This window comes from Arthrobacter pascens, from assembly GCF_017052465.1.
Taxonomy (GTDB): Bacteria; Actinomycetota; Actinomycetes; order Actinomycetales; family Micrococcaceae; genus Arthrobacter; species Arthrobacter pascens.
The window spans coordinates 1-57,671 of the sequence record NZ_JAFHKT010000126.1 but is presented as its reverse complement, the minus strand read 5'-3'; the positions used below and the strand labels follow the sequence as shown (position 1 = coordinate 57,671).

Sequence of the window (57,671 nt, the reverse complement as noted above, 5' to 3'; positions counted from 1 at the left end):
CCGGTGCGGGAGTAGTCATACCCGCACGCATGGGCGGCCACCAGTTCCCGGCCGCCGGGGACGTCACGGCCGAAGCGGCGGATCCCGGCGATCAGCTGCGTGATGGTGTCCTGCCTCGCGACCGCGTCGTCCAGGACCGTTGAATCCACCGCCCGCCGGCGCTTGCCCTTCAGGACTCCGGTCTCCGCCACGACCTCGGCGATGGCCTCCATGATCCGGTGCGGGTTTGCCGATCCGGCCAGACGCCTCCGCCAGTACGTCAGCGTGCTCGGGTGGAACGCGGTATCAGCCAACCCGTACCCGCACGCTGCTTTCCAACGCAGATCGAAGGTCAACGCCTCGGCGGTTTCCCGGTCAGAGAGCCCCTGCAAGGCCTGCAACACCAGCACCGAACCTATGACCGGTGCCGGAACTGACGGCCTGCCCCGACCCGACGGGAACAGGTCCTCCATCATCGAATCCGGAAACAGCCGGCCCCGATGCTTGGCCAGAAACGCGAAAACGCTGCCCGGAGCCAACAACTCCCCGGCCAGCGCCTCCACATCCAAATACCCGCGTTGCGCGTCCTCGCGTCCCTGCATAAGACCAGTCTTAACCACCAGGCCCACGAATCCAGACGACGCGCCCGCCCCGCGATTAATTCAGCAGTCTCCTAGGGGCCGCTGCGGCCCGACATGCGCTGGGATTGAAATGCGGGGCGGGCTGTCCCGCCCCGCATTTACCACGCTGCATTCATGAGGCGGGATTTACCTGCCCCACCTTTACTTGGCCGGATCTACCAGGCCAGGGACTGCGCGCGACGGCGAATTTCGGTTTTGCGCCCGTCCCGCAGGGCGTCGATGGGGCGTCCACGGAGGGATTCGTCGGGCGTGAAGAGCCATGTGATGAGCTCTTCGTCTGAATAGCCCGCATCCGACAAAACGACGATGGTGCCCTTAAGGCTCTCCACGACGTGGCCGTCCATCAGGAAGGCGGCAGGCACGGAACGGATGCGACGGTCGCCCACGCGTATGGCGGCCAGCGCGCGCTCATCAAGCAACCCATGGACTTTGGTGATGGAAACGTCCAGCAACTCGGCTACATCGGGCAGGGGCAACCAGTCGCCAACAAGGCTTTCTACAGTACTCACGGGTCAAGGTTGCCACGGCGGACACCCGCACGCCTAGTCGGTCCGCTGGCTCCCCGCATTTTCCCTCGCCTCGCCCGGCGACACACCCACAGACCGGGACTTCCTGAGGGGACGCCCTTTCTTGTGCTAATCGGAAAATCGTGAGAGATTCTCATAGATCACATTTGTAACACGAATAACTTGAACAACACTAGAATCATTAGTCACACTGGCCTGACCGACAGCATTCGCCGCTGAGAAGAGGATCTTTCCCATGACGACGACCAGCTCGCCCAAGCAGCCCCCCAGGCCAAGCCTGCCCATGATCGCGGCGACGACGGCGACGCTTCCCGCCGTGATGCTGTCCTCCCTGGCGCTCGCTCAGCCTGCCGGCGCCGATACCCGCCCCAGTGCTATTCCGGCAACGCTGGCCGCAGCCATGGAAGCCCAGGCCGCCGCAGCCAAGGCAGGCGTCATTCCGGCAGCATCCGTCCCGGCAGCCATTCCCGCCGGCCTGCAGCCGGCCCGTGTCACGCCCAGCAGCCACCGGGTTGTCCGCGGAGATACAGTCAGCGGCATCGCCAACCGGTACGGCCTCAGCACGTCGGCGGTCCTGAGGCTGAACAACCTGAAGGTCAACTCGGTGATCTACCCGGGTCAGAAGCTGAAGCTTAAGGGCGCCTCGGCGCCGGCGCCCCGGCAGGCAGCTGTAACTGCTGCCGCGGCCAGCACCGGCGCGAAAACCTACACCGTGAAGTCGGGGGACACCCTGGGCGGCATCGCTGCCAGGCACGGCGTCAAGCTGTCCCAGGTGCTGGGCTGGAACCGCCTGTCGCTGTCGTCGATCATTTACCCGGGCCAGAAAATCCGGATCGGCGCCGGCGCCGCGACGTCTCCCGCCCCGGCCACCTCGGCGCCCACAGCCGCATCCCGTTCCTACACCATCAAATCCGGCGATACGCTGTCCGGCATCGCAGCACGGCACGGTGTCCGGCTCGCCGACGTCCTGTCCGCGAACCGGCTCAAGGTGACCAGCATCATCTACCCCGGAAACAAGCTGGTCATCCCGGGCAAGTCCACAGCCCCGAGCCCGGTTCAGCCGGCATCGAGTGTCACTCCGCTGGTGCCCAGTTCCTTCCTCGGCTTCACATACCCCGCTGCGGTGGTGAGCTCGGCCAACAAAAACAAGGCACTGCTCAACGCGTCGCCGGTGCCCTCGCTGGCACAGATGAAATCCATCGTGGCGGATACGGCCCGCCGCATGGGCGTGGACCCGGCACTGGCGCTGGCTTTCGCGTACCAGGAGTCGGGATTCAACCAGCGCGCCGTGTCCCCTGCCAACGCCATCGGCACCATGCAGGTCATCCCTTCCTCAGGCGAATGGGCGTCCGACCTCGTGGGCCGCAAGCTCAACCTGCTTGACCCGTACGACAATGCAACGGCCGGGGTGGCCATCATCCGGCAGCTGATCCGCACCAGCAAGAACCTGGACCACGCCATCGCCGGGTACTACCAGGGCCAGTACTCTGTCAGCAAGTACGGCATGTACTCCGACACGAAGACCTACGTCGCGGCGATCAAGGCGCACCGAAAGAACTTCGCCTAGCCTGCAAGGGCCCTTCATCCGCGGGATGCAGGGCCACTGAGCATAACGATACGGGTCCGGATCGCATTTTGATCCGGACCCGTATCGTTGCAGCGATTAGGATCGTAGAGTGCAGGAAAAGGTGTCGGACAGTCTCGTTGGTTCCCTGGTGGATAACCGCTACCGGGTGAATTCAAAGCTGGCAAGGGGCGGAATGTCCACCGTCTATCTGGCCACGGACCAGCGCCTGGACCGTGACGTCGCCCTGAAGGTCCTCCACCCGCACCTTGTCAATGACGGCAATTTCCTCGACCGTCTCGCGCGCGAGGCCCGCTCCGCCGCGAAACTATCGCATCCCCATGTTGTCGGCGTTTTGGACCAGGGACACGACGGCCAGACGGCCTACCTCGTGATGGAGTACATCAAGGGGCACACGCTCCGCGATGTCATCAATGAGAGAGGCGCCCTGTCGCCCCGGCTCGCCCTCGCCCTCATAGATCCGGTGGTGGAAGGCCTCGGCGCCGCCCACGACGCCGGCCTCATACACCGGGACGTCAAGCCGGAAAATGTGCTGATTGCCGAAAACGGCCGGATAAAAATCGGAGACTTCGGGCTGGCCCGTGCGGTCACCACCACCACTACCACCGGCACGCTGATCGGAACGGTGGCGTACCTCTCCCCGGAACTGGTGCTCGGCAAGCCGGCAGACGCCCGCAGCGACATTTACTCCACCGGAATCATGCTTTATGAGATGCTGACCGGCCAACAGCCCTTCGACGGCGAAGTTCCGATCCAGGTTGCCTACCAGCACGTCAACTCGACAGTTGCCCCGCCGTCGGGCCTCGTCCCGGGACTGGCCGAAGAAGTCGACGAGCTCGTGCAGTGGTGCACGGCCAACGACCCCGACAAGCGCCCCGTAGACGGCAACGCCCTCCTCTCGGAGCTCAGGCACATCCGCACCAATCTTTCTGACGCGGAGCTGGACCTGCAACCTCCGGCAGCCCTGCACGCGGCGACTGCCGCAGGCGCTGCAGGCGCCACGGGCCTCCACCCGGCCAGGCCCGGAATCGCGGCTCCTCCGGCGCCTGTCCGCCTGCCATCCGCGGCAGCACAAGGGAGCCACACTGAAGTGTTGTCCCCCGTAGAGGGACCCGGCGTGCAGCGCCCGACGGAAGTCATCTCCCACACCAGCAACCCGACCACCATGTTCCCGGCCAGGCAGTTGCCCGCAAAGTTCGGATTCGACGCCGACGCCGACGCCGACGAAACAGGCTCCCGCTCCGCCGCTCCGGCCGCCTACGGTGACGGCGGACAAAGTCAAAGGCCGTTGAGCAAACGCGAACAGCGGAAGCAGGACCGCGTCGACGAAAGGGCACGCTCCAGGGCTGCCGCCACACCGCTCCGCACCCTGCGTGAAGGCAACGCGCGGCGCCGCGGGGTTCTCTGGATCGTCATCCTGGTCATTGCAGCCCTGCTGGCCACCGGCGCAGGCTGGTTCTTCGGCATGGGGCCGGGATCTCCGGGCACCGTGCCGGCCGTGGCAAACAGAACCGTGGCCGAGGCCCAGCAGCTGCTCCAAGGGGCCGGCTTCCAGTCCAGCACCCAGGACGTGTTCGACGACGACGTCCGCGCCGGCCTCGTAGTGGGCTCGGACCCGGAGGCCGGAACGGAGATCCGCAAGTACCAGCAGGTTTCGCTGTTCGTGTCCAAGGGTCCCCAGCTGTTCCCGCTTCCGCAACTGCCGGGCAAGTCCCTTGATGCCGCGAAGGAAGCGCTCAGCGGTGCTGAGATGGCCTTGGGTAAGGTCACCGAAAAGTTTGACGAGGAGGCCCCGGCAGGGACGGTGCTCGCCCAGTCCCCCGCGGCCGGAACCCAAGTCAGGCGCGGAACACCAGTGAGCCTGACGGTGTCGAAGGGCCCCCAGCCCATTCCGGTGCCGGACGTGCGCGGTGAGGAACAAGGCGCGGCCTTCCGGGCCATTGAGGCGGCCGGGCTGGTAGCCGTGGTTGCCGACGAAACCGTCAACGACCGGAAGGTTCCCAAGGGCGCCGTGGTCAAACAGGAGCCCGCCTCGGGAACACTGACGCGGGGAGCGACTGTTACGCTGACCATTTCCGCGGGCCCGAAGCTCGTGAAGGTGCCGAACTATATCGGGGAGCAGGTCGCCGACGCGCGCGAGGCATTGGAGAAGCGCGGATTCGAAGTCCGCGTCAACAACATCCTCGGCGGATTCTTCGGGACGGTCCGGGACCAGGATCCGGTCGACGTCGAGGTTCCTGAAGGTTCGGTCGTAACACTGACCGTCGTCTAGGGCGCGCCCGGAACCAGCATCACAGAATAACCGGCCCGGGCCCTCGAAACCTTAAGAGTGCCGCCGACGAGCGCCCTCTTGTCAGTGCCGGGTAAGGGCGCCCGCCACGAGGAACGCCATCTCCAGGGACTGCATGTGGTTCAGGCGCGGATCGCACACCGACTCGTAGCGGTCCAGGAATGCTTCCTGATCGATGGGATCAGCACCGCCCAGGCACTCGGCGACGTCGTCCCCGGTCATTTCGACATGAAGGCCGCCCGGAACAGTTCCCAGGGCGTGGTGCACTTCGAAGAAGCCGCGGACTTCGTCGATGACGTCGTCGAAATTGCGGGTCTTGTAGCCGTTCGGCGACGTAACGGTGTTGCCGTGCATCGGGTCAGTGACCCACAGGACCTGCGCACCAGAGGCAGTGACCTTTTCCACCACCGCGGGAAGCTTTTCGCGGATATTGCCCGCGCCCATACGGGTGATGAAGGTCAGGCGTCCGGGCTCGCGGTTGGGATCAAGCTTGTCGATGAGCCGCAGGGCGTCATCACCGGTGGTGGTGGGGCCAAGCTTCACACCGATCGGGTTGCGGACGCGAGAGAGGAAGTCGACATGCGCGTGGTCCAGTTCGCGGGTGCGCTCACCGATCCAGAGGAAGTGAGCGGACGTGTCGTACGGGAAGCCGGTGCGCGAATCGATGCGGGTCAGGGCGCGCTCGTAGTCAAGCAGCAGTGCCTCGTGGCTGGCATAGAACTCCACGCGCTTCAGCGCCTCGAAGTCGGCGCCACAGGACGCCATGAACTTGATGGCGCGGTCGATGTCACGCGCCAGGGATTCGTACCGGGCGTGGGCAGGGTTTTCGGTGAAGCCCTTGTTCCACTGGTGCACAAGGCGGAGGTCTGCGAAGCCGCCCTGCGTGAAGGCGCGAATCAGGTTCAGCGTCGACGCGGACGTGTGGTAGGCCCTCAGCATGCGGCTGGCATCGTGGCCCCGGGATTCAGGTGTGAAGTCATACCCGTTGACGATGTCACCGCGGTACGCGGGAAGAGTCACGCCGTCGCGGGTTTCTTCGTTCGAGGAGCGCGGCTTGGCGAACTGCCCCGCCATCCGGCCCATCTTGATGACCGGCATGGCCGCACCATAGGTCAGGACCACTGCCATCTGCAGGATGGTCTTTACCCGGGCGCTGATCTTGTCCGCCGTGGCGTCCCCGAATGTCTCGGCGCAGTCACCACCCTGGAGGAGGAAGGCCTTGCCCTGGGCGGCAGCCGCGAGCCGCTCGCGGAGCACGTCGACTTCGCCGGCGAACACGAGGGGCGGGAGCGCCGAGAGTTCCTGGACGGATGCGTCAAAAACGTCCCTGTCCTGCCATGTCGGCTGCTGCGAGATGGGAAGGTCCCGCCAGTTGTCCAGTCCCGGATAGTTGGCGGCGCCGCTCTGTGCGGTACTGGTCAGGGAAGAGGCAGGTTTTGCAGATAGCTCAGTCACACTACTAAGAGTAGATGCCCGGGCAGGCATCGGGACACCCGGGCTGTCATTGTCCCGCCCCTGGCGTCACACACCTCACGGCAGCCGCGAAAGCTGGGGGGCGCTCAGGCGCGGCGGGAGGAACCGGCGTCGGTATCGCCGTCGTCCGATGCGCTTTCACCGGACTGGCTGTCGCCTGCCGGGCCTTCATCGCGCTGGCTGCCGCCGGACTGACCTTCGCCGGGCTGAACTACATCGGGCTGGCCCTCACCGGCCGGGCCTTCACCAGGCTGGCTTTCTCCAGAAACCGCCGCGGGGGCAGGACCCTTGCCCGCCAGCCGCAGCTTGACCACGGCCGCGTACTCATCCACGTATTCCTGCCCGGAGAGGCGCATGAGCTCGTACATGATTTCATCGGTCACGGACCGCTGGATCAGCCGGTCGTCGGCCATTTCGTGGTACCGGCTGAAGTCCAGGGGCGCACCGAAGATCATGCCGATGCGGCGGATGCTGGGCAGCCTTTTACCGATCGGCTGAACCTTGTCCGTGCCGATCATGGCCACCGGAATGACCGGGACCCGGGCCTGCAGCGCCAGCCGCGCCACTCCCACCTTGCCCCGGTACAGGCGCCCGTCCGGGCTTCGTGTTCCTTCGGGATAGATCCCCAGCAGTCCGCCGTGGGTCAGGACATCCATCCCCGCGTCAAGCGAGGCGGCGGAGGCGGCCCCGCCGGAGCGATCCATGGGGAGCTGGTTGGTGAGCCGGAAGAACAGCGCCGTCAGCCGGCCCTTGAGGCCGGTGCCCGTGAAGTACTCGGATTTCGCCAGGAAGATGACGGGCCGGGGCACCATGAGCGGCATGAAGATCGAGTCCGAAAAGGACAGGTGGTTCGACGCAATGATCGCGGGCCCATCGGCCGGCAGGTTGTCCAGTCCCTTGACCCATGGCCGGAACAGAGTGCGGAGCACCGGACCCAGGAAGATCCTTTTCATGACCCAATAAAACACGCGTCCAACCCCTCCGAAGGCAATTGGCCGGCACTCCCAAGGGCCTGCCGGCACTGCAATGCAACCCTACTCTAGTGAGATTTGCACGGAACAGTGACACGATGGACTCATGACAGAAAGCAGCGACCGGACCAGGCCCGCCGCTTTCAGCTACCCGGGCCACGGGCCCAATGCGCGCATCGGAATCGCCATCTGCCATGGCTTCACCGGCAGCCCGCTGAGCATCCTTCCGTGGGCCCAATATCTGGCGGAGCGCGGCTTCGCAGTCTCGGTGCCCCTCCTGCCCGGCCACGGAACCGACTGGCAGGACCTGGCACGCCGCGGATGGACGGACTGGCACCGCGCTTTCGACAGTGCGTATGAGGAGCTCGCTGCCAGAACCGATGCCTGCTACGTGGCCGGACTGTCCATGGGCGGCGCCATTGCCCTCCTGACGGCCTCCCGCCGGCAGGTGGCGGGCGTGGCCGTCGTCAACCCCGCGCTGAGCTTCTACGACCGGCGCGTGCGCGTCATCGGACTGCTCAAGTACTTCCAGCGGACCACGGTCCCCATCGAGGAAGAAAATCCGACGGCGTCCCCCACCGAAGACGGCGACTATTCCCGCACGCCGCTTGCCGCAGTCCATCAGCTGAAAAGACTCTTCGCCGCCGCGGCCCGCGGACTCCCCCGCGTCACGGCACCGGTGCTGGTCTTCAAGTCGCGGAACGACGCCGTTGTGCCGCCCACATCCCTGGCCATGATCCGGAAGCGCCTGGGCTCCGCGAGCCTTGAGGTCGTGCCACTCGAACGCAGCGGCCACGTTGCCACTCTGGACGCCGACGCCCAGGAAATTTTCGAAGCGTCCGAGGGGTTCTTCCAGGTGCATGCACGCAGCAATGTATCGACGGAGAAGCAATGAGCACACTTCCGGACCACAGTCCCTTCAGCAGCGCCTTCTCCGGCGAGGGGCCGAGGGTGGGGGTCGCCCTGGCACACGGATTCACCGGGAGTCCGCACGCCGTACGGGCCTGGGCCATGGAACTTGCCGCCGCAGGCTTCGCAGTCCGTATGCCGCTTCTTCCGGGCCACGGAACCTCATGGCAGGACCTTGCCCGCAGCCGCTGGACAGACTGGCACGACGCCATGGACGCGGCATATCTGGAACTCGAAGCGGAGTGTGACGCGGTTTTCTCGGCCGGCATCTCCATGGGCGGCGCCCTGGCCTTGCGCATCGCCGCCACCAGGCCAGTGGCCGGTACCATCCTGGTCAACCCCGCGCTGGTCATCGACGATCCCCGCGCGCCATTGGCCGGCATCCTCAAACTCGTGCTCAAGAGCACGCCGGCCATCGGCAACGACATCCTGAAGCCGGACGTTAACGAAGGCGCCTATGACCGGACACCGGTGGCGGCCGCTCACGAGTTGAACAAGCTTTTCAAGTCCACCCGGCTGCTGCTGCCGCGGGTGACCGCTCCCGTACGCGTTTTCCGCTCAACCGTGGACCACGTCGTTTCCGACTCGAGCATCACGGCGCTCCGCCGCGGCCTGACCCAGGCACCGCTGCAGCTGACCATGCTGGAGAACAGCTATCATGTAGCCACCCTCGATAACGACGCCGGGCAAATCTTCAGCGGCTCCGTGGACTTCATCCGTGACATCCTTGCGGAAACCCGCCCAGGTCCCGACCAGTCCGCGACAGCCAGCCAGAAGGGCGATCCCCATGAATAGGCCCGATTCAAATTCGTCCGACCCCAGCGCCAACCAGGACGACGCCGTCTGGCTTGACCTGGTGGCCAGGCTCGAAGGGGGCACCACCGGCCTCGACGCCGACGACCGCGCCGGCCTTGGCGGACCTGACGGCCGGACCGACCCCCACGCCGGAACCGCGAATCCTCCTGCACCAGACAACGCGGCGTCCGGGGCCGGCCCTGCGGGTCCGGCCAAGCGATTCAGTGACTTTGATCCGCTGGGGCTGGCTCCCAACGCGGGCGCACCCATCGAGCTGTCAGCCGCGGAACGGGAGCAGGCAGCAGCCCGGCAGCGCGCCGCAGAAGACGCCGGGTCCGAGGAATCAGCCGCGCCGGAGGGGCCGCGCGACTATGGCGTGGAAGACGAGGACGACGCGTTTGTGCCCGAGGATCCACCCAGCCTGTCCGGCGTCGACCCCCTGACCATGCTGGCCTGGCTGGGCGCGGTAGGCGCCCCCGTGGCACTGGTGCTGGCGTCGATGTTCTGGCGGTCGGCGCCGCTGCTGGCAATCCTCGGCATGGTGGTCATCTTCGTGGGAGCGGTGGTGTACCTGATCATGAAGCTGCCCCAGGAGAAGGACGAGAACGACGACGGCGCCCGCGTCTAGGCGGTCCGGTTCAGTTTCAATGTGTGCGGCTGCTGACCCGTGACAGGTCCGCCGCGCCGATGAGGCCGGCGTTAGGCCCGAGGTCTGCCAGGGCGATTTCGGCGGCGGGCCGGAACCCCCGGCCGGTGAGGTTCCGGGCAAAGGCCTTCCGTGCCGGCGCCACGAGCAGCTCTCCCGCGGCGCAGAGCCCGCCGCCAATCACGAACTTGCCGGGGTCCAGGGCCGCGGCAAGGTTGGCCAGGCCCAGCCCCAACCAATCACCCACGTCCTCCAGGAGCTCCTTGGAGGCTGCGTCTCCGGAGATAGCCAGTTCCGTCACGGTGGCTCCCGTGATGCGGTCAGCCTGGCCGTCAACGGCTTTGAGGAGCTCCTGCGCCACCGGCGAGTTGGCCAGGGCCAGCTCACGGGCCTCCCGGCCGAGGGCGTTGCCCGACGCGTACTGTTCCCAGCAGCCGCGGTTGCCGCACTCACAGCGGTGGCCGCCGGGCATGATGATCTGGTGGCCGAATTCGCCGGCGACACCAAAGCGGCCCCGCTCGACGCGCCCGTCCATCACCATGGCCCCGCCGATCCCCGTCCCGAGGGTGATGCACACCAGGCGGTCCTGTCCCCGTCCTGCGCCAAAACGCCACTCAGCCCAGGCGGCGGCGTCGGCATCGTTAACCAGCATGACCGGGCGGCGAAGCAGCCGCTGCAGGTTGTCCCTGAGGGGCTCGTTGCGCCATGCCAGGTGGGGGCTGAACAAAACGGTGCCGCCGTCGAGATCCATCCAGCCGGCGGCGCCTATGCCGACCGACCTGATCCGGGCCCCACGGCTCAACTCCTCGACCAGTTCAACGATCACCCGCTCGACGGCACGGGGGTCGCTTCCGGGAGTGGACCGCCTGGCTTCGTTGAGAATCCGCCCCTCAGCGTCAACCACGCCGGCCGCAACCTTGGTGCCACCAATATCGATGCCTATGGCTAGACCGGTGGCTGCGGGACGAAGGTGCTGCCGGAGCGTCCGGTGAGGTGCGCTGCCGCCCTGCTTGCCGACCGAACCCCGCCGCCACGCCCGGGTCCTCGACTGGCGGGCGGTGCTGGACGGTCCGGACTGTTCACTCCGTGGGGAAGGCTGCATAATTCCCCATTCTAGGTGCCTGACCCGCGCCAAAGCCTGCACATCGCCCCTTGGCGCGACCTCCGCATTGCCGTAAAGTTACCGGCGAGTAACTAAATGGCACCTGGCCCTTGATCGTCGGGTACTAAGGTTAGGACTAACCGCAGCGGCCTACGGCTACAGAGGAGCTATCGTGCGCGAATTCAGTGTTCCGCCCCTGGTCAACGTCCCCCGGGACACCAACATCACGGACCTCCTGGTGCGCCAGGCGGCAAAGGCGTCGAATCCGGCGCTGTTTTCCCGGCTGGATGACGCCGGCCAGTGGCAGGACATTGTTGCCACTGACTTCCTGGCCGACGTCTCCGCCCTCGCCAAAGGACTCATTGCCAGCGGGGTGCAAGCCGGGGACCGGGTGGGAATCATGTCCCGGACGCGCTATGAGTGGGCGCTGGTCGACTTCGCCGTCTGGTTCGCCGGCGGCGTGTCCGTTCCCATCTACGAGACGTCTTCCCCTTCCCAGGTTGCCTGGAACCTTGGCGACTCGGGCGCCGTGGCCGCCTTCGGCGAGACCGGCCACCACGAGAACGTCATCAGGCAGGCGGCCACCTCCGAGGGACTCACCGCCCTCACCCATGTCTGGCAGCTCGAAGGCGGCGGCCTCGAGGCCCTCCGGGACGCCGGACGGGACATCAGCGACGCCGACCTCGAGGCTCGCCGGAATGCCGCCAAGCTCAACGACACAGCCACCATCATCTACACCTCGGGAACCACGGGACGCCCCAAGGGCTGCGAACTGACCCACGGTAACTTCGTGGAATTGTCGGAGAACGCTCTCGCGACCTCGCTGCGCCAGATCGTCAACGAGCAGGCCCGGACCATAATGTTCCTCCCGCTGGCGCACGTCTTCGCGCGGTTCATCTCTGTCCTGGCGGTGGCGGCAGGCGCCACCGTGGCCCACACGCCGGACATCAAGCACCTCCTGCCGGATCTGCAGAGCTACAAGCCCACCTTCCTCCTTGCCGTGCCGCGCGTATTCGAGAAGGTGTACAACTCGGCGCTCACCAAGGCGGAGGACGGCGGCAAGGGCGCGATCTTCCACAAGGCAGCGGACACGGCCATTGCCTACTCCCGGGCCCGGCAGGACGGCAAGATCGGGCTGGGGCTCAAAGTCCGGCACGCCATTTTCGACAAGCTCGTTTACGGAAAGCTGCGGGCCGCCATGGGCGGTCACGTGGCGCACGCAGTCTCCGGCGGCGGTCCACTGGGTGAGCGGCTGGGCCACTTCTTCCAGGGCATTGGACTGCAAATCCTGGAGGGTTACGGCCTGACGGAGACTACGGCCCCGGTCAGCGTCAACACTCCCGAACGCATCAAGATCGGCACCGTCGGCGCCCCGCTGCCCGGAAACACCGTGAAGATTGCCGACGACGGCGAGATCCTCACCAAGGGCGCCTGCGTCATGCGGGGTTACTACAAGCGCGATGACCTGGCGGCTGAGGCTTTCGCCGACGGATGGTTCCGCACCGGCGACATCGGCCAGCTCGACGCCGACGGGTTCCTCACGATCACAGGCCGGAAGAAGGAAATCATCGTGACTGCAGGGGGCAAGAACGTGGTTCCGGCCTTGCTGGAGGACCAGATCCGGGCAGACGCGCTGGTATCGCAGGTGCTCGTCGTGGGCGATAACCGGCCCTTCATCGGTGCGCTGGTGACCCTCGACGAGGAAGCCCTCCCCGGGTGGCTGCAGCGCCACAACCTGCCGGCCGAAACTACCCTGGCCGAGGCTGCCGACAATGAGACCGTCAGGTCGGCCGTGCAGGAGCTGATCAACCACGCGAACCAGTCCGTCTCGCAGGCCGAGGCGATCAAGTCCTTCAGGATCGTTCCCAGCGACTTCACCGAAGCGTCGGGCCACCTGACCCCGTCCATGAAGGTCAAGCGCGCGCAGGTCGTCAAGGATTTCGAGACCGTGATCGAGGAGATGTACGCCGCTCCCAAACCCACGCGGGCCTAGCCGCCAGCGACTGCAGGACATGCAAAACCCCCGCCGGAAACGGCGGGGGTTTTTGCGTTAGCGCCTGCTTCGGCCCTCCGGGCTGATTCAGGACTGCTGGAGTTCCTCCATCACCAAGGCCGCCAGCTCCACGGCGGCACGCCGCGTGGCGGGCTTGAGTTGGCTCAGCTGGATGCGGGATCCCTCGGCCAGGTGCCGGTCGTGGGGAATCCGCACCACGTTCTTGACCCGGGACAGGAAGTGCTGCTCGATTTCGTCAATGTTCACCAGCGTGCGGTCGCCGGCAGCCATGTTGATGACGACGGTTGCCTTGGCCACCAGGTCCTGGCGCCCGTGCGCTTCCAGCCAGGAAAGTGTTTCGGAGGCGAGCCGGGCCTCATCGACACTGCCGCCGGACACGAGGACAACGGCATCGGCCTTCTCGAGGGTGCCTTTCATGACGGAGTGAACCATGCCCGTTCCCGAGTCCGTCAGCACGATCGAGTAGTAGCGACCAAGGATATCTGTGACTGCCCGGTAGTCGGCGTCGTCGAAGGCATGGGCCACCATGGGGTCGGTATCGGAAGCCAAAACATCCAGCCGTGAACCGTCCCGCGCCGTGTAGTTGGACAACTGCGCGAAGGAGTTGACCGTGAACCTGTCCTTGACCAGCTGGCGGGCCGTAAAATCCGCCCGGCCGGGAGAACGGTCTGACAGTGTTCCGCGGTCGGGGTTGGCGTCCATGGCGATCACGCGGTCTTCGCGCAGGTCGGCCAGCACCATCCCCAGGAGGGTGGTGACGGTGGTCTTTCCCACTCCGCCCTTGCGTGAAAGCACCGGGACATAGCGGGTGCGCTCCCCCAGGCGCGTGGCAATCCGGTGCTCCAAAGCGCGCTGGATCCTGACACTGTCCGGATCTCCCAGGTTCACGAAGCCGAACGTGGCCTGGTGCAGCCAACGCCGCCAGCCGGCAACGGGTGCGGCGGCAGCCTTGTTCAACAGGCGATCCGCTGTCAGGGCAGCAGCGGGCTCGGGCCCTTCCGCGCGTTCACGGCGTTCGCTGAGGTGATGCTGCGCCTCGGGATCTGCCTGGTTCTCGTCCTCGGCCGGGCTGCCCTCTGGCTCCTCCGGTACGGTGGCGGCGGGTCCCGCCGTCACCGTCGGCAGGGAGGCTGGACGAACCGGAATCGTCATGGTGCTGACAGCGGACAGAGAGCCGGCCGATGTCCGGTCCTGCGCGTCGGAGACTGTCACGACGCTGATGTCGCCCGGGGGCGCTGCGGGCGGCACGGCGTCCACGGGCGCGGTGTCCTGGGAAACAGCGGTGTCTTGAGAAACAGCGGTGTCCTGGGAAACAGCGGCGGCGGGCGCGGCATCCTGCAGCGGGGACGCTGCAGCAGCCTTCTCCGGGGTGGGCTCTTCAGCGCCGGCGCCCCGGGCGGGCCGCGGCGCGGGCTTGGGCGTGTTCGTCTGCGTCATGGGCTCCCGCTCAGTGTGTTCGTGTTCATCATCCAAAGGCTGTGGGGGCGGCATCCGCCGCCCCCACAGCCTTCATTCAGATTCCCAGCCTACCGGCAAGGCCCCGGCGCTTCCTCAACCGGTTACTAAGCCGGCCGCTATTCAACAACGAGCAGCAGGTCTCCGCCCTGAACCTGTTCCACAGAGGAAATGGCGAGCCGCGTCACGTTGCCGCCCACCGGCGTCGTGATGGACGCCTCCATCTTCATGGCCTCGATGGTGGCGACGGTGTCGCCGGCCTTGACGGTGTCGCCCGCCTTGACCGTCACGGTCACGGCCCCGGCGAACGGCGCAGCCACCTGACCCGGCTGGGCAGGATCGGCCTTCTCGGCGGCCTTCACGTTGCTGACCACGGACTTGTCCCGCACCAGCACCGGACGGGACTGGCCGTTGAGCGTGCACATGACGGAGCGCATGCCCTTCTCATCCGGCTCCGAGACCGCCTCCAGCGAGGCGATGAGGCGGACACCCTTCTCAAGCTGGATCACGTGCTCCTGGCCGCGCTGCAGACCGTAAAGGTAGTCGCGCGTGTCCAGGACGGAAACGTTGCCGTAGGTTTCCACGCTCTTCAGGTAGTCCTTGGTGGGGCCGGCGAAGAGCAGACGGTTCAGCGTCTGCTGACGGGTCTTGGAGTCACCCTTCAGCGCTGCGCTGTCTTCTGCGCTGAGGTCCGCGTCGCGGACCTTGATGCTCCGCCCCTGCAGTGCCTTGGTGCGGAACGGTTCCGGCCAGCCTCCGGGAGGATCGCCGAGCTCGCCGGACAGGAAGCCGATGACGGAGTCCGGGATGTCGTAGTTCTGCGGGTTCTCTTCGAAGTCCGCGGGATCGGCGTTCAACCCGACGAGGTGCAGGGCGAGGTCGCCCACCACCTTGGAGGACGGTGTGACCTTTACCAGGTGGCCGAGGATGCGGTCCGCGGCGGTGTACATGTCCTCGATGGCCTCGAAGCGTTCGCCCAGGCCCAGCGCCATGGCCTGCTGCCGGAGGTTGGACAGCTGCCCGCCGGGGATTTCGTGCTGGTACACGCGGCCTGTGGGGCCCGGCAGTCCGGACTCGAACGGGGCGTACACGCGCCGCACGGCTTCCCAGTAGGGTTCCAGGGAGCTGACGTTGGCCAGGCTAAGGCCGGTGTCGCGCTCGGTGTGTGCCAGGGCTGCGACCAGCGCAGACGCGGAGGGCTGGCTCGTGGTTCCGGCCAGGGATGCCGAGGCGACGTCGACGGCGTCAACACCGGCATCGACTGCCGCGAACAGCGTGGCGAGCTGCCCGCCGGCGGTGTCGTGGGTGTGCAGGTGGACAGGGAGGTCGAACCGTTCCCGCAGGGCACGGACGAGCTTAGCCGCAGCTGCCGGACGCAGCAGGCCTGCCATGTCCTTGATGGCGAGGATGTGCGCGCCCGCCTCGACGATCCTGTGCGCCAGCTGCAGGTAGTAGTCCAGCGTGTACAGCTTTTCGTTCGGGTCCAGCATGTCGCCGGTGTAGCAGAGAGCCACTTCGGCGACGGCGGTGCCGGTGGCGCGCACTGCACGGATGGCCGGAGCCATCTGGTTGACGTCGTTCAGCGCATCGAAGATGCGGAAGATATCGATGCCCGTGGCTGCCGCCTCGTTAACGAAGGCCTCCGTCACTTCCTCGGGGTAGGGGGTGTAGCCCACGGTGTTCCGGCCGCGGAGCAGCATCTGCAGGCAGATGTTCGGCATGGCCTTCCGCAGGGCAGCCAGGCGGTCCCACGGGTCCTCGCCCAGGAAGCGAAGGGCAACGTCGTAGGTGGCACCGCCCCAGGCCTCGACGGAGAGCAGACCGGGCAGCAGCGAGGACACGGCAGGTCCGGCGGCCACCAGGTCGCGGGTGCGGACGCGGGTGGCCAGCAGCGACTGGTGGGCGTCGCGGAACGTGGTGTCCGTGACGGCTACGGCCGTCTGCTCACGCAGGGCACGGGCGAAACCTTCCGGACCCAGTTCCTGCAGGCGCTGGCGCGAGCCCGGCTGCGGTTCGCTCCCCTTCACGACCGGGAGCTTCTCGGCGGGGTCGATGTGGACCGTAAGCTCACCGTTCGGCTTGTTGACGGTGACCTCAGCCAGCCACGTCAGCAGCTTGGTGCCGCGGTCGGCTGAAACGCGGGCCTTCAGCAACTGAGGGCGCTCGTCGATGAAGGACGTAGCCACATCGCCGGCGATGAAGTCAGGATCGTCCAGCACAGCCTGCAGGAACGAGATGTTGGTGGACACACCACGGATGCGGAACTCCGCGAGGGCACGGCGTGCCCGGGCCACAGCGGCGGGGTAATCCCTGCCGCGGCACGTGAGCTTGACGAGCATGGAGTCGAAGTGCGGGCTGATTTCGGCCCCCGAGTACACTGTGCCGCCGTCGAGCCTTACACCGGCGCCGCCGGCCGAGCGGTAGCCGGTGATCTTTCCGACGTCCGGACGGAAGCCGTTCGCCGGATCCTCGGTGGTGATGCGGGACTGCAGCGCCGCGCCCTTGAGGAATACCGTCTCCTGCGACAGGCCGAGGTCGGCCAGCGTTTCGCCGGAGGCGATCCGCATCTGGGCCTGGACCAGGTCGACGTCGGTGACCTCTTCGGTGACCGTGTGCTCCACCTGGATGCGCGGGTTCATTTCGATGAAGACGTGCTGGCCGGCGCGCTCCCCTACCGTGTCCACGAGGAATTCGACGGTACCGGCGTTGACGTAGTTGAGGGCCTTGGCGAACTTCACAGCGTCGCGGTACAGGGCCTGTCGGATGCCCTCGTCGAGGTTGGGCGCGGGGGCGATCTCGATAACCTTCTGGTGGCGGCGCTGGATGGAGCAGTCGCGCTCGAACAGATGCATGACGTTGCCTTCGGCGTCGGCCAGGATCTGCACTTCGATGTGCCGGGGACGGAGCACGGCCTGCTCCAGGAACATGGTGGGGTCACCGAACGCAGCGTCGGCCTCGCGCATGGCGGACTGCAGCGCCTCGGGCAGCGCTTCGCGGGTATCGACACGGCGCATGCCGCGTCCGCCGCCGCCTGCAACTGCCTTCGCGAAGATCGGGAAGCCGATTTCATCCGCAGCGGCGATGAGTTCGTCGAGGTCCTTCGAGGGCGCGCTCGACTTCAGTACGGGGACGCCGGCCTTGCGGGCAGCCTCCAGCGCGGCAACCTTATTGCCGGCGAGTTCCAGGACCTCAGCCGGAGGCCCGACGAAGGTGATGCCGGCGTTTTTGGCGGCACGGGCAAGGTCCGGGTTCTCGGAAAGGAAGCCATAGCCGGGGTAAATGGCGTCGGCTCCGGATTCCTTGGCGACCCGGATGACCTCGTCAACGTCAAGATATGCGCGTACGGGGTGGCCCTCTTCACCGATGAGGTATGCCTCGTCGGCCTTCTGGCGGTGGATCGAGTTACGGTCCTCGTTGGGGAACACGGCGACTGTCTTGGCACCGAGTTCGTAGCCTGCGCGGAAAGCACGGATTGCGATCTCGCCGCGGTTGGCCACCAGAATCTTGGAAAACATACTTCTCCTGCATCATCGCGGGTGGTTCGGTAAGTGTCGTCACAGTGTGTAAGACGCGCGTATTGAAACACAAATCATTGTGTCGACCATCACAAATTATCCGTCATTTCGAAGCCACAATCACGCTGCCCCCGAGCCGGATCCGGGAGGGCCGCCCAGTGAGCCATGCCCGGACCCGATAAGAAGGGATTAGCCGCCGGCTCCACATATGATGAATGGGGCGGCGAAGCCTGTCCCCCCGGTTCCGGCATTGCCGGAGCCAAACTACCCCAACACGGCAACCGGCGTTAGGTATTGGTTTTCAAGTGCAAGTAGTCAGCATCAGCAGCCTCAAAGGCGGTGTCGGCAAGACATCCGTCACAACCGGATTGGCGTCTGCGGCACTGGCCGCCGGCATCCCCACCCTCGTTGTGGACCTGGATCCCCATGCCGACGCCAGTACAGCCCTGGGAGTGCAGCCGAGTGACAAGCTGGACATCGGCCGGATGCTCAAGAATCCCCGCAAGGCCCGGCTTCCCGAAAACGTTGTTGCCAGCGGCTGGACCGCGCGGGCGCAAAGCAACGGCTCAGGCCCCACCGCCCTGGACGTGGCCGTGGGCTCGGCCTACACCGGCATCTACGACCGCCCCGACCTGGGCAAAAGAGACCTCCGCCGGCTCTCCTCCGTTCTTGCGGGGGCGGAGAAGTACGAGCTGGTCCTGGTGGACTGCCCGCCGTCCCTGAACGGACTGACCCGCATGGCCTGGTCGGCGAGCACCAAGGTGGCCCTCGTGGCAGAGCCCGGCCTGTTCTCCGTGGCAGGGACAGAGCGCACGTTGCGTGCCATCCAGCTGTTCCGCCAGGAATTCGCCCCCAACCTTTCCCCTGCGGGCATCGTCGCGAACCGGGTGCGGACCGGGTCTTCCGAACACGCGTTCCGCCTTGCCGAGATGCAGTCAATGTTCGGTGACCTCCTGCTGACACCCCACATTCCGGAACAGGCAAACTGGCAGCAGATCCAAGGCGCCGCGCACTCCATCCACCATTGGCCCGGCGACTCCGCCAAATCGGCTGCCGGGCTGTTCGACACACTCCTGGGCAACCTGATGTCGGCTGGCCGGGCGAGCCGCACCCGCAGCAACCGCTAAGGCGCGCGGGCAGCAACGAAAGAGCGAAGGCCGCCTCCCCGTCGGGGAGGCGGCCTTCGATGCATGTCGAGATGGATACCCAAGGGGCGTCCCGCGGACCTAGCCGATCTTGCGGGCGGCCCGGCGCTTGCTTAGCTCGTCGTCGGGAAAGCCCTGCTCGCTGGCATGTTCGCTGGGCAGTGAGGCGAGGCTCCCTTCAACTTCGCGCCAAACCCGGCCTACTGCGATGCCAAAGACACCCTGTCCGCCCTGGACGAGGTCGATGACCTCGTCGGCGGACGTGCACTCGTAGACGCTGGCGCCGTCGCTCATGAGGGTGATCTGCGCAAGGTCTTCGACGCCCCGCTCACGCAGGTGTTCCACGGCGGAGCGGATCTGCTGGAGCGAAACACCGGTGTCAAGCAGCCGCTTGACCACTTTCAGGACCAGAATGTCGCGGAAGCCATACAGCCGCTGCGACCCGGAGCCGGCGGCTCCGCGGACGGCCGGTTCAACCAGGCCCGTCCGGGCCCAGTAGTCCAGCTGGCGGTAGGTTATGCCTGCTGCCTTACAAGCCGTGGGACCCCGGTATCCGGCGTCCTCGTCCAAGACGGGGAGGTCCTCAGTGAAGAGAAGGCCCTGAGCACCGCTTGCGGGCACAGCTACGCCGGCCGTTGAGGGCTGCTTCAGCTCGCCTGCTTCGCCTTTCGGACTCACGTGGATCCTCCTTGTCATGAGCTCCCTTGGGGAACTTGCCGCAACAGCCTGCATGCACGAGGGTCAGAATGAAACTCATGCATGTAATTCGGCCGGAGTAGCACTTTCCAGTGTGACTTGCGCGGCTGTTGTATGCAATGGGAACTTGGTACCTTCGACGTTAGGCCTGCCACGGCCCAAGGTCAAAGACGTTCGGCTCATTGAGAGGGCGTGTCGAAACTTTCAGCCTCAACTTTAACCTTAACGTGACCTTAGCCGTCGAAGTCTTCCGGCTCCACGTCATCCAGGAACTCACGGAACTGCCGCAATTCGCTCTCTTCATCCACGGTGGGGCCCTGCTCGGTGTCCTCCCCCTCGTCGTGTTCGGTGATCCGGACTCCGGCCTCATCCATCACGGAATCCGCGCACCAGATCCGGCACTTCGCGCGCAGGGCGATGGCCAGGGCATCCGATGCCCTGGAACTGACGGTGGCGCCGTTATCAAACTGCAGCTGGCCGTAGAAGATGTTGTCTTCCACCGCCACGATGTTGACGCTCACCACTGCGTGTCCGAGGGTTTCCACGACATCCACCAACAGGTCGTGCGTCATGGGGCGCGGCGGCACCACGCCCTGCTGCGCCAAAGCGATCGCGCTGGCTTCCGGAGTGCCGATCCAGATGGGCACGTGGCGTTCCCCGTGGATCTCCCTGAGGAGCACCAGGGGCTGGTTGGAGGGCAACTCGATCCGGACGCCCACAATCTCGACTTCGATCATCAGATCTCCATCCGTGAAATACGGTCCTGGACCAGAGCCCGGTGCAGCGTCAGGCAGAGGTCGCTGATTTCCCGGGCCGCCTCTGCGGCCCTGGCCTGCGAGGCTGCATCCTTGCGGGACGTCAGCGTGGCAACGGCCCGTTCCACCAGCCCGAACTCCCGCTCCGCCGCAGCCTGGAAGGGCCGCAGGTGACGGGGTTCCAGTCCGTGGCCCTCCAGTTGCACGCAGGCACGCGCCACCTGAAGGGCGTGCTCATCGAACTGGCCGTTCGAGTGCCCGATCAGCCCGAAGCTGAGCAGGGACTGCAGAAGCGGCACGCTTGCGCCGGACTCCGCCCGCAGCTGTTCCTCGCTGAGCTTGCGGGACTTGTTCTGCAGTTCAGCCGCCAGCTCATCGGAGACGATGCGCGGGGAGACCGTCACGCCGGGCGGAAGATTGTCCGGACGCTCTCCACGGTCGATGGCATCAAGGTAGTCCTTGATCACCTTCAACGGCAGATATTGGTCGCGCTGGAGCGACAGGACAAACCGGAGTCGCTCGACGTCGCTGTCGGAGTACTGCCGGTAGCCTGCCGGCGTGCGCCGGGGATTGATGAGTCCTTTTTCCTCAAGGAACCTGATTTTTGACGCCGTCATGCTCGGGAAATCGTCGCTCAACTGAGCGAGGACCTCCCCGATGTTCAGGACCAGGGGTCCACGGCGCTCCGGTTGTGCCATTGCCACAGGCAGCGCTCCGAATCAGGCGCGTCCTGCTGCGCGGGCAGGGCTCAGGTAGAAGGTGAGTCGGAACTTGCCGATCTGGACTTCGTTTCCGGACTTCAGCTCCACGCTGTCCACGCGGTCATGGTTGACGTAGGTGCCATTGAGGCTGCCGGTGTCCACGACTTCAAAGCTGCGGGCAGTGCGGCGGAATTCGACATGACGGCGTGAGACGGTCACGTCGTCGAGGAAGATGTCGGCATCCGGGTGCCGCCCGGCGGTGGTGACGTCGGAGTCGAGCAAGAAGCGGGCGCCCGAGTTGGGGCCGCTGTGTGCGACCAGCAGTGCGGAGCCGGAGGGCAAGGCCTCGACGGCCGCCCGCTCCTCCGGAGAAAGCTTGGGTACGATCGTCGGCTCATCGCGGACGGGGGTGAGGTTGATCGAGGTTGTCTCCGAAGCCCTTCCCACGCCCGTGCCGTAATCACCGCCGGTGTGGTTCTGTTCGCCGCCAACCATGGATTCCTCCTCCTTCGTTGCAGATGTCCCCCTGCAATCAACGCGTACCGTCCGGAAATGCCTGGCACCTCCGGTTTGCCGTGCGCTGGCCGGGCCCCTGGATGCCACTACTGGATACCAGCACTGGATGCCATGGCCCGGCTTAGCGCGAACAGCTAGCTTTAGCCTACCTGTTGTTCGTACTCCGATGCACTGAGCAGGGAGTCCACTGCGTCAGGTTCCGCGAGCCTGACCTCGATGAGCCAGCCGTCGCCGTAGGGATCGGAGTTAATGAGGGCTGAATCGCTGTCCAGGGCCTCGTTCCGCGCCACGATTTCGCCGGACACCGGGGCATAAATATCGCTGACGCTCTTGGTGGACTCGACCTCGCCTATGACGTCGTTCGCCGTCACGGCCGTTCCTATTTCGGGCATCTGTGCGTAGACGACGTCCCCGAGGGCGTCCTGGGCAAAGTCGGTGATCCCGATCCGGACCACACCGTCGGCGTTCGGCGCGGACACCCATTCGTGTTCCGCGGTGTAGGACAGATCAGAGGGAATGTTGCTCATCAGGGGCCTTTCATCGGGTCAATCACCAATGTCAACGGAGGCCTAGGGAACAAGCCACCGCTGAAAGTATAGGCATACGCGTCAGGCCGGAGGCGGCACCGAAACCACATCGGCCCTGCTCAGGCGCTGACACGCCTGCCGCGTTGTGCCACAGTGGGGGCATGCCAGAACTACCCGAAGTGGCCGGTCTGAGCTCCTTTCTCGGCACACACCTCGAGGGCACCGTGCTGACGAAGCTCCAGGTCCTCTCCGTGGCCGTGCTCAAGACCGCCAGTCCTCCCTTCACGGCCCTCGAAGGCCGCGCCGTGACCGGCGTCCGGCGGTTCGGCAAGTTCGTCAGCATCGATGCTGATGGCCTGCACTTCGTCTTCCATCTCGCCCGCGCCGGTTGGGTGCGCTACACGGAGGCGCCCGCTGCGCCGGCAGGGCAGGCTGCGAGCGGGCAGGCTCCGGCCGGGCAGGGTACGCTCCGGCCCGGCAAGGGTCCCATCGCGGCGAGGCTGGCGTTCGCCGGCAAGGACGGCCTGCATATCGGCATCGACCTGACCGAGGCCGGCACCAAGAAGAGCCTTGCCGTCTATGTGGTGGAGGATCCCCAGGACGTGCCGGGAATCGCAGCCCTTGGCCCGGATCCGCTGGACCCCGGGTTCAGCCCCGCGATGTTCGCCGGCATCCTGGCTGCCAGCCACCACCAGGTCAAAGGAGTGCTGCGAAGCCAGAGCGTGATTGCCGGCATCGGAAATGCGTACAGCGACGAAATCCTGCACGCGGCCAGGATCTCGCCCTACGCCATGGCCGATTCGTTGGACGAAGAGACCGTCCGGGTCCTGTACGACGCCATCCACAGCGTTCTCGGGGCGGCCGTGAAGGAAGCCATGGGCAAGGCGCCCGGCGACCTGAAGGATACGAAGCGGGGCGGCATGCGAGTCCACGGCCGCGCCGGACTGCCGTGCCCGGTCTGCGGGGACACCGTCCGCGAAGTGTCCTTCGCGGACACTTCCCTGCAGTACTGCCCCACCTGCCAGACCAATGGCAAGTTCCTGGCGGATCGCCGGACCTCCCGGTTCCTCAAATAGCCCGATTCCGCAAGCTCCACTCGGGTATCGGGCAGGAAACCGCAGAAAAAACGGCAAAGAAAAACCCCGCCGGATCCGGTACAGGATCGGCGGGGTTTTTCAATGGTCGGGCTGACAGGATTTGAACCTGCGACCCCTTGACCCCCAGTCAAGTGCGCTACCAAGCTGCGCTACAGCCCGTCAGTTCCGCCGTTCTCCGCTTCAGTGAAGTTCAGAAGAATTTCACCTAAGCAGTCCGGCCGAACCACCTCCAAAAGCTTACACGATTCCGGAGGGTGCCCGTGACATTTTCGTCCGCCACGGGGCCCGGTGTGTCCTAATTAACGCTTCTTGCCCCGTTTTTCGCGGACACGCATGTTGACTTCGATCGGCGTTCCTTCGAACCCGAACGTTTCACGCAGCCGCCGGGTGATGAACCTGCGGTAGCCCGGGTCCAGGAATCCCGTGGTGAACAGGACGAACTTCGGCGGGCGGCTGGACGCCTGGGTGCCGAACAGGATGCGGGGCTGCTTGCCGCCGCGGACCGGGTGCGGGTGCGCGGCCACGAGCTCGCCCAGGAAGGCGTTGAGCCGGCCGGTCGGGATGCGCTTGTCCCAGTTCTCGAGGGCGAGGTCCAGTGCGGGCACGAGGCGGTCCTTGTGCCAGCCGGTCTTGGCCGAGATGTTGACGCGCGGAGCCCATTCAACATGGGCCAGGTCCTGCTCGATTTCGCGTTCCAGGTAGCGGCGGCGCTCGTCGTCCAGGAGGTCCCACTTGTTGAAAGCGAGCACGAGGGCGCGTCCCGATTCGATGGCGAGCTGCAGGATGCGGACATCCTGCTCGCTCAGCACCTCATCTACGGCCAGCAGCACGACGGCGACCTCCGCCTTTTCGAGCGCACTTTGCGTCCGCAGGGAGGCGTAGAAGTCGGCGCCCTGCGCCATGTGCTGGCGACGCCGGATCCCGGCGGTGTCGACGAAGCGCCATGTGCGCCCGCCGAGCTCGATGAATTCATCCACCGGGTCACGGGTCGTCCCGGCGGTGTTGTCCACCACCACGCGCTCCGAGCCGGCCAGCTTGTTCAGCAGGGACGACTTGCCCACGTTGGGCCGGCCGATCAGGGCCACGCGGCGGGGGCCGCCGGAGCGTTCGAGCCCCTCGATCGTGGAAAACTCCGGAAGAGTGTCCATGACGTGGTCCAGGAGATCGGCCACGCCGCGGCCGTGAAGGGCCGAGACGGGGTACGGCTCGCCGAAGCCGAGGCCCCACAGCGTGGCGGAGTCTGCTTCCTGCGCAAAGTCGTCCACTTTGTTGGCCACCATGATGACGGGCTTCTTGCTCTTGCGCAGCATCTTCATGACGCCTTCGTCCGTGGCGGTTGCACCCACGGCGGAGTCGACAACGAACAGCACGGCGTCTGCGAGCTCCACGGCCATTTCGGCTTGCTCCGCCACCCGGGCGTGGATACCGCGGGCGTCATGTTCCCATCCGCCGGTGTCCACCACGGTGAAGTTGCGCCCGTTCCAGTGGGCGGAGTACATCACGCGGTCGCGGGTCACGCCGGGGGTGTCCTCCACGACAGCCTCGCGGCGGCCCAGGATGCGGTTAACCAGTGTGGACTTGCCGACGTTGGGGCGTCCGATGATCGCCAGGACGGGGTCCAGCTTGACCGGGCCCTCCAGGTCCTCGTCATCGTAGCGGCCGCTGAGGAGGGCGGCGTCTTCCTCGTCGAGGTCGTAATCATCCAGTCCCGCCCGGAGCGAGGCCGCGCGGAGCTCTGCCTCCTCATCGTCCAGGGCTGCGAGATGCTCAGCCACCTGGTCGGTGCCGGTGGGCGTGTATTCGTCTTCGCCGGCGCCGGAGCGGCCGGAAGTTTGAGTCGTATCGCTCATTGCACTTTCCTTAGTGGTGATCTGCCGGCGACCCGGCTACTGCGTTGGTACGTTCGTGTGGGAAATCCGCGGAAGGCAGGGCCTGTCCGCTGAGATGAATGGTGTTCTGGACGTGGTCCGCAAGCGCAGCGCGGATTTCCTTTGCCGCCCTGTCCATTGAAGCACGCCCGGTCTCGCCGGGATTCCGGCTGATGCTGACAGCTTCGCCAAAGCTGACGTGGAGCCTGCGGCCGGGACGGGGAACCGTGTCAAGGTGCTCGCCGCCCTGCCGTGTGCCCAGGATGGCCACCGGCACAATCGTGGCCTGCGAGTTCAGGGCGAGCCAGGCGACGCCGTTGCTGATGCCGGCTGCCTTCCCGCTCCCCCGGGTGCCTTCCGGCAGGATCCCGACGCAGCGGCCGGCATCGAGCACGGCCTTGCTGACCTGCAGCGCGGCCCGGTCACCGGTACGGTCCACGGGCAGCTGGCCCGAAGCCCGCAGCACTCGTCCCAGGAACCCCGTGAACATCTCCTTTTTGACCAGGATGTGCATGGGACGGGGGGAAGCTCCGAACATGACAGGCCCGTCCAGGAAGCTGATGTGGTTGCCGGCGAATATCACCGGGCCCTCGGTGGGGACGTTGGAGCGCCCCGTGACGGACGTCCGATAGACGACATGGTCCAGCAGCCAGCCCACAGGCCGGCTCCATCCCATGGTCCAGCGGGGAGGGAGCGTCGGCGCGGAGCCCGCAGCGGCGTTACTCATGGTTGATCACTTTGGTGACGATCCGCAGTGCCGCCGTCACGGTTTCCTCGAAGTCCAGGTCGGACGAATCGAGCGTCACCACACCGTCAGCCGCTTGTGTGAAATTCACCACGGTCGAGTCCTTGGCGTCCCGCTGGGTTACCTGGGCGGCGAGCTGTTCGGCGCTCTGGGTGCCGCCGAGCTGGATTCCGCGCCGGCGCAGCCGTGCCTCCTCGCTGGCGGTGAGCAGCATGCGGACCTCCGCGCCGGGCACGACGACGGTAGTGATGTCCCTGCCCTCCACCACCATGCGGCGGTGGTGCTTTTCGATCAGTGCCCGCTGCCGGCGGATGAGTTCCGTCCGGGCACCGAGCGTGGTTGCCACGGTGCTGACCGCCGAGGAAATGGCGGGTTCCCGGATGGCTGCGGTGACATCGGTGCCGTCCACCCGGACGTACTCCTCGTGCGGGGTGGTGCTGATGTCCAGCGGCATGTCTTCGGCCGCGAGCTCCACTGCGGAGGCGTCGTTGAGGTCGGTGCCGCGGTCCAGACAGAACCAGGTCAGCGCACGGTACATGGCGCCGGTGTCCAGGTAGGCGAGGTTGAGGCGCCGGGCCACTTCCTTGCTGACGCTGGACTTGCCGGATCCCGACGGTCCGTCGATGGCCACTACAAGCGGCCGGCCCAGCCGGAGCGCCGGCATCGTGTCGATAAGTTCCTGTGTCATTACTGCAGTACCCGCCATCCACGGTCGTTGAGGGCTTCAATGAGGAGATCGTGCCTGTTGGGCAGGACTGACAGTTCCACCATGCCGACATTCTGGCCGGACGAGTGGTCCAGCCGCAGGTCCTCGACGTTGACGCCGATCTCGCCGATTTCCGTCAGCAGCCGGGCGATCTGCCCAGGCCTGTCATCCACCAGCACGGTGAGCCATGAATAGGCCTGCGGAGGGCCTCCATGCTTACCCGGAATCCGTGACTGGCCGGCGTTGCCTTCGCTCATCAGCTGGGCGAGGTCCAGCCGGGCACCCGGTGCCGCCGGGTCTTCCAGCGTGCCGATCAGCCTGTTGAGGTCTTCCCTGACGCCGTAGAGAATCTCCACGACTTTCCCGGCATTGGCGCCAAGAATCTGCACCCACAGCGTGGGATCGCTGGCGGCGATGCGGGTAACGTCACGCAGCCCGTTGCCCGCCAGGGACAGCGCGTGCAGCGGTGTGCCCTGCAGGCGGCTGGCCAACAGCGAGGACATCACCTGCGGCAGGTGGGAGACCAGGGCCACGGCTTCGTCGTGCTCGTGGGCGGTGAACTGGGACACGAGGGCGCCAAGATCCGTGGCCAGCGCCCTTGCAGCCTGCAGGGCCGCGTCCGAGGTTTCCTCCGACGGGCAGACGACCCACGGCATGGACGTGAACAACTCGCCGCGGGCAGCCACCGGCCCGGACTTCTCGCGCCCTGCCATCGGGTGCGTGCCGACGTACCGGGACAGGTCCACGCCGCGGCGGCGCAGCTCGTCCTGGATGGCTGCCTTCACGCTGGCAATGTCCACCACAGTCGCGTCCGGGTAGTCGGACAGCGCATGTTCGACGACGTCGGCCGTCACGTCCGGCGGAGAAGCCACGACAACGAGTTCCGGCTGCTCCCCTTCCAGCGCCGCCAGGGGCAGGCCGGCGCCGATATCCACGGCAACGGCCTGATTGGTGGGCGACGGATCCGAGAGGTAGACGGCCACGCCGCGGCCGCGCAGACCAAGGCCGATGCTCGTGCCGAGCAGGCCCGTGCCGATCACGACGACCGGTCCGCTCAAGTGCCCTCGGCCGTGATTACGGAATGCCGACATGCCCTAGAGTCCTACGGATGCCAGCAGGTGGCCGACTTCCTGCTTGCCGAGGTTGCGGATGCTTCCCTGGCGCTGGTCTCCCAGGCCGATGGGGCCAACCTTGACACGCACGAGTCGCAGCACAGGGAAACCGACGGCGTCGAACAGCCGGCGGACGATCCGGTTCTTGCCCGAGTGCAGCACGACTTCGATCAGCACGTGGCCCGGGGTGGAGTCCACGAGGCGGAAGGAGTCCACAGAGGCGATGCCGTCTTCCAGTTCAACGCCGGCCTTCAGCTGCGCACCGATGCCCTGCGGGAAGGGACCCCGGACCTGGACCAGGTACGTCTTGGGCACCTCGTAGGAAGGGTGCGTCAGGCGGTTGGCCAGTTCGCCGTCGTTCGTCAGCAGCAGGAGGCCCTCGGTGGCGACGTCCAGGCGGCCGACGTGGAAGAGCCGCTCGCCATGGGTGTTGCGGACGAAATCGCTGATGCACGGACGCCCGTCCGGGTCTTCCATGGTGGACACGACGCCCTTGGGCTTGTTGAAGACCATGTACACGAGGGACTCATCCAGCTGGATGCGGAGGCCGTCCACGTGGATAACGGATGTCTTGGGGTCGACACGCACACCGAGTTCGGTGACGACCTGGCCGTCGACTTCCACGCGGCCTTCGGCGATCATCTCTTCGCAGACGCGCCGCGAAGCCACTCCGGCCTGGGCCATGACCTTCTGCAGGCGGACGCCGTCGGCGTCGTGCAGTTCGGACTGCGGCACGGGGCCGCTGGGGCCGCGCTTGCGCGACGGCTTGCGGACGGCTCCGAGGTTCTGGCCGAACCGCTCCCCGCCAAACGCGCGCGTGCCGTAGGCCTTGGCCGCAGCGGAGCGCGGCTTGGGCTTGAGCGCGCCGGGAGTGCCGGGCGTCTTTCCCGCCCCGGGCTTGCGTGCTCCGGGCTTCCTGGCTGCCGGCTTGGCACCGGACTTCCAGTCGCCTGCGGCAGGCCGGCCCGTCTGAGGCGCGGGCGATTCGTCGGGATCGACAAAGCGCTCCTCCCGCGGCTTGGGTGCCTTGTACGGGCGGTCGCCGCCCTTGGAGAAGTCCCGCTGGCCGGCGCCGAATCCGCCGCCGCGAGGGCTGGGGGCACCGCGTCCTGCGCTGCCCGCTGAATTTCGTTCCGGACCTTTACGTCCTGAACTTTTACGTGGTGAACCCTGGCGTCCCGCCTGTGTCATGACCCGTCCTTCGTTGTGTTGACCGGCAACGGTTGTCCAAGGACAACACTAGCCAGCCCTGCAGATTAAATCTGCACTGGTAAATACTGTTCTGCAGGCAGAGCTGCCTACATTCTTCCGGCGTCGTAAAACTCATCGATTCCGTCAAGCCCCGGAAGGTGCGGTGAAATCTGAGGCAGCTCAGCCACCGAGCCGATTCCCATGCGTTCAAGGAAATACGACGTCGTGCGGTACAGGATTGCACCCGATTCCGGATCAGTTCCGGAATCCTCGATCAGCCCGCGCTGGGTCAGCGTCCGCACGACAGAGTCAACGTTGACCCCTCGAATTGCAGACACCCTGGCCCTGGAAACGGGCTGCCGGTAAGCGATGACGGCAAGCGTTTCAAGCGCTGCCTGCGTCAGCCTGGCTGTCTGGCCCTCCAGGACGAAGGCACCGACGATGTCGGCGAATTCAGCCCGGGAGTAGATGCGCCAGCCACCGGCAACATTCCGCAATTCAAAGCCCCGGGGGCTGGAGGTGAAGCCAGCGTCACTGGCGGTTTCCATATCCGGGGCCTTAACAGTATAGCCGTCATACTCGCGCTGCAGTTCCAGCAGCAACTGCTCCACCGTTTCCACGGTCAGGTTCAGGCCCGCTGCCAGGTCCGTGGCGGACGCCGGTACATCCAGCACCATCAGCACGGCCTCCAGGGCGGCGCGCGCGCCACCCGGAAGCGCGGAGAAGTCGGTGGCGTCACTAGCCATGTCCTCCGACGACGGTTCCTGGTGGGACTTACTCACGGCTGATCCTCATATTCTTCGCTCAGTTGGTCGCTGCTCCATTCGGCCGATGCCGTCCACCGCACTGCCAGGTCACCGAGGGGCGCCACCTGGTCGAACGCCACGACCTGGTCGCGAAAGAGCTCCAGCAGCGCCAGGAAACGCGCAACCACCACGAGCGTGGATTCGGCGTCGGCGATCAGGGCGCGGAAGGACAGGGGCCCGCCTTCCCGCAGCCGAAGCCCGATCAGCTCCGCCTGCTCCCTGACGCTGACCGGGCTCCCGTGCAGGTGGGCCACCCCCACTTCGGTGGGCTTCGGCGCCTTGGGCGTCAGGGCAGCTTCGGCCAGGGCCGCGAACTGCTGGGGAGTGTGCTTCCAGACGAGCTCAGGCAGCATGGCCGCGAAGTGTTCCTCGAGCGCCACCTGCCGCGGATACCGCCGGGACTCGAGCTCAAGGGTCGCGTCCATGAGGGCGGCCACCTGCTTGAACGCCTTGTACTGCAGCAGCCGGGCAAAAAGCAGGTCCCGGGCCTCCAGGAGCGCGATGTCGTCCTCGTCCTCAACCTCACCGGCCGGTAGCAGCCGGGCAGCCTTGAGGTCCAGGAGGGTGGCGGCGATGACGAGGAACTCGCTGGCTTCGTCAAGGGCCCATTCCTCCCCCAAGGACTGCAGGTTCCGGATGTACTTGACGAACTCATCGGTCACGGTGGCGAGAGCCACCTCGGTGATGTCCAACTGGTGCTTGGCGATCAGCCCCAGCAGGAGGTCAAAGGGGCCGGTGAAGTTCGCCAGCCGGACTTCGAAACCCGGCTTTTTCGCGCCCGCAGCGCCGGCATCAGGCGCGGCGCCAGCTTCCGGCGCGGCGCCAGCTTCCGGCGCGGCACCGCCGTCGTCCGTGCCGGCCGGCCGGGCGCGTTCCGCGAGAGGAGTTGCCGACTCAGCCACGGCCCAGGCTACGGCGCGCCGCCGCGCGAAATGAGTTCCTTGGCGAGACGGCGGTAGGCGTCGGCACCGATGTGGTTGCCGGCGTAGCTGGTGATCGGTTCGGCGGCGACGGTGGCGTCGGCGAACTTGATGGACCGCTTGATAACCGTCTCAAAGACCTTGTCACCGAAGGCCTCCACCAGGCGGGAGATGACTTCGCGGCTGTGCAGTGTCCGGGCGTCATACATGGTGGCCAGCACCCCGTCCACCTGCAGCCTCGGGTTGAGGCGGTCCTGGACCTTGTCGATGGTTTCCACCAGGAGCGCCACGGCCCGCAGCGCAAAGAATTCGCAAATCAGCGGAATGATCACGCCGTGGGCGGCCGTGAGCGCGTTCACCGTGAGCAGGCCCAGCGAGGGCTGGCAGTCGATCAGGACGATGTCATAGTCGTCCTCGACCTTCTTCAGCGCGCGGTCGAGCACCTGTTCCCGTGCCACCTCGTTGACCAGCTGGACCTCCGCGGCGGAGAGGTCGATATTGGCCGGCAGCAGGTCAACGTTCTCGACGCCGGTCTGGTGGATCGCGTCGCGGATGTCCACCTTGCGGTCCATGAGGACGTTGTAGACGGTGAGGTCGAGTTCGTGCGGGTTGACGCCCAGCCCCGCGGACAGCGCCCCCTGGGGGTCGAAGTCCACCAGCAGCACGCGGCGGCCGTACTCCGCCAGCGCGGCCGCGAGGTTGATGGTTGACGTGGTCTTACCCACGCCGCCCTTCTGGTTGACCATTGCAATCACGCGGGCCGGTCCATGGGAGGACAGCGGCGCGGGCTCCGGAAATTCGCGGTAGGGACGTCCTGTGGGACCCATCACGGCGTCTTCCAGGTCGAGTTCCGTGCCTTCCAGAGTTGCTGAACCCTGTTCGCTGCTCACGTATCTATCCACACTTTCGATGACGGTGATTTTTCTCTGCCGCTGAATGCCGGGGCCACTGAATGTCCAGCACCCATGCTTCTTCCACCCAAGGCTACAGCGCCCGACACGGCATTTCGTGGAACTTGACTTTTGATGGCGTTTGAGCCTTGACCTTTTACTTGAGGTCGAAGGTTAGTCCTCCGCCCATGAAAACCGCCCGCACAGGGCTGGCCTGTGCGGGCGGTTCCGGGCGCCTGAGCGCCGCTGCATTGTGAGCCTGGTTGAGCCTGGCCCTGTGAAGCCTAGGCGTTCGCCGGAACGGGCTGCTGCGCCGGGGTCTCCTGGACACCGTGGTGGCTGGCAATCATGGTCTGCTCGTCGAAGGGCTCCTCGCCGGACAGGACGCGGCCGACCTGCTGGTTGTCGATCTCCTTGACCCAGGTTCCGATCAGAACGGTGGCCACGGCGTTTCCGGTGAAATTGGTCAGGGCCCGGGCCTCGGACATGAAGCGGTCGATGCCGACGATCATGCCGACGCCCCCCAGCAACTCGGGCTTGTGTGCCTGCAGGCCGGCGGCCAGCGTGGCCAGGCCGGCACCGGTGACACCGGCTGCACCCTTGGAGGCGATGATCATGAAGATGAGCAGGGACACCTGCGCACCGAGGTCCAGCGGGGTTCCCATGGCGTTGGCCACGAACAGCGATGCCATCGTCAGGTAGATGGCCGTGCCGTCCAGGTTGAAGGAGTAGCCGGTGGGAACGGTGACGCCGACGACCGGCTTGGAGACACCCAGGTGCTCGAGCTTGGCGATCAGGCGGGGCAGCGCGGCCTCGGACGATGAGGTGGAGAAGATCAGGAGGTATTCGCGTGCCAGGTACTTCATCAGCTTGAAGATGTTCACGCCTGCCACAGCCTGCAGGAGGCCGCCGAGGATTACCACGATGAACAGTGCACAGGTGATGTAGAACGCGGCCATCAGGGTGAACATGCTCACGATCGCCTGGAAGCCCGTGGCACCGACGACCGCAGCGATGGCGCCGAAGGCGCCGACCGGGGCCAGCCACATGATCATGATGAGGATCCGGAACACCACAGCCTGGCCGTGGCCGATGGCCTTGAGGACAGGGGCGCCCTGCGCGCCCATCTTCTGCAGTGCAAAGCCCACGAGGATGGCGGCGAAGAGCGTGGGCAGGACCGGGATGTCGCCCGGGATGATGCCAAGGAGGAAGGCTACGGTGCTGTCTACTTCGGCCTTCTTGTTGGGATCGTACGGCGCCAGCTTCAGGCCTTCACCGGGGTGGATCAGGTTGCCGACCACCAGGCCGATACCAAGGGCGAAGGTCGACATGAGGACAAAGTACCCGAGGGCCAGGCCGCCGACCTTGCCGACGGTCGCAGCCTTGGCGATGGAGCCGATGCCCAAGGCGATGGTGCAGAAGATAATGGGGGCGATCATCATCTTGATGAGTTTGATGAACCCGTCGCCCAGCGGCTTCAGGGACTTCCCGACTTCCGGGAACAGCAGCCCCACCACGGCGCCCAGGATGACGGCGGCGATGACGGCGATGTAAAGGTAGTGGGACTTGTCCAGTCCCTTGCGGCCGGCCTTGGCCGGTGCAGCCGACTCTCCTCGTTGAGAAGCCATGATGTGTCTCCTTATGGATAATCTGGAAAACGCTTCGGCACAGACTCTGGGCTGATCGCGTCGGTCCTTTGTGATTTCCATCATTCGGCACAAAGTGACTTGGCTCACCGTTGCGTTCATATTGGTCATAGGAGGTGTTGTGATCCACCGTTGGAGCATTGCCAGGCGGCTGTTCGTGGCCAATCTGCTGTTCGTGCTGGCGCTCACCGCAGTCGTCGGGACGGCCGCCTTCATCGACGCCCGCGACCGCACCTATGACGAGGCCGGGCGCCGGATGACGGCCTTGGCTGTTTCAGTTGCAGACAACCCGCTGGTGCTGCAGGCCGCGGCCTCCGCTGATCCCTCGGCCCGGCTCCAGCCCTACGCGCTTAGGGTGATGGACGACGCCGACGCCGATTTCATCACCATCATGGCGCCGGACAGGACACGCTGGACGCACCCCCGGACCGAGGAGCTTGGCCAGCCGTACATCGGTTCAATCTCCGATGCCCTTGAGGGGCGCGTATTCACGGAAATCACGGCCGGCACCCTGGGCCCCTCCGTACGGACGATTGCTCCGGTCAAGGACGCCGGCGGCTCGGTTAAGGCCCTGGTGGCCGCCGGCGTCACGGTCAGAACCATCGACGTCGCGGTAGCCGGCAGGATTCCAGCCCTCCTGGCTATCTCCGGCGCCCTCCTCGCGGCCGGGTCCATCGCCTCCTGGCTGCTCGGAGGCTACCTCCGGCGGGTAACGCGCGGCTGGGGACCCGAACAGCTTGCCCAGCTCTTTGCCTACTACGAATCCGTGCTGCACTCGGTGCGCGAAGGTGTCATCCTGATCGACCCCAGGGGACGCGTGGTGATGTACAACGACCAGGCCGCCGAACTGCTGGGGCTCGAGCCGCGGGACTCGGGCGACGTTCCGTCAAACGCTCCGTTCCTGGCCGACCTGCCGCTGACGCCGAGCCTGAAGAACCTGTTTGAATCGGGCCACACCGTCCACGATGAAATCCACTTGACGGCTTCCGGCGTCCTGGTGGTGAACCAGAGCCCCGCCGTGGGCCCGGACTCCCCCGCGGGCCGGCCTGCCCCGGTGTTCGGAACAGTTGCCACGATCCGGGACCGCACCGAAATCGAATCGCTGGGAAGCGAGCTTCAGACCATGCGGACACTCTCGGACGCACTGCGCGCCCAGACCCACGAGCACGCCAACCGCCTCCACACCATGGTTTCACTGCTGGAGCTCGGCCGGACCGGCGAAGCCCTCGACTTCGCCACCAAGGACCTTGAACTCAGCCAGCAGATGACGGACGACATCATGGGCTCCGTGCAGGAACCCGTGCTCAGCGCGCTCATCATGGGCAAGGCCGCCGAAGCCCATGAACGCGGCGTGGAGCTGGCCGTGGGGGCGTCGCGGACAACGGGCGCCACGGGCCTTGCCGTCCAGGACCTCGTCACCATTCTTGGCAACCTGCTGGACAACGCCATCGATGCCGCCTCCGACGCCCCGGCCCCGCGGCGCGTGGAGCTGACGGTGGAGTCAGACGCTGACGGACTGGAGATTACTGTCGAGGATTCCGGCAAGGGCATTGCACCGGATGCCATCGACGACATTTTCCGGTACGGCTTCAGCACCAAGGAGGCCGGACCCTTCGGCCGCGGCCTGGGGCTGGCGCTCGTGAAGCAGGCGGTCCAGCGTCTGGCCGGTACGATGACCATCACCAATTCCGGCCGCACGGGCGGCGCACGCTTCCACATCGCGCTGCCCCTGCCGGAGCCGCACAGTCTCCTGGAGGAGCAAGCGTGACAGACATCCGGGTCCTCGTCGTCGAGGACGAGCCGATTGCCTCGGCGGCGCATGCCGCCTATGTGGGCAGGCTGGACGGCTTCACGCTGGCCGGCACCGCCCCGGATGGCCAGTCTGCGCTGCGGATGCTTACCGAGTTCGCGGCCGCCGGCAGCCCTGTGGAGCTGGTCCTCCTGGACATGAACCTGCCGGATCTGCACGGTCTGGACATCGCCCGCCGCATGCGTTCCGCCGGCCACTTTGCCGACATCATTGCCATCACGGCGGTCAGGGAGCTGACGATCGTCCGCAACGCTGTCTCCATCGGCGTGGTGCAGTACCTTATCAAGCCATTTACGTTTGCCACGTTCGCGGACAAGCTGGAGAGCTACCGGCAGTTCCGCGAGCAGCTGGCCGCACCCGGAGCGGGATCCTCCAAGATGGGTGCTTCCCAGAGCGACGTCGACCAGGCGTTCGCGAGCCTCAGGGCGCCGTCCGAGCTGCCCCTTCCCAAAGGCCTGGCACCGTCCACTCTGGAGGCGGTCCGCGACTTCATCAGGCAACAGCCGGGGGCGGTCTCAGCCACCGAGGTGATGACGGCGCTGGGCATGTCCCGGGTCACGGCCCGGCGCTACCTGGAGTACCTCGCCGACGCCGGCACGGTCTCCCGCACTGCCCGGTACGGGGCGCCCGGCCGCCCGGAAAACGAATACCGCTGGTCCCGGGTCTGACCGCAGCCAACCACCTTCCATGTATACATAAAGCCGGATGATGCGCGGAAAATTCAAATAACACTGGGCAAAATCCGCCTTTATGTATACACTCGGTGACATCAACCATTCGAGGGGAGGCAGCATGCGCGCCAGCGACCGGGCCTACGCGGCACTGCGTGATGACATCATCGAGTGGCGGCTCCTCCCCGGGACGGTCCTCGCCGAAGTCGAGCAATCGGAACGCCTCGGCGTCTCACGCACGCCGCTCCGGGAAGCACTGAGCCGCCTGACGGCGGAAGGGCTGACGACGACGGCGGGCGGCCGCGGCGTCGTCGTCACCGATATCTCCCTGGAGGATATCGACGAACTCTTCGAGCTCCGCGAAACGCTCGAAGGCAGGGCGGCTGCCCTGGCCGCCGAGCGCGGCGACGCCGCACTCTTCCTCCAGCTCCAGAAGGAGCTGCTCGAAGCGCCGGACCTGATCAGCGGCGCTGATCCGGCCCGGCACGAATACTACGAGCTTGTCGGCAGGCTGGATGAAGCCATTGATGCGGCCATCTCCAACTCCTACCTGGCCCAGGCCATGCGGAGCCTTCGGGTGCACTTGGTGCGCGTCCGGCGGCTGGCCGCCGACGACGCCGCCCGGCTCACGGCAGCAGCGGCCGAGCACGCGGCCATCGCCGAAGCGATCGCCGCCCGTAACCCGCGTCTGGCCGAAGCTGCCACCACCGTGCACCTGCACCGCAGTCTTTCCCACGTCAAAGCCACCCACACACCCCATTAGCCGTCCATACCTAGCAAGGAGCCCCCATGGTGAAGGAACACCACGTCCGTGTCTACAAGAGCGAGGAAAACCTGCCCCGCGAGGACCAGCTGGCCCACAAGATCGCCGTGGTGGCAGCCGATCCGGTAGCCGTCACGGACGACGTCACCGAAATGGTGATCAACCGCATCATCGACAACGCCTCGGTGGCCATTGCATCGCTGAACCGCGCTCCCATCGTGGCGGCCCGGGCGCAGGCCCTCGCCCACGGTCCTTCTGCCAACGGCAAGGGTGCGAAGGTCTTCGGAATAGGCGAACGGGTGTCCCCTGAATGGGCAGCCTGGGCCAACGGCGTGGCTGTCCGCGAACTGGACTACCACGACACCTTCCTCGCGGCGGACTACTCGCACCCGGGCGACAACATCCCGCCTATCCTGGCGGTGGCCCAACACGTCGGATCCAGCGGCGCGGACCTCATCCGCGGCATCGCCACGGGTTACGAGATCCAGGTGAACCTCGTGAAGGCGATCTGCCTGCACAAGCACAAGATCGACCACGTGGCGCACCTGGGCCCCTCGGCCGCAGCCGGGATCGGCACCCTGCTGGGGCTGGACGTCGAAACGATCTTCCAATCCGTGGGGCAGGCGCTGCACACCACCACCGCGACGCGGCAGTCCCGCAAGGGTGAAATCTCCACCTGGAAGGCCCACGCCCCTGCGTTCGCGGGCAAGATGGCCGTGGAGGCCGTGGACCGCTCGATGCGCGGACAGACCTCCCCGGTGCCGATCTACGAAGGCGAGGACGGTGTCATCGCCTGGATGCTGGACGGCCCGGACGCCTCCTATGACGTTCCGCTGCCCACGCCCGGTGAGGCCAAGCGTGCCATCCTGGACACCTACACCAAGGAGCACTCCGCGGAGTACCAGGCCCAGGCCTGGATCGACCTGGCACGGAAGCTGCACAGGGAACACCCCGAGGCCACAGACCCGTCCAACGTGCAGTCCGTGCTGATCAAGACCAGCCACCACACACACTTCGTCATCGGCTCGGGCGCGAACGATCCGCAGAAGTACAGCCCCACTGCGAGCCGGGAGACCCTGGACCACTCCATCCCGTACATCTTCACGGTGGCCCTGCAGGACGGTTCCTGGCACCACGTGGACTCCTACGCCCCCGAGCGCGCCGCCCGGCCCGACACGGTGGAGTTGTGGCACAAGGTCACCACCGTGGAGGACCCGGAATGGACCCGCCGCTACCACTCCCTGGACATCAACGAGAAGGCCTTCGGCGGGTCCGTGGAAATCACCCTGACCGACGGCACCGTCATCACCGACGAGATTGCCGTGGCCGATGCCCATCCCCTCGGCGCCCGGCCGTTCGCCCGCGAGCAGTACGTGAACAAGTTCCGCACGCTGGCCACCGGCCTGGTGGAAGAAGCCGAAATCAACAGGTTCCTCGCCACCGTCGAACGCCTCCCGGAACTGGCGGCCGGCGAACTCGACCAGCTGAACATCACCGCCGCACCCGGCGTCATCGACTTCGCAGCGGCACCCAAGGGGCTGTTCTAGATGCTCTACTCCAAGACCACGCCGGAAGAGAAGCGCCTGCGCTTCCGCGAACTGCTCGCCTCCGGCACCATCGCGCAGTTCCCTGGCGCCTTCAACCCCCTCTCCGCACGGCTAATCGAGGAAAAAGGGTTCGCCGGCGTCTACATCTCCGGCGCCGTGCTCGCCAACGACCTCGGGCTGCCGGACATCGGGCTGACCACGCTGACAGAAGTGGCCACCCGCGCCGGACAGATCGCCCGGATGACCGACCTGCCGTCGATCGTGGACGCCGACACCGGGTTCGGCGAGCCCATGAACGTCGCCCGCAGCGTCCAGGAACTGGAAAACGCCGGCCTGGCCGGCTGCCACATCGAAGACCAGTTCAACCCCAAACGCTGCGGCCACCTGGACGGCAAGAACGTGGTGGACCTGGACACCGCCACCAAACGCATCAGGGCCGCCGCCGACGCCCGGCGCGACCCCAACTTCCTCATCATGGCCCGCACCGACATCCGGGCGGTTGAAGGCCTGGAGGCTGCGACGGACCGTGCCCGCGCCCTGGTGGAGGCTGGCGCCGACGCCATCTTCCCGGAAGCGATGAAGGACCTCAGCGAATTCCAGGCCATCCGGGACGCGGTGGACGTGCCGATTTTGGCCAACATGACCGAGTTCGGGAAAAGCGCCCTGTTCACGGTGGACGAGCTCCAGAACGTCGGCGTGAACATGGTGATATATCCCGTGACCCTGCTCCGTAGTGCCATGGGCGCCGCGGAGCGTACGCTGGAATCGATCAGGGCCGACGGAACGCAGGAGGCACAGGTAGGAAGCATGCTCACCCGTGCGCGGCTGTACGACCTCGTGGACTACGAGGCCTACAACCGCTTTGATACGGGCGTCTTTAATTTCCGGATCCCCGGAACCGACTGACGCGCAGTCCAAACCGGACCGCCGGCCCTGGGGGGCCGGTCAACTGAGGCAAGGAACGAAGGAGTTCAGCATGGCTGAAGAAGAGATCAAAAAAGGCCTCGCCGGCGTCGTGGTGGATTACACCGCCGTCTCCAAGGTCAACTCCGACACGAATTCGCTGCTGTACCGGGGCTATCCGGTCCAGGAACTGGCAGCACGGTGCAGCTTCGAGGAGGTCGCCTACCTGCTCTGGAACGGCGAACTCCCCACCACGGAGGAGCTGGCCGCCTTTACGGCGCGGGAGCGGGCCGGCCGTCCCTTGGATCCGGTGGTGAAGCAGGTGATCGACGTCCTGCCGGTCACGGCCCACCCCATGGATGTCTGCAGGACTGCTGCCTCGGTCATGGGCGCGCGCCACGAACTCGCAGAGGATTCCTCCCGGGAGGCCAACATGGCCAAGGCCGTGGACCTGTTCGCGGCCATGCCCGCCGTCGTGGCCTATGACCAGCGCCGCCGGCGCGGTCAGGCCCTGGTGGAGCCCCGCAACGACCTTGGCTACTCCGCCAACTTCCTGTGGATGACGTTCGGCGAGGAGTCGGTGCCGGAAGTGGTGGAGGCCTTCAACGTCTCCATGATTCTCTACGCTGAGCACTCCTTCAACGCCTCCACCTTCGCCGGCAGGGTCATCACGTCCACGCTGTCCGACCTGCATTCGGCGGTGACCGGCGCGATCGGCGCGCTCAAGGGGCCGCTGCACGGCGGCGCGAACGAGGCCGTCATGCACACCTTCGACGAGATCGGGATCCGCCCGGAGGAATCCCTTGAGGATGCCGCGGCCCGGGCCAGGGCGTGGATGGAACATGCGCTGGCCAACAAGAAGAAGGTGATGGGCTTCGGGCACCGCGTGTACAAGCACGGTGACTCCCGCGTGCCCACCATGAAGGCCGCCCTGGACAAGATGATCGCGCATTACGGCAGGCCGGAGCTGCTGGGGCTCTACAACGGGCTCGAGGCGGCCATGGATGAGGCGAAGGGGATCAAGCCGAACCTGGATTACCCGGCCGGACCGACGTACCACCTCATGGGCTTCGACACGCAGATGTTCACCCCGCTGTTCGTCGCCAGCCGCATCACCGGCTGGACGGCCCACATCATGGAACAGCTCGAATCGAACTCACTGATCCGGCCGCTGAGCACCTACAACGGCGCCGAGGAACGGCACGTGCCGTAGGTTTCACCTCCGCGGAACGCACGACGCCGGGCCGGTCACCCCTTGGGTGGCCGGCCCGGGGCCGTTGCGGCAGGTCCTATCTGCTGACTACTTACTTGCCGGGGGCCGTTCCGGCCGGCTGCAGCGCCAGGGAGACCAGCATGCGCTTGATGTCCCGGTACTCCTGCGTCTGCATGTAGGACTTCGCTTCTGCGACGGTGTCGAAGGTGAGCGGAGCATTCTGGCCATCCGCGGTGAGCCACACGGAGTCACCAAAGTGCGCGAAAGGAACGTTGTCCGGACCCAGGATTCCGTTGTACAAGCCGCACGTGGTGGACTGCGGAGCCAACTCGCCGTCAGCAAGCGCCATGGAGCCGTAGACCTTGTCTCCCTGGATGACCCTGAAGACAAATGCCGACGGGCCACGCGGGAATTCCTTGAGCTTGTCGGCCTTTTGCGGAATGTCGACTACCACTGAATCCAGTGTGTGGAAGGGCTTTGGGTCGGGGCACATGGGACCTCCCGTGCCGTCGTAGGCCAGATTCAGGGTGGCCATGGTCTTGCCGAGGGAATTTTTCACCTCGACGGCGTTGTAGGAACCTCCGGCGATTTCTTGCGGAGCTTCTGACACGGTCCAGCCGGCCGGGTATTCAAAGGTGGCCTGGCCTGTCGCATCGGTAAAGGACACCCACGCAACTGCTGGCGCCTGGGTTGGTGCCGGAGTCGCCGCCGTCCGTGATGCAGCCGGTGTCGGCGATACCGCCGGTGTGGCTTCTGCGGCTGTCGGCGCGACGGGGCCGGCTGGAGCGGGGGCCAGCGTCACGGCCCCGAGGTTCGTCGCCACCAGGACGCCGGCTGTCACCGCCACTGCGGCCAGCCCAAGCACGCCGGCTAACCGTGCCCTGTGCCGCTTCCGGTCCACGAACGGCACCACATTGGCGGGCAGGCTGTCGCTGAAGACGGGTGGCCCGGCGAGGGCTCGGCGCAGGGCCGCGTCAGCGTCGGGAACCTCCGCAGTGTCGTGACGGAGCGGGTCGGCCCCGGAAATCAGCTTCTGGATCGGGTCCATCTCATGCCTCCATCTTCTGCGTGATCGACCCGGCCGCCGCCGGCATCCGTTTGCGAAAGGCTGCCCGCGCACGGTGCAGCCGGACCCTCGCGGCGGATTCGCTGCACCCGAGAACGCCGGCGATTTCAGCCATGCTCAGCTCATCCCAATAAGCCAGTTGGAGGATGTCGCGCTCGTTCTCACGCAGTGCCGCCATGACGTCCTGGACCACCAGGTCCTCGGACTCCGTACCAGAGCGGGGTTCCGCGGCTGATCTGAGTTTCTCCTGCAGCGCCAGCAGCCGGTCACGGCTCCGGTAGGCATTTCCGATCAGGTTCCGGGCCACCGTAAAAAGCCAGGCGGAGTCCGTCCGGGGCCCGTCATCCCACTTCTGCCACACCACGCGGAAGACGTCCGCTGCGAGCTCTTCGGCAACCTCCGCAGACTCCACGCGCCGGCGCACGAATCTGTAGACCCGCGGATAGCTTTCCCTGTGAACGGCGATGAACGCCAGTTCGCGTTCCGATCCCACGCATCCCCCAAACGAAAGAAGTACGGTCCTGGCCTGGCAGGCTACAGGTATTGTTTCCGCCAGCGCCCCGGACTGTTACACACTCCGCGAAGAATATTCAGCGGAGGCCACCGTCTCGTTGTCCTCGTTCAGGGTGATGACGGCCTCAACCACTCCCCCGTCCACGGCCGCGGGCAGCCAGTGCTCCGCGTCCTGCCACATGCGCTCCAAGGGAAGAGCGGAGACCAGGAACCATTCCGGAACAATTTCCGAACTCTCCACTGGGTCGCCGGCCCACCGACGGGACGTGAAGAGCCGGGTGGACATGTTCCATTCCGGCCGGGCCGGAAAGACGAATTCGATCAGTCCGGCGTCGCGAAGGTCTTCCTCCAGAACGGTGATACCGGCTTCCTCGTAGACCTCACGGCAGGCAGCCTGGGCATCGGTCTCGCCCGCTTCAACGTGGCCGCCCAGGCCCACGATCTTCCCGATGCCGAACCCGGTCTTTTTCAGGCCCAGCAGGACCTCGGGCCCGATCCCCGGGCGCTCCCGAAGCAGGAAGCACAGCGTGACAGACGTCGACCTCATGGATCCATTCTCTATCCGAGCGCCCGAGGGTGGGCGGCGGCGTAGATTTCCCGGAGCGTGTCGGCCGTTACGAGCGTGTACACCTGGGTGGTCGTGACGGAGGCGTGGCCCAGCAGTTCCTGCACGACGCGGACGTCGGCCCCGCCCTCGAGCAGGTGGGTGGCGAACGAGTGGCGCAGGGTGTGCGGGGACACGTCCTTGGTGATGTTGGCTTTTTCGGCGGCTGCCTTCAAAATCGTCCAGGCGCTTTGCCGGCTGATGCGCCCGCCCCGGGCATTGAGGAAGAGCGCCGGTGTTCCTTTGCCCTTGCACGCGAGCAGGGGCCGGCCGCGCACCAGGTAGGCATCCAGGGCCCGGGCGCCATAGGATCCGAGCGGAACCAGCCGCTCCTTCGACCCCTTGCCGAACAGCCGCACAATGGCGGGTCCGTCTTCCGCCGGCTGCACGGAGATGTCATCCACATCCAGCCCGACAGCCTCGCTGATGCGGGCCCCGGTGGAATAGAGGAATTCGAGCAGGGCCCGGTCCCGCAGGCCGGTCGCGGTGTCGGTACCGGCGGCTTCGAGGATCCGGGTGACCTCGTCCACGGTGATGGCCTTGGGCAGCCGCTTCCCCGGCAGGGGCGGGTGGACGTCGCTGGCGGGATCCGCCGTCGTCATGCCTTCCAGTGCCCAAAACTTGTGCAGTCCGCGGACGGCAACGACGGTGCGGGCCGCCGAGCGCACGCCCAGGGGCGTTCCGCCGTCCGAACCGTCAGACAATGCCTGGGCGAAGCCCGTCACGTGGCGGCGCGTCACATCACCTGGGCGGCTGAGGCCTTCGGCGGCGAGGTAGTTGGAGTACCGCACGAGGTCGCGGCGGTAGGCGGAGAGGGTGTTGGCGGCCAGACCCCGCTCAACGCCCATGTGCTGGAGGTAGTCGGTGACGGCCCGGTCGATTGCGGTCCGCGGGCGTTCGGGACGGGTATTGTGGGCGCCCGGGCGCACCTGAGCCTCCCGGTCCGTTCCCGGATCGCCCGGGGCGGGTGGGGTCTCAGCTGCTGCCGTGCCCGCCGTCATCAGCGCTGGCTGGGATGGGCCGGCCACGGGGCGTCAGCCGGCCGCAGCCCGGTAAATCCGTCTGCCTTGGCCGCCGCGGCTGCAAGGACTCCGACGACGGCGGACGGGTTGTGCAGGCGCCCCTCCAGCACGGCGGCCACGGCTTCTTCGAGCGGAATCCAGTGCAGTTCAATTTCGGCTTCCTCGTCCGTGCGGACGTGAAGCTCGTGGTGCGGCACTTCGGTGAGCCCGCGGGCAAGGTAGATGCGGATGGCTTCGCTGGAGGACCCGGGAGAGTTGAAGAAATCCGCCAGGACGTTCCAGGTGCCGGCCACGAGGTCCGCTTCCTCGGCGAGCTCCCGTGCTGCTCCTGCCACGAAGTCCTCGCCTTCGACGTCCAGCAGGCCCGCGGGAATCTCCCAGAGGTCCATGCCGACCGGGTGCCGGTACTGCTTGATCAGCAGCACCTCGCCGTCGTCGTTCATGGGCAGCACGGCCACGGCCCCGGGGTGGTCGATGTAGTCCCGGACCAGCGCGGTGCCGTCGTCGGTCAGCTTGAAGCTGTCGCTCACCACGTCCCAGATCCGGCCCTCATAGACCTTTTCCGTGGACAACAGACGGCGCGGGCTCGGCGCATCCGAAACCTGCCGTGCAGCAGGGATGTTTTCAGAAATACCGGGCATCGCGCCGTCCTCCGTCATTAGTGCTCTGGCCTACCGTGCAATCAGTTAGCGGGCGGTCGCCCCGGAGGCAGCCTCAGCGGCTGGCACCTCCGGCGCTGCGGTCCCGGACACGGGAGCAGCGGAGCCGGTGTCGGCACTGCCGCTCTGGTGGTCCAGCGCCGCCTTGACCAGCCCTGCGAACAGCGGGTGCGGCCGCGTGGGCCGCGAACTCAGCTCAGGATGGGCCTGCGTTGCCACGTAATACGGGTGCACCTCACGCGGCAGCTCCACGTACTCCACGAGCTTGCCGTCCGGCGATGTTCCGGAGAACACGAGACCCTGGGCTGCAATCTGCTCGCGGTACTTGTTGTTGACCTCGTAGCGGTGGCGGTGGCGTTCGCTGACGGTGGTGGTGCCGTAGGTCTCGGCAATGACCGAGCCCTCTTCCAGCTTGGCCTCGTACAGTCCGAGGCGCATGGTGCCCCCGAGGTCACCGCGGCCCTCAACGAACTCGAGCTGCTCTTCCATGGTGGCGATGACCGGGTACTTGGAGTCGGGCTCGAACTCGCTGGAGGAAGCGCCTTCGAGGCCGACCACGTTGCGGGCGTACTCGATGACCATGCACTGCAGGCCCAGGCACAGGCCCAGCACCGGCAGCCTGGATTCGCGGGCGAACTTCAGCGCACCCAGCTTGCCTTCGAGGCCGCGGATGCCGAACCCGCCGGGAACGCAGATGGCGTCCACGCCGTCCAGCGACCGGACAGCGCCTTCGTGGGTTTCGCACTCATCGGACGGCACCCACCGGATCTTGACCTTGGCGTCGTTGGCGAACCCGCCGGCGCGCAGGGCCTCGGTCACGGAGAGGTAGGCATCCGGAAGGTCGATGTACTTGCCCACGAGGGCAATTTCGACTTCGTGCTTGGGGTTGTGGACAGCTTCGAGCAGCTTGTCCCAGCTGGTCCAGTCGACGTCCTTGAAGGGCAGGTCGAGCGCCCGGACGATGTAGGAATCCAGGCCCTGGGTGTGCAGGGTCTTGGGGATGTCGTAGATGCTGGGCGCATCGGCGGCATTGACCACGGCGTCGATGTCGACGTCGCACATGCGGCCGATCTTCTCGCGCATCGCGTCGGGCACTTCGCGGTCGGAGCGGATCACGATCGCTTCGGGCTGGATGCCGATGGAGCGAAGGGCCGCCACGGAGTGCTGGGTGGGCTTGGTCTTGAGTTCCTGCGAGGGCCCGATGTACGGGACCAGAGACACGTGCAGGAAGAAGACGTTGGTCCGGCCGATGTCCTGGCGGACCTGGCGGGCGGACTCGAGGAACGGCTGCGACTCAATGTCGCCAACGGTGCCGCCGATCTCGGTGATGATGACGTCCGGCGCGTTCTTGCCCTCGGACGGAAGCCGCATGCGGCGCTTGATCTCATCGGTGATGTGCGGGATGACCTGGACGGTGTCGCCGAGGTACTCGCCGCGGCGCTCCTTGGCGATCACGGTGGAGTAGACCTGGCCGGTGGTCACGTTCGCGGAGCCCTCGAGGTTTTCGTCAAGGAAGCGCTCGTAGTGTCCGATGTCGAGGTCGGTCTCGGCGCCGTCGTCTGTGACGAAGACCTCGCCGTGCTGGAAGGGGTTCATCGTGCCCGGATCCACGTTCAGGTAGGGATCGAGCTTCTGCATAGTTACAGACAAACCGCGTGCCCGCAGGAGGTGGCCGAGGCTTGAAGCCGTCAGTCCCTTACCGAGCGAGGACGCCACACCGCCGGTGACGAAGATGTGTTTGGTCGTCTTGGACGAGCCCGGGAACCGGGAATTTACACGGGAATTTGATCGCTGCACCACGGAATTCGAGCCTATCATCAATTGAGCCTTCCACGGGTCGGGTAACGCGCCCCCAAATGCCTCAGTCTCCCGTGTCCGGCGCCCTGAGGGCAAGAGAAGGCCAAGGGCTCAGGCCACCCTAGGCCTGCTGCGGCAGCAGCCGGGCGTCGTCCACCAGCTCCTGTGCGTGGGCCTGTGCCGTCTCCGAGTCCTCCTGGCCCGCCAGCATCCGCGCCAGTTCCCGGACCCGCTCGGGCTCGTCCAGCAGCTGCACGTCGCTGGACGTAAACCCGGTGGCGGTGGCGCCGTCGGAGCCCCGTACGGAGGTCTTGGTGACCCGGATGTGCTGGTCGGCGAAGGCGGCCACCTGCGGCAGGTGCGTGACCACAAGGACCTGCACGTGCCGTGCCAGCATGGCCAGCCGCCGACCGATTTCGACGGCGGCGCGGCCGCCCACCCCTGCGTCCACTTCGTCGAAGACGAACGTCGGCACGGGGTCGACGGCCGCCAGCACGACTTCGATGGCGAGCATGACCCGGGAGAGCTCACCGCCGGATGCGCCCTTGCCCAGCGGCCTGGCCGGTGCACCCGAGTGGGGCCGGAGCAGGAAGGAAATGTCGTCCGCGCCGTAGGGGCCCAGCTGGCTGGCGGCCTCGAGGTTGATCACGAGGGTGGCATCCGCCATGGCGAGGGCCGTTAGCTCGGCACTCACCCGGGCGGAGAGGTCCTTGGCTGCCTTCGCCCGGATCTTGCTGATGGCCGAAGCCTGTTTGGTGAGCTCAGCCTCCGCCCGGGCCACTTCGGCGTCCAGGCTCTCGATCCGCGTGGAATCGTCCTGCAGCTCGTCAAAGCGGACGCGGGCCTTCTCCGCCCACTCCAGGACTTCGTCGATACTGGGGGCATACTTGCGGACGAGCTTGGCCAGGGCTGCCCGGCGCTCCTCGATCTCCGCCAGCCGTTCAGGGCCCTCCGAGTCCAGGCCGGCCTGGTAGCTTGCCAGCTCGGTGGCGATGTCGTTGAGCAGGAACCCCACTTCCGCGAGCCGCGCGGCAGCCGCGCCGAGCTCCCCATCATGCTCGGCCACGTGCTCCAGTGTCCGTTTGGCGCTGTCCACCAGCGTGGTGGCGTCACCGGTTTCGCCGAAGTCCTCGGCGATGAGCGCCTGGTGTGCCGTGGTGGCGGCGATCCGGAGCTCCTCGACGTTCGCCAGCTTCACGGCCTCGGCCTTGAGGGTTTCGTCCTCCCCCGGCTGGGGGTCCACGGCGTCAATCTCCGCCAGCGAGATCTCGAGGGATTCGGCCTCGCGCAGCCGGTCCCGCGCCGCGCTGCGGAGCGTCTCCAGCTCGGTCTGGCTTGCCTTCCATGAGGCGTACAGCTGTTGGAAGCCGCCCAGGGCGGATGCCAGGGGCTCCCCCGCGAACTTGTCCAGGGCCTCGCGCTGGGCCGCGGCGCTCTTGAGCCTGATCTGGTCCGACTGCCCGTGCACCACCACGAGCGATTCGCCGATTTCGGCCAGCACCCCCACCGGGGCGGCCCTGCCGCCGAGGAACGCGCGGCTGCGCCCGTCCGCCCCCAGGCGCCGTGACAGCAGCAGCTCCGCGCCGCCGTCGAACTCCTCGATTTCCGCCCCGGCGTCGCGGGCGCGGTCCACGGCGGCATGCCCGGACTCGAGCCTGACGACGGCTTCGGCGGAGGCGCTCTTTGCGCCGCTGCGGACGGCACCGGCGTCGGACCGCGCGCCGAGCAGCAGCCCGACGGCGGTGACCACCATGGTCTTGCCGGCACCGGTCTCGCCGGTGACCACGCTGAGCCCGGGGCCCAGCGGCAGCGTGGCGTCAGCAATAACGCCCAGATCGCGGATTCTCAGTTCTTCAAGCATGGATCACTTCCCAGTCGGAGGATCGGTTTCTTCGGACTGCCCGGCAAGGACCTGCCCGGCATACCCGGGCGCCGGCGGAGGCGCCATGGGCCGGGGCGTCCGCACAATCGGCACGGGCCCCGTGGTGACGGCCCCGGACTGCGGCACCGGCCCGCGCCAGCCGTGGATGGGCAGTTCGAACTTGCGCACCAGCCGTGCAGAAAACGGCGTCTGGTGGGTACGGGCCAGCCGGACGGGGGTGGCGGAACGCGTGACCTCCACCCGGGCGCCGGGCGGAAGGTCGACCGACCGGCGGCCGTCGCACCACAGCACGCCCTGCGCGTCCGTCCGGTTCAGCACCTCCACGGCAAGCCTGGACCGCGGTGACACCACCAGCGGCTTGGCGAACAGCGCGTGGGCGCTGATGGGCACGATCAGGAGGGCTTCCACTTCGGGCCACACCACGGGGCCGCCGGCGGAGAACGCATAGGCCGTCGATCCCGTGGGCGTGGCGAGCACCACGCCGTCGCATCCGAAGGAGGTCAGCGGACGCTCGTCCACTTCCGTGACCACCTCAAGCATCCGCTCGCGGTTCCCCTTTTCGATGGCCGCCTCATTGAGTGCCCACGTGTGCCAGATTTTCTGTCCGCGGACCCACACCTGGACGTCAATGGTCATGCGCTCTTCCACCGTGTATTCACGGCTGGCGATCCACTCCACGGTCTGCGCGAGGTCCGCACGCTCACTTTCGGCCAGGAAGCCCACGTGGCCGAGGTTCACGCCCAGGAGGGGAACATCCACTTCCCGGACCAGTTCCGCGGCCCGAAGGATGGTGCCGTCCCCGCCGAGCACCATGACGAGCTCCACATCGGGCAGCTGGACATGGTCGTGCAGGACCTCCACAGGATGCTCCAGCCGGCCGAAAAAGCCCTCCATGTCGCCCAGTTCCGATTCCTGCATCACCGGGATGATGCCGGACGCGTGCAGCTGGGCGCACGCCTCCCAGGCAGCCTTCAGGGATTCTTCGCGGCCGGTGTGGGCAAGTACCAGTACACGCCTGCTCATCGGTTCCGCTCTCTAGTGGTTCGGCCAGATTTTTCCGAGCAACACAGCCACGGCTGCATCCCGCTCTTCGATCTTAGGCAAGTCTTCGGCAATTCTTCGTTTTATCCACAGGAAGTATTCGACATTTCCGTCCTGCCCGGGCAGCGGGCTGGTCGCCAGTCCGCAGAGTTCCAGTCCCGCATCGACGGCAGCCCCAGCCACTTTACCGACTGCCATCCGGCGTTCACGCTCCGACGTGACCACGCCGGTGCGTCCGAGCCGCTCCTTGCCGATCTCGAACTGCGGCTTGACCATGAGCACGAGGTCGCCGCCGGGGCTGGTGCACGCGGCCAGCGGCGCCACGACGAGGGTCAGCGAGATGAAGGACAGGTCCGCCACCGTCAGCTCGGCCGTGCCGCCGATCTGGTCCGGGTCCATGTAACGGACGTTCAGCCCTTCATGGACGCTCACCCGGGGGTCGTCCCTGAGCTGCGGCACGAGCTGGCCGTGCCCGACGTCGACCGCCACCACGTGCCTAGCCCCCCGCCGCAAGAGGACGTCGGTAAAGCCGCCGGTGGACGCACCCGCGTCAAGGCAGCGTTTGCCGCCGACGGCGACCGCGGGAAAGGCGTCGAGGGCGCCGGCCAACTTGTGCCCGGCCCGGCTGACGTACGTGTCCGTGGCGTCCTCCGCCACCGACAGCTCGCGGTCGTCGGCGATCTGCAGCGAGGCCTTCGCGAGGACGTCGCCGGCGGAGGTCACCTTGCCGTCGGCAATGAGCCGCGCGGCGTGCGTGCGGGACCGCGCCAGCCCGCGGCTGACGAGGATCTGGTCAAGTCTGGCCATGTCAGGCGCCACCGGGCCCTGCTGAGGCGTCGGCCCCGGAGATGTCCTCGTTCAGCGCTGCCAGCAGGCTATCGTGCATCTCCGCGTAGGCGGCAGGGTGCTCGGACACCGGAAGCGTGGGGATGTCCCGCACACGGCCGAGAATCGCCTGAACGGTGGCGTCCGGGTCAGCGTTGCCAGAGTGGGCACCGGCGGAGCCCGACTCGTCAAAGCCGGCCGGCGGCAGTTCGGGCCAAGCGACCTGCGGGGCTGCCTCCAGATCGGCGTCAGGATGAGGCTCTGTCATTGCACCAGTCTATGGATCGGGTTGATTGGTCAAGTTTTATTGACCAATCCATTCAAGCACGGGACCCGTGGCCTCCGGCGCCTGCGGGTGGGCATTCCACCACGCGGCACAGGCCGCACGCCAGGAATCGAGGTTTTCCTGGTCGCCGCTGATCCGGACACTGTCTCCGTCCACGGAGGCGAAGGCGTCACCGCAACGGTACCCGCCGCCGTCGTGCTCCACTGCTGGGTACGGCTGGTACAGTCCGGTCAGGTCGCTGATGAGGAAGTCAGGGCGTTCGTCCGTGCGTGCTGCAAGGATCGTCTCCCGGGTATCGACGCCGGTGAGGACCGCCACTGTGGCAAAGCCTGCCCGGTTGCCGCCCAGGATGTCCGTGTCCAGCCGGTCGCCGACCACCAGCGGGCGCTCCGCCGCGAGGCGCTTGGCCGCGGCGTGGAACAGCGGGGCCTCCGGTTTCCCGGCAACACGCGGGGTCTGGCGTGTTGCTGCGCTAACTGCCGCCACGAGGGTGCCGTTGCCCGGTGCCATCCCGCGGGCCTGCGGGATGGACATGTCCGTGTTGGTGGCGACCCACAAGGCGCCGCCGGCCACGACGTACGATGCCTCGGCCAGGTCTTTCCAGCCGATCTCGGGATTGAAACCCTGCACGACAGCCACCGGGTGCTCCGCAGCACTGTGCACGGGCTTCAGGCCCACGAGCTCGATCTCGTGGGCCAGTGCTGGACTGCCGGTGATGAGGACGGCAGCCCCCGCCGGGAGGAGCGAAGCCAGCAATTCGGCCGCGGCCTGCGAGGAACTGACCACCTGGTGGTCTTCGGCCGGGGCACCGAGCTCGCGCAGGTGGGAGGCCACCTGCGCCGGGGTCCGGGACGCGTTGTTGGTCACGTAGCCGAGCCCGACGCCGATGCCGTCCAGGCGCTGCAGCGAATCCACTGCGCCGGGGATGGCATGGGGTCCGGCGTAAACCACGCCGTCCAGGTCGGAGAGCAGTGCGTCGAACCGCGAAATAAGATGTGCGTCAGCCATGCGTGCCTAGTCCTCCGAGCCTTCGTGCCGGGAATCGTGGGCCGATGCCTCACCCTCGGTGGCTTCGTCCTCATCGTCATCCGGTTCCGCGGAGTCGAGGTCGGACTCGGCGTCGTCGGACTCAAAGTAGTCCGATTCGACGTCGTCGAGGTTGTCATCGGTGGACGCCGCGTCAGGCCCGGCGGGAGCCGTATCAGCAGCGGTATCGGAAGCGGTATCGGAAGCGGTATCGGCGGCCGGCGCGATGCCGGCGGCCTGCTCGGAAGTGCTCCGTGCCTCCTGGGGAGCAGCGTCGGCGGCGGCGTGGGCGATCAGCCGTTTGCGTTCGGCTTCCTCCCGGGCTTCCTCTTCCTCGTCCCAGCCGAGGTCGATGATGTCCGGCTCCTCCGAGATGCCCATTCCCAGGGCCTCTTCTGCGACAGCAGCCTGCCGCTGCCACTTCTCAGATTCCGTTTGGCGGCCTACTGCCGCGAGGGCATCCGCGTAGACACGGAACAGGCGAGGGCTGTAGGAGAAGGCGCGGTTGATGTCCAGCTGCGGGATCTCAAGCTCGGCCACTGCTGCATCGAGCTGCCCCAGGTCCGAACGGGCACCGGACGCGACGATCGCCAGCTCCACCTTGCCTGGTGCGTCGAGGTCCTGGGCTTCCTCGGAGCGGACAACGTCCAGGGCCCGGTCCGGGCGTCCGAGTCCTCGTTCGCAGTCAGCCATGACGGGCAGGTGCACGTTGGAGCCGCTGATACGGCGGTAGGTCCGGAACTCCCGCAAGGCTTCGCCGTAGTGCCCGGCGGCGTAGGCGGTCAGTCCCACAGCCTCGCGGACAGCGGCCAGCCGGCCTCCGCGCCGGCTGGCCGCCAGAGCGTGCTGGAAGGCAAGCTCGGGCTCTTCGTCGAGGAGACGGCCGGCCATGACGAGGTGGCGGGCGACCCATTCGGCGCTCTTTGGTTCCAGGGTTTTGATCTGGTGCTGCGTGGCGCGGTCCAGCTCCTTGCCGGTCACGTCCTCATCAATTTCGGGCGAACGTTCGCGGTCCGGGCGGTTCGCGCTGCGCAGGTCCCGTGCATTGGGGACCCGCACCGGGCGGTCTTCTGCCCTGTCACGGCCGAACTGGCGCGGACCGGAGTCGCCCCGGTCAAAACTGCGGGGTGCCCGCTCCTGGCGGTCGCCAAACGGCTTGCGATTCTCGCCGCCGCCGAAGCTGCGGCGGTCGCCCTCGCCCTCGCGGCGCGGACGGTCACCAAACGGCTTGCGCTCCCCGCCACCGCCACCGAAGCTGCGGCGGTCGCCCTCGCCCTCGCGGCGCGGACGGTCACCAAACGGCTTACGCTCACCGCCACCGCCACCGAAACTGCGGCGCTCTCCGTCACCTTCACGGCGCGGACGGTCACTGAAGGGCTTGCGCTCCCCGCCACCGAAGCTGCGGCGCTCACCTTCACCCTCACGGCGCGGACGGTCACTGAAGGGCTTGCGCTCCCCGCCACCGAAGCTGCGGCGCTCACCTTCACCCTCACGGCGCGGACGGTCACCAAACGGCTTGCGCTCCCCGGCACCGAAGCTGCGGCGCTCTCCGTCGCCCTCACGGCGCGGACGGTCACTGAAGGGCTTGCGCTCCCCGGCACCGAAGCTGCGGCGCTCTCCGTCGCCCTCACGGCGCGGACGGTCACCAAACGGCTTACGCTCACCCTCGCCCTCACGGCGCGGACGATCACCAAACGGCTTACGCTCACCGCCGGAGCCGCGGCGGGGGTCGTCGCCGCCGCGTCCTTCCTTGGCCCTGAATCCCCTAGGGTCTCCCCCGGAATTATTGGTCCCCCTGAATGGGCCGCCTCGTGCACGGTTACTGCCCGAATCTCCGCGATCATGTCCGCTGTGATTGCCGCCGTTGTGCTCAGCCATGGTGGATTCCTCCTGTAGTGAGCCGATCACTGGCGCAATGCGCAGCCGCTCGTATCCGTGTTTTGTTGTCCTGCGCAACCCGATGTGAATCAACTCGGCGTCCGCTTATCTCTTGCAATTCTAGGCGAGGGCAGGTCCAGTCACTAACGTCCGGGGCGCCGGGAGGGCCGGTGTGCATATCGTCACAAGTCGCCGGCCGCCGGGCTTCGGCGTCACGGTTTTGACCCGGCGCGACGGAGTCGGTCATCTGGGCGGTCTTGCGTCCACAGGGAAACTCCAAGGAGCGGTGGCGAGACTGAACCCGAAAGCAGGCGCCGAGGGGGATACATGAAGAGGTCAACCGCCAGGGCAGCTGCGGCGGCTGCCGTCGTCGTGGGATGCGGCCTTGTGGCCCTTGTCATTGCCTATTACGCGCAGGCCGGCTCCGAGGCGGGCCTGCTGACCAGGACGGGACCTGCTGTTGTTTGGGGACTGCCCATCGCAAAACTCGTCTTCAACGTGGCGGCCGCCTGCACCATCGGGTCCTTGATGCTCACGCTGTTTGCCTTGCCTCCCAAGGGAAAGGCCTTCAGCCAGGCGCTCACTTTCGCTGGGATATCCGCCGGATTGTGGACCGGGGCCAGTGCGGCCATGAGCTTCCTCACGTTTCACTCACTCGCCAATCTGGCCTTGTTTTCCGAGGGGTCGGGAACCGCGTTCATCAGTTTTCTCGTGGACGTTGACGCCGGGCGGCGGGGGGCGTTGAGCCTCCTGTTGGCGGCTACCGTGACACTCCTGTGTTGTGCGGCACGCGGGTACCGGGAAGCTTCACTGGCGGCGCTGCTGTCGTTTGCGGGGCTCGTTCCACTGGCGTTGAATTCGCATGCGACGGGCAGCGGAAGTCATCCTGACAGCGCAGTCTCGGTGGTGATGCACATGGCCTCTGCCGCAGTCTGGCTGGGAGGACTGCTGGCGCTCGTTGTGCTACGCAGGACCTTGGATTCGGCAATGTTCACAACGGTGGTCCGGCGGTATTCGACCCTTGCGCTGGTTTCCTTCGTGGCCCTGTCTGTTTCCGGACTTCTGGCGGGCTGGGCCGGCGTCGGCACTCTGGCGGCGCTTGCCACCCCGTACGGAGGGATCCTCGCGGCCAAAAGTGCCGCGTTCATTGTGTTGGGGGTCTTCGGGTTGCTCCACCGCAGGTGGGTCATAGCCAAGCTCGAGCACGAGCCCCGAAAGGGAGTCCGTGCCTTCACTGTTTTGGCTGTGACCGAACTCGCCGTCATGGGGGCCGCGTCCGGCCTTGCTGCCGCGCTGGCGCGCACGCCTCCTCCGACTATTGCCGTGGCGGGACCTGCTGAACAAACACCGCAGATCCCTTCAATGATCGAGGCGTTCTCCACCTGGAGGCCCGACCCGTTGTGGAGCCTGGTCTGTGGATTGGCCGTGTTCCTGTACCTGGCTGGAGTGCGCCGGCTCCGCTTGCGTGGCGGTTCCTGGCCCGCTTATCGGACTGCCCTCTGGTTGTTCGGCATCGCTGTTCTTTTTGTCGTGACCAATGGCGGGCTCCATGCCGCCCAGGAAAACCTCATCAGCGCCCACGTCCTGACCCAGATGACCATTGCGGCAGTTGTTCCCCTGCTGCTGGTTCCGGCGGCACCCTTGTCCCTGGCGGAACAGACCATCACGCGACGGAATGACGGGAGCCGCGGGGCCGCTGAAGCCATGGACGCAGTTGTACGGCCGATTCTGAAGGCCACAGGAGATCCCCTTGTCCCAGCGTTGGGCCTCGCAGCGACGTTGACCTTGTTGTACTACACGCCCCTGCTGGAGTATTCCTCGAGCACCCAGTTCGGGTATGCGGCCATGACAATCCTCGCGTTGCTGGCGGGCTGCCTGTTCACCGCATCGGTGACGTGCGCTTTCAGCCGCCCTGCGTCCCCCACCGTGGCGGCCAGGTTGCTTGCCCTCGGGGGTGCCGCCGTGCTCTACAGCTTTCATGGCTGGGCCCTGGCCCAGCAACCTGACCAACTCCCGGATGCCAGGCGGCAGCCGTGGCAGATATCCGTGGATCCGGCCTTCGGCATTCCATCCGTCGGGGGCGCAGAACCCGCCGGCGTCGCCATGTGGCTGATAGCCGCGGGCAGCCTCCTGGTGGCGGCCGCCGTCGTGCTTTTTTCAGCGCGCCACAAGGCGGGCCCCCTTCGCGAGGCCCGCGGATCAAACGCGGCCGCACGAGAGCTGGTGACGGCCTCCGGGCCTGCGGCAGTAACAAATCCGGCCTTTCAGGCCCGTCCTGAAGGGTCCCCCAATGCCGGGCGGGCACCTAACAGCGTGCCTCTGGATCCCTAGAGCACTCAAGGTTTTCGCAGGGTGGGCAACCCACTCTTTATCTAAAGCATTTGGACTTTTGGCGTTACACAGGAGGTAGTCATGTCAGTTTCACGCCGTCAGGCACTGCAGATCGGCGGTGTCGGGGTCATCGGAGCCATGGGGCTGGCTGTGCCGCTCTCCTCCGTTGATGCCAAATCGGCCAGCCTGCTGGACCCGAAGAACATGCCCAGGCTGTACCAGCGGACGCTCCCCATCCCGCCGGTGCTCGCTCCTAAAAGCACCACCATCGGGGCCGACGGCAAGAAGACCCACCTGTACCAGATCGAGCAGACCGCTGCCATGGCCAACATCGTGGTAGGGCTGAGCACGCCGATCCTGGGGTACAACGGACTATTCCCCGGCCCCACCATCAAGGTGAACCAGGGTGAGCGGATCACGCTGGAGATGGACAACGTCTTGCCGCTCTTCCACCCGCAGTGGGGCTACCGGCTCGACACCTCTACCCATCTCCATGGTTCGGCATCCCTGCCCCAGTTCGACGGCTACGCCAACGACCTCACCGGCCGCGGGCTGTGCAAGGACTACGAGTATCCCAACTTCCAGCCGGCCCGCACCCTCTGGTACCACGACCACGCCGTGCACAACACCGCCCAGAGCGTGTACTCCGGCCTCGCCGGCCAGTACCACCTGCACGACGAGGTTGAGCGCAACCTGCTGCCGCAGGGCAAGTTCGATGTGCCACTGACCATCTCGGACGCCATGTTCGCCAAGAACGGGTCCCTCGGCTACAACGACAACACCCACTCCGGACTGTGGGGAGACGTCATCCTGGTCAACGGAGCACCGTGGCCTGTGATGAAGGTCCAGCGCCGCATTTACCGTTTCCGCATCCTCAATGCCTCCATCTCCCGTTCCTACCGTTTCCAGCTCGGCGCCGGAGACCCGGTGACGATGGTTGGTACCGACGGCGGTCTCATGCCAGCCGCCCAGCAGGTGACCTCCTGGCGCCAGGCCGGTGCGGAACGCTACGAAATCCTCATTGATTTCTCCAAGTACCCCGTGGGCAAACGGGTGGAACTGCGCAACCTGTCGAACAAGAACAATGTTGACTACGACTACACCGGCAGGATCATGGCGTTCGACGTTACCGGCGACCCTGTGGACACCTCCGGCCCCGCCGCCAGGGTGATGCCGACGCTGCTCACCGGCAGCTCCACCATGAGCCTGACGCCGTCCCAGTCCGTCAAGACCCGGCACATGCGCCTTAAGCGCGACCTCGACACCTGGACCATCGACGGTATGACCTGGGACGAAGTCGTCAGGAGCGGATACAAGAAGGTCCTCGCTGATCCCGACCTCAATGACATCGAGATCTGGGAATTCGAGAACAGCTCCGGCGGCTGGTTCCATCCCCTGCACATCCACCTGGTGGACTTCCAGATCCTCAGCCGCAACGGCCGTGCGCCCTTCCCCTACGAACGCGGGCCCAAGGACGTCGTGTATGTCGGTGAGGGCGAGACCGTGCGCCTGCTCATGCAGTTCGGTCCCCACCGGGGCCGGTACATGATCCACTGCCACAACCTCCCCCACGAGGACCACGACATGATGGGCCAGTTCAGCGTGGGCTATGACACCAACGATCCCGATCCCAACGATCCGATCGAAGCCGTCAAGCCCCATCCCATCGGGCAGGTAACGCCGGTTGAGCCAGGTAGTACGGAGCCCACCGAGACGGCCCCAGTAACAACGACGCCGCCCGCGCCGCAGGTCGACGTTGTCACGATCACTACTGCCCGGCACCGGCTGAACAAGGACATCGCCTTCGCCGGCACCTCCCAGTACACAGGTACTGCAACAGGGGCGAGCGTGGTGATCTGGGACGTGACGCCGGGCAGGACCGCTACGCGCCTCGGAGCCACAATCATCAACTCCCTCGGAGGCTGGTCCTGGACAACCAAGCCGGGGCCGTCGCGGCAGGTCACTACGGTGCGTATTGACTCCAGCCGTGGAGGCACGGCAACGGCGAACGTACGCACAGACTGAAGGTAGCCGCTGATTGAGCCTGTCGAACGTGGATCTCGACAGGCTCGGTCAGCGGGACGGGCCCAGCCGGACAGCCGGACGCTCCCTCACCTTTCGTCGCCTCCCAAGGCAACGCTCCCTCACTTGCTGCCGGGTTATCACGGACGCTCCCTCACTTCTTGTCGGGTCATCACCGACGCTCCCTCACTTCCCGCAGTGTTATCACGGACGCTCCCTCACTTGCTGTCGGTGACGACTGGGGCGGGTGGTGCGGGAGGGTCCGGCTCTGCCCGGCAACAGGTGAGGGAGGGTGCCGTTCGGCCCGGCAAGTAGTGAGGGAGCGTCCGGCTCCCACGCGGCAGGTAGTGAGGGAGGGTCCGGCTCTGCCCGGCAACAGGTGCGGGGGCGTTGGGCCTGGGCCGGCAAGTGGTGGGGGTGGTGGGGGTTTTTGTTGCCCGTGGTGGTGGGTGTGGTGGTGGTTGGGTGTTTAAATGCGGGAGAGCCCCAACCGTGTGGTTGGGGCTCTCGACCTAATGGTTGTCCGGCGGTGACCTACTCTCCCACACCCTCCCGGGTGCAGTACCATCGGCGCTGTGGGTCTTAGCTT

Annotated in this window: 50 protein-coding genes and 1 tRNA gene (1 of these 51 running past the window's edge); 17 read left to right on the top strand and 34 right to left on the bottom strand. The window is 66.3% G+C overall.

From position 1 onward, the window contains the following. Together JYA52_RS07745 and JYA52_RS07740 are read right to left on the bottom strand one after the other, a co-directional pair. Positions 1 to 581: the 5' portion of an IS1182 family transposase gene (locus JYA52_RS07745; protein WP_205652620.1), read on the bottom strand. It extends 964 nt beyond the left edge of the window; 581 of the gene's 1,545 nt are visible here — the first part of the coding sequence; the start codon lies at positions 579 to 581; its stop codon lies beyond the left edge, outside the window. A gap of 194 nt (positions 582 to 775) precedes the next feature. After that, entirely contained in the window at positions 776 to 1,129 is a 354-nt protein-coding gene (locus JYA52_RS07740; protein WP_205652619.1) for an Rv2175c family DNA-binding protein, read from the bottom strand. A 253-nt stretch (positions 1,130 to 1,382) separates the two neighbouring features. On the opposite strand from JYA52_RS07740, the gene JYA52_RS07735 reads away from it, so the two are divergent. Continuing rightward, positions 1,383 to 2,714 carry a lytic transglycosylase domain-containing protein gene (locus JYA52_RS07735; RefSeq protein ID WP_205652618.1) on the top strand — a complete coding sequence of 444 codons (1,332 nt, stop codon included), beginning with the start codon at positions 1,383 to 1,385 and terminating at the stop codon, positions 2,712 to 2,714. 109 nt (positions 2,715 to 2,823) lie between these two features. Further along, positions 2,824 to 5,004, top strand: coding sequence for a Stk1 family PASTA domain-containing Ser/Thr kinase (locus JYA52_RS07730; RefSeq protein WP_205652617.1), 2,181 nt, complete (start codon positions 2,824 to 2,826; stop codon positions 5,002 to 5,004). Positions 5,005 to 5,085: 81 nt separating this feature from the next. Here JYA52_RS07730 and JYA52_RS07725 read toward each other — a convergent pair whose 3' ends face one another. Continuing rightward, the gene (locus JYA52_RS07725) at positions 5,086 to 6,477 is read right to left on the bottom strand and encodes a class II 3-deoxy-7-phosphoheptulonate synthase (protein ID WP_205652616.1); all 1,392 of its coding nucleotides are present in this window, start codon (positions 6,475 to 6,477) and stop codon (positions 5,086 to 5,088) included. Positions 6,478 to 6,581: 104 nt separating this feature from the next. Continuing rightward, a complete protein-coding gene (locus JYA52_RS07720; protein WP_205652615.1) occupies positions 6,582 to 7,463 on the bottom strand; it encodes a lysophospholipid acyltransferase family protein in 882 nt (293 codons plus the stop codon). 109 nt (positions 7,464 to 7,572) lie between these two features. On the opposite strand from JYA52_RS07720, the gene JYA52_RS07715 reads away from it, so the two are divergent. The 3 genes from JYA52_RS07715 to JYA52_RS07705 are packed head-to-tail and all read left to right on the top strand — an operon-like array spanning position 7,573 to position 9,798. Continuing rightward, the gene (locus JYA52_RS07715; RefSeq protein WP_205652614.1) at positions 7,573 to 8,361 is read left to right on the top strand and encodes an alpha/beta hydrolase; all 789 of its coding nucleotides are present in this window, start codon (positions 7,573 to 7,575) and stop codon (positions 8,359 to 8,361) included. Continuing rightward, on the top strand, positions 8,358 to 9,170 hold the full coding sequence (locus JYA52_RS07710; RefSeq protein ID WP_205652613.1) for an alpha/beta hydrolase: 813 nt from the start codon (positions 8,358 to 8,360) through the stop codon (positions 9,168 to 9,170). The genes JYA52_RS07715 and JYA52_RS07710 overlap by 4 nt, the downstream gene beginning before the upstream one ends. Further along, positions 9,163 to 9,798, top strand: coding sequence for a hypothetical protein (locus JYA52_RS07705; RefSeq protein WP_205652612.1), 636 nt, complete (start codon positions 9,163 to 9,165; stop codon positions 9,796 to 9,798). Before JYA52_RS07710 ends, JYA52_RS07705 begins: the two co-directional genes overlap by 8 nt. A 16-nt stretch (positions 9,799 to 9,814) precedes the next feature. Here the strand turns inward: JYA52_RS07705 and JYA52_RS07700 are convergent, their stop codons facing one another. Beyond that, a complete protein-coding gene (locus tag JYA52_RS07700; protein ID WP_240460068.1) occupies positions 9,815 to 10,918 on the bottom strand; it encodes an ROK family glucokinase in 1,104 nt (367 codons plus the stop codon). A gap of 172 nt (positions 10,919 to 11,090) precedes the next feature. On the opposite strand from JYA52_RS07700, the gene JYA52_RS07695 reads away from it, so the two are divergent. Beyond that, positions 11,091 to 12,911, top strand: a complete 1,821-nt coding sequence (locus JYA52_RS07695; protein ID WP_205652611.1) for an AMP-dependent synthetase/ligase — start codon at positions 11,091 to 11,093, stop codon at positions 12,909 to 12,911. A gap of 87 nt (positions 12,912 to 12,998) precedes the next feature. Here the strand turns inward: JYA52_RS07695 and JYA52_RS07690 are convergent, their stop codons facing one another. Both JYA52_RS07690 and JYA52_RS07685 read right to left on the bottom strand, forming a co-directional pair. Continuing rightward, positions 12,999 to 14,369 (bottom strand): MinD/ParA family ATP-binding protein, encoded by a 1,371-nt coding sequence (locus tag JYA52_RS07690; RefSeq protein ID WP_205652610.1) that lies wholly within the window; start codon positions 14,367 to 14,369, stop codon positions 12,999 to 13,001. Between the two features lie 137 nt (positions 14,370 to 14,506). After that, positions 14,507 to 17,902 carry a pyruvate carboxylase gene (locus JYA52_RS07685; RefSeq protein ID WP_205652609.1) on the bottom strand — a complete coding sequence of 1,132 codons (3,396 nt, stop codon included), beginning with the start codon at positions 17,900 to 17,902 and terminating at the stop codon, positions 14,507 to 14,509. Positions 17,903 to 18,207: 305 nt separating this feature from the next. On the opposite strand from JYA52_RS07685, the gene JYA52_RS07680 reads away from it, so the two are divergent. Further along, positions 18,208 to 19,029 carry a ParA family protein gene (locus JYA52_RS07680; RefSeq protein ID WP_205652608.1) on the top strand — a complete coding sequence of 274 codons (822 nt, stop codon included), beginning with the start codon at positions 18,208 to 18,210 and terminating at the stop codon, positions 19,027 to 19,029. A gap of 99 nt (positions 19,030 to 19,128) precedes the next feature. On the opposite strand, the gene JYA52_RS07675 is transcribed toward JYA52_RS07680, so the two are convergent. The 5 genes from JYA52_RS07675 to gcvH all read right to left on the bottom strand — a co-directional run bounded on the left by JYA52_RS07675 (position 19,129) and on the right by gcvH (position 22,242). Further along, positions 19,129 to 19,725 carry a MerR family transcriptional regulator gene (locus JYA52_RS07675; RefSeq protein ID WP_205652607.1) on the bottom strand — a complete coding sequence of 199 codons (597 nt, stop codon included), beginning with the start codon at positions 19,723 to 19,725 and terminating at the stop codon, positions 19,129 to 19,131. A gap of 251 nt (positions 19,726 to 19,976) precedes the next feature. Next, positions 19,977 to 20,480 carry a bifunctional nuclease family protein gene (locus JYA52_RS07670; RefSeq protein WP_205652606.1) on the bottom strand — a complete coding sequence of 168 codons (504 nt, stop codon included), beginning with the start codon at positions 20,478 to 20,480 and terminating at the stop codon, positions 19,977 to 19,979. After that, entirely contained in the window at positions 20,480 to 21,196 is a 717-nt protein-coding gene (gene ftsR / locus JYA52_RS07665; protein ID WP_205652664.1) for a transcriptional regulator FtsR, read from the bottom strand. The genes JYA52_RS07670 and ftsR overlap by 1 nt, the downstream gene beginning before the upstream one ends. Before the next feature lie 21 nt (positions 21,197 to 21,217). Further along, complete coding sequence (locus JYA52_RS07660) at positions 21,218 to 21,694, bottom strand: FHA domain-containing protein (protein WP_205652605.1); 477 nt, start codon at positions 21,692 to 21,694, stop codon at positions 21,218 to 21,220. 161 nt (positions 21,695 to 21,855) lie between these two features. Further along, the gene (gene gcvH, locus JYA52_RS07655) at positions 21,856 to 22,242 is read right to left on the bottom strand and encodes a glycine cleavage system protein GcvH (RefSeq protein ID WP_205652604.1); all 387 of its coding nucleotides are present in this window, start codon (positions 22,240 to 22,242) and stop codon (positions 21,856 to 21,858) included. Positions 22,243 to 22,403: 161 nt separating this feature from the next. On the opposite strand from gcvH, the gene JYA52_RS07650 reads away from it, so the two are divergent. Next, entirely contained in the window at positions 22,404 to 23,318 is a 915-nt protein-coding gene (locus tag JYA52_RS07650) for an Fpg/Nei family DNA glycosylase (protein WP_205652603.1), read from the top strand. A gap of 103 nt (positions 23,319 to 23,421) precedes the next feature. Here JYA52_RS07650 and JYA52_RS07645 read toward each other — a convergent pair. The 10 genes from JYA52_RS07645 to JYA52_RS07600 form a co-directional block, all read right to left on the bottom strand. After that, a tRNA-Pro gene (locus JYA52_RS07645) sits at positions 23,422 to 23,498 on the bottom strand. 140 nt (positions 23,499 to 23,638) lie between these two features. Beyond that, entirely contained in the window at positions 23,639 to 25,189 is a 1,551-nt protein-coding gene (gene der / locus JYA52_RS07640) for a ribosome biogenesis GTPase Der (RefSeq protein WP_205652602.1), read from the bottom strand. A 10-nt stretch (positions 25,190 to 25,199) separates the two neighbouring features. Further along, on the bottom strand, positions 25,200 to 25,883 hold the full coding sequence (locus JYA52_RS07635) for a lysophospholipid acyltransferase family protein (protein WP_240460076.1): 684 nt from the start codon (positions 25,881 to 25,883) through the stop codon (positions 25,200 to 25,202). A gap of 43 nt (positions 25,884 to 25,926) precedes the next feature. Beyond that, positions 25,927 to 26,640 carry a (d)CMP kinase gene (gene cmk, locus JYA52_RS07630; RefSeq protein WP_205652600.1) on the bottom strand — a complete coding sequence of 238 codons (714 nt, stop codon included), beginning with the start codon at positions 26,638 to 26,640 and terminating at the stop codon, positions 25,927 to 25,929. Beyond that, entirely contained in the window at positions 26,640 to 27,749 is a 1,110-nt protein-coding gene (locus tag JYA52_RS07625; protein ID WP_205652599.1) for a prephenate dehydrogenase, read from the bottom strand. The genes cmk and JYA52_RS07625 overlap by 1 nt, the downstream gene beginning before the upstream one ends. 3 nt (positions 27,750 to 27,752) lie before the next feature. Further along, entirely contained in the window at positions 27,753 to 28,961 is a 1,209-nt protein-coding gene (locus JYA52_RS07620) for a pseudouridine synthase (protein WP_205652598.1), read from the bottom strand. Between the two features lie 107 nt (positions 28,962 to 29,068). Next, positions 29,069 to 29,707, bottom strand: coding sequence for an SMC-Scp complex subunit ScpB (gene scpB / locus JYA52_RS07615; RefSeq protein WP_205652663.1), 639 nt, complete (start codon positions 29,705 to 29,707; stop codon positions 29,069 to 29,071). A gap of 32 nt (positions 29,708 to 29,739) precedes the next feature. Beyond that, complete coding sequence (locus JYA52_RS07610) at positions 29,740 to 30,516, bottom strand: segregation and condensation protein A (RefSeq protein ID WP_240460075.1); 777 nt, start codon at positions 30,514 to 30,516, stop codon at positions 29,740 to 29,742. 161 nt (positions 30,517 to 30,677) lie between these two features. Then, complete coding sequence (locus JYA52_RS07605; protein ID WP_205652596.1) at positions 30,678 to 31,577, bottom strand: ParA family protein; 900 nt, start codon at positions 31,575 to 31,577, stop codon at positions 30,678 to 30,680. 284 nt (positions 31,578 to 31,861) lie between these two features. After that, on the bottom strand, positions 31,862 to 33,205 hold the full coding sequence (locus JYA52_RS07600) for a cation:dicarboxylate symporter family transporter (RefSeq protein WP_205652595.1): 1,344 nt from the start codon (positions 33,203 to 33,205) through the stop codon (positions 31,862 to 31,864). 139 nt (positions 33,206 to 33,344) lie between these two features. Here JYA52_RS07600 and JYA52_RS07595 point away from each other — a divergent pair, with 139 nt between their 5' ends. The 6 genes from JYA52_RS07595 (at position 33,345) to JYA52_RS07570 (ending at position 40,130) form a co-directional block, all read left to right on the top strand. Beyond that, positions 33,345 to 34,991 (top strand): sensor histidine kinase, encoded by a 1,647-nt coding sequence (locus tag JYA52_RS07595; protein WP_205652594.1) that lies wholly within the window; start codon positions 33,345 to 33,347, stop codon positions 34,989 to 34,991. After that, entirely contained in the window at positions 34,988 to 35,701 is a 714-nt protein-coding gene (locus JYA52_RS07590; RefSeq protein WP_205652593.1) for a response regulator, read from the top strand. Before JYA52_RS07595 ends, JYA52_RS07590 begins: the two co-directional genes overlap by 4 nt. A 124-nt stretch (positions 35,702 to 35,825) precedes the next feature. Then, the gene (locus JYA52_RS07585) at positions 35,826 to 36,467 is read left to right on the top strand and encodes a GntR family transcriptional regulator (RefSeq protein WP_205652662.1); all 642 of its coding nucleotides are present in this window, start codon (positions 35,826 to 35,828) and stop codon (positions 36,465 to 36,467) included. A 26-nt stretch (positions 36,468 to 36,493) separates the two neighbouring features. Beyond that, positions 36,494 to 38,014 carry an MmgE/PrpD family protein gene (locus JYA52_RS07580; RefSeq protein WP_205652592.1) on the top strand — a complete coding sequence of 507 codons (1,521 nt, stop codon included), beginning with the start codon at positions 36,494 to 36,496 and terminating at the stop codon, positions 38,012 to 38,014. Next, positions 38,015 to 38,920, top strand: a complete 906-nt coding sequence (gene prpB, locus JYA52_RS07575) for a methylisocitrate lyase (RefSeq protein WP_205652591.1) — start codon at positions 38,015 to 38,017, stop codon at positions 38,918 to 38,920. Positions 38,921 to 38,990: 70 nt separating this feature from the next. Next, positions 38,991 to 40,130 carry a bifunctional 2-methylcitrate synthase/citrate synthase gene (locus JYA52_RS07570; RefSeq protein ID WP_205652590.1) on the top strand — a complete coding sequence of 380 codons (1,140 nt, stop codon included), beginning with the start codon at positions 38,991 to 38,993 and terminating at the stop codon, positions 40,128 to 40,130. A 91-nt stretch (positions 40,131 to 40,221) separates the two neighbouring features. On the opposite strand, the gene JYA52_RS07565 is transcribed toward JYA52_RS07570, so the two are convergent. From JYA52_RS07565 to JYA52_RS22420, 12 genes are all read right to left on the bottom strand, one after another. Next, positions 40,222 to 41,178, bottom strand: a complete 957-nt coding sequence (locus JYA52_RS07565) for a hypothetical protein (RefSeq protein WP_205652589.1) — start codon at positions 41,176 to 41,178, stop codon at positions 40,222 to 40,224. Position 41,179: 1 nt separating this feature from the next. Next, positions 41,180 to 41,689, bottom strand: a complete 510-nt coding sequence (locus JYA52_RS07560; protein WP_205652588.1) for an RNA polymerase sigma factor — start codon at positions 41,687 to 41,689, stop codon at positions 41,180 to 41,182. Between the two features lie 75 nt (positions 41,690 to 41,764). Next, positions 41,765 to 42,256 (bottom strand): 8-oxo-dGTP diphosphatase, encoded by a 492-nt coding sequence (locus JYA52_RS07555; protein WP_205652587.1) that lies wholly within the window; start codon positions 42,254 to 42,256, stop codon positions 41,765 to 41,767. 11 nt (positions 42,257 to 42,267) lie between these two features. After that, positions 42,268 to 43,314, bottom strand: coding sequence for a site-specific tyrosine recombinase XerD (xerD, locus tag JYA52_RS07550; protein ID WP_276208549.1), 1,047 nt, complete (start codon positions 43,312 to 43,314; stop codon positions 42,268 to 42,270). Further along, a complete protein-coding gene (locus JYA52_RS07545) occupies positions 43,314 to 43,976 on the bottom strand; it encodes an NUDIX domain-containing protein (RefSeq protein WP_205652586.1) in 663 nt (220 codons plus the stop codon). Before JYA52_RS07545 ends, xerD begins: the two co-directional genes overlap by 1 nt. Before the next feature lie 45 nt (positions 43,977 to 44,021). Continuing rightward, positions 44,022 to 45,812, bottom strand: coding sequence for a CTP synthase (pyrG, locus tag JYA52_RS07540; protein WP_205652585.1), 1,791 nt, complete (start codon positions 45,810 to 45,812; stop codon positions 44,022 to 44,024). Positions 45,813 to 45,912: 100 nt separating this feature from the next. Continuing rightward, complete coding sequence (gene recN / locus JYA52_RS07535; protein WP_205652584.1) at positions 45,913 to 47,652, bottom strand: DNA repair protein RecN; 1,740 nt, start codon at positions 47,650 to 47,652, stop codon at positions 45,913 to 45,915. A gap of 3 nt (positions 47,653 to 47,655) precedes the next feature. After that, positions 47,656 to 48,696 carry an NAD kinase gene (locus JYA52_RS07530; protein WP_205652583.1) on the bottom strand — a complete coding sequence of 347 codons (1,041 nt, stop codon included), beginning with the start codon at positions 48,694 to 48,696 and terminating at the stop codon, positions 47,656 to 47,658. A gap of 12 nt (positions 48,697 to 48,708) precedes the next feature. Next, complete coding sequence (locus JYA52_RS07525) at positions 48,709 to 49,521, bottom strand: TlyA family RNA methyltransferase (RefSeq protein WP_205652582.1); 813 nt, start codon at positions 49,519 to 49,521, stop codon at positions 48,709 to 48,711. A gap of 1 nt (position 49,522) precedes the next feature. Then, positions 49,523 to 49,807, bottom strand: coding sequence for a hypothetical protein (locus tag JYA52_RS07520; protein ID WP_205652581.1), 285 nt, complete (start codon positions 49,805 to 49,807; stop codon positions 49,523 to 49,525). A 36-nt stretch (positions 49,808 to 49,843) separates the two neighbouring features. Further along, entirely contained in the window at positions 49,844 to 50,833 is a 990-nt protein-coding gene (locus JYA52_RS07515; RefSeq protein ID WP_205652580.1) for an HAD-IIA family hydrolase, read from the bottom strand. A gap of 6 nt (positions 50,834 to 50,839) precedes the next feature. After that, positions 50,840 to 51,832 carry a hypothetical protein gene (locus JYA52_RS22420; RefSeq protein WP_307869332.1) on the bottom strand — a complete coding sequence of 331 codons (993 nt, stop codon included), beginning with the start codon at positions 51,830 to 51,832 and terminating at the stop codon, positions 50,840 to 50,842. Here JYA52_RS22420 and JYA52_RS22415 point away from each other — a divergent pair. The 3 genes from JYA52_RS22415 (at position 51,797) to JYA52_RS07500 (ending at position 57,085) form a co-directional block, all read left to right on the top strand. Then, entirely contained in the window at positions 51,797 to 52,747 is a 951-nt protein-coding gene (locus JYA52_RS22415) for a hypothetical protein (RefSeq protein ID WP_240460066.1), read from the top strand. The genes JYA52_RS22420 and JYA52_RS22415 overlap by 36 nt on opposite strands. 309 nt (positions 52,748 to 53,056) lie before the next feature. Beyond that, positions 53,057 to 55,060 (top strand): bifunctional copper resistance protein CopD/cytochrome c oxidase assembly protein, encoded by a 2,004-nt coding sequence (locus JYA52_RS07505; protein ID WP_205652578.1) that lies wholly within the window; start codon positions 53,057 to 53,059, stop codon positions 55,058 to 55,060. Between the two features lie 81 nt (positions 55,061 to 55,141). Continuing rightward, entirely contained in the window at positions 55,142 to 57,085 is a 1,944-nt protein-coding gene (locus JYA52_RS07500; protein ID WP_205652577.1) for a multicopper oxidase family protein, read from the top strand. The last annotated feature ends 586 nt before the right edge of the window (positions 57,086 to 57,671 follow it).

Excerpts from the sequence above, each read along its gene's own strand:
- pyrG (WP_205652585.1), bottom strand. The coding sequence starts at position 45,812 with ATGATAGGCTCGAATTCCGTGGTGCAGCGATCAAATTCCCGTGTAAAT.
- JYA52_RS07585 (WP_205652662.1), top strand. The coding sequence starts at position 35,826 with ATGCGCGCCAGCGACCGGGCCTACGCGGCACTGCGTGATGACATCATC.
- cmk (WP_205652600.1), bottom strand. The coding sequence starts at position 26,640 with ATGACACAGGAACTTATCGACACGATGCCGGCGCTCCGGCTGGGCCGG.
- JYA52_RS07565 (WP_205652589.1), bottom strand. The coding sequence starts at position 41,178 with ATGGACCCGATCCAGAAGCTGATTTCCGGGGCCGACCCGCTCCGTCAC.
- JYA52_RS07690 (WP_205652610.1), bottom strand. The coding sequence starts at position 14,369 with ATGACGCAGACGAACACGCCCAAGCCCGCGCCGCGGCCCGCCCGGGGC.
- JYA52_RS07515 (WP_205652580.1), bottom strand. The coding sequence starts at position 50,833 with ATGGCTGACGCACATCTTATTTCGCGGTTCGACGCACTGCTCTCCGAC.
- JYA52_RS07670 (WP_205652606.1), bottom strand. The coding sequence starts at position 20,480 with ATGATCGAAGTCGAGATTGTGGGCGTCCGGATCGAGTTGCCCTCCAAC.
- JYA52_RS07735 (WP_205652618.1), top strand. The coding sequence starts at position 1,383 with ATGACGACGACCAGCTCGCCCAAGCAGCCCCCCAGGCCAAGCCTGCCC.
- JYA52_RS07525 (WP_205652582.1), bottom strand. The coding sequence starts at position 49,521 with ATGGCCAGACTTGACCAGATCCTCGTCAGCCGCGGGCTGGCGCGGTCC.
- JYA52_RS07580 (WP_205652592.1), top strand. The coding sequence starts at position 36,494 with ATGGTGAAGGAACACCACGTCCGTGTCTACAAGAGCGAGGAAAACCTG.
- ftsR (WP_205652664.1), bottom strand. The coding sequence starts at position 21,196 with ATGGCACAACCGGAGCGCCGTGGACCCCTGGTCCTGAACATCGGGGAG.
- JYA52_RS07700 (WP_240460068.1), bottom strand. The coding sequence starts at position 10,918 with ATGCAGCCTTCCCCACGGAGTGAACAGTCCGGACCGTCCAGCACCGCC.
- JYA52_RS07570 (WP_205652590.1), top strand. The coding sequence starts at position 38,991 with ATGGCTGAAGAAGAGATCAAAAAAGGCCTCGCCGGCGTCGTGGTGGAT.
- prpB (WP_205652591.1), top strand. The coding sequence starts at position 38,015 with ATGCTCTACTCCAAGACCACGCCGGAAGAGAAGCGCCTGCGCTTCCGC.
- JYA52_RS07625 (WP_205652599.1), bottom strand. The coding sequence starts at position 27,749 with ATGTCGGCATTCCGTAATCACGGCCGAGGGCACTTGAGCGGACCGGTC.
- JYA52_RS07555 (WP_205652587.1), bottom strand. The coding sequence starts at position 42,256 with ATGAGGTCGACGTCTGTCACGCTGTGCTTCCTGCTTCGGGAGCGCCCG.
- JYA52_RS07545 (WP_205652586.1), bottom strand. The coding sequence starts at position 43,976 with ATGCCCGGTATTTCTGAAAACATCCCTGCTGCACGGCAGGTTTCGGAT.
- JYA52_RS07685 (WP_205652609.1), bottom strand. The coding sequence starts at position 17,902 with ATGTTTTCCAAGATTCTGGTGGCCAACCGCGGCGAGATCGCAATCCGT.
- JYA52_RS07505 (WP_205652578.1), top strand. The coding sequence starts at position 53,057 with ATGAAGAGGTCAACCGCCAGGGCAGCTGCGGCGGCTGCCGTCGTCGTG.
- JYA52_RS07620 (WP_205652598.1), bottom strand. The coding sequence starts at position 28,961 with ATGACACAGGCGGGACGCCAGGGTTCACCACGTAAAAGTTCAGGACGT.
- der (WP_205652602.1), bottom strand. The coding sequence starts at position 25,189 with ATGAGCGATACGACTCAAACTTCCGGCCGCTCCGGCGCCGGCGAAGAC.
- JYA52_RS07705 (WP_205652612.1), top strand. The coding sequence starts at position 9,163 with ATGAATAGGCCCGATTCAAATTCGTCCGACCCCAGCGCCAACCAGGAC.
- JYA52_RS07650 (WP_205652603.1), top strand. The coding sequence starts at position 22,404 with ATGCCAGAACTACCCGAAGTGGCCGGTCTGAGCTCCTTTCTCGGCACA.
- JYA52_RS07715 (WP_205652614.1), top strand. The coding sequence starts at position 7,573 with ATGACAGAAAGCAGCGACCGGACCAGGCCCGCCGCTTTCAGCTACCCG.
- xerD (WP_276208549.1), bottom strand. The coding sequence starts at position 43,314 with ATGACGGCGGGCACGGCAGCAGCTGAGACCCCACCCGCCCCGGGCGAT.
- gcvH (WP_205652604.1), bottom strand. The coding sequence starts at position 22,242 with ATGAGCAACATTCCCTCTGATCTGTCCTACACCGCGGAACACGAATGG.
- JYA52_RS07520 (WP_205652581.1), bottom strand. The coding sequence starts at position 49,807 with ATGACAGAGCCTCATCCTGACGCCGATCTGGAGGCAGCCCCGCAGGTC.
- scpB (WP_205652663.1), bottom strand. The coding sequence starts at position 29,707 with ATGGCTAGTGACGCCACCGACTTCTCCGCGCTTCCGGGTGGCGCGCGC.
- JYA52_RS07600 (WP_205652595.1), bottom strand. The coding sequence starts at position 33,205 with ATGGCTTCTCAACGAGGAGAGTCGGCTGCACCGGCCAAGGCCGGCCGC.
- JYA52_RS07710 (WP_205652613.1), top strand. The coding sequence starts at position 8,358 with ATGAGCACACTTCCGGACCACAGTCCCTTCAGCAGCGCCTTCTCCGGC.
- recN (WP_205652584.1), bottom strand. The coding sequence starts at position 47,652 with ATGCTTGAAGAACTGAGAATCCGCGATCTGGGCGTTATTGCTGACGCC.
- JYA52_RS07530 (WP_205652583.1), bottom strand. The coding sequence starts at position 48,696 with ATGAGCAGGCGTGTACTGGTACTTGCCCACACCGGCCGCGAAGAATCC.
- JYA52_RS07660 (WP_205652605.1), bottom strand. The coding sequence starts at position 21,694 with ATGGTTGGCGGCGAACAGAACCACACCGGCGGTGATTACGGCACGGGC.
- JYA52_RS07635 (WP_240460076.1), bottom strand. The coding sequence starts at position 25,883 with ATGGGATGGAGCCGGCCTGTGGGCTGGCTGCTGGACCATGTCGTCTAT.
- JYA52_RS07500 (WP_205652577.1), top strand. The coding sequence starts at position 55,142 with ATGTCAGTTTCACGCCGTCAGGCACTGCAGATCGGCGGTGTCGGGGTC.